The organism is Methylobacterium sp. J-090 (genome assembly GCF_022829345.1).
Classification (GTDB): Bacteria; Pseudomonadota; Alphaproteobacteria; order Rhizobiales; family Beijerinckiaceae; genus Methylobacterium.
Window position 1 is genome coordinate 1 of record NZ_JAKSXV010000065.1, and the last position, 54,965, is coordinate 54,965.

The window sequence follows — 54,965 nt, forward strand, 5'->3', positions numbered from 1 at the left end:
CGGCTACCAGCCGCCTGCGCCAGAGGTCCTCATCTGGCCAACCGAACCGAGCGGATCAGTGCCGTCCGCTCGCCCTGCCATCGTCACGCGACCGACGATGCACTAACTTCGAACATGGGCCACCGAACGGGGGCAGGCCAAAGCCATTCGCACTGGAACAGTCAAGTCCCTATCCGTCATGGACAAAACAAACTGCTTGGGCAAGCTGTGCCGGCGAGCAACCGACAGCTTGGCCCCCGAAAGAGACAGATCGCGGATCACGCAGGGCAGCCTTTCCCCATCTTCCAGTATGACCTTCGCCAGTCGCATTGTTTCGCGACGCGTGGCGTATCGCTTCTCCTGTTTGCCTTGCACTTGACGCTCGTCCATCGCCATATATTTGTTGTGGCTGACCCAGCCTCAAGGTAGCGGCGTTCCGGTGGAGCAGACGTTAGCGTGAATGCGCGAAATGCCGAGTTTCACGACGATTTTACAGGCCGCGGAAGTAGCGGTCGGCCGATCCCTACCTTCCGCTCCCCGGCGGACTAACTCTGAAGGGCCCGCCCGCCGCCGTTCCCTCAGATTACATGATCAAGCTCAGAAGCTTTTCGTAGCCTCATCGACGATTATCTTGGCCGCACGGTAGAGGCTGGGGCCGCCCACACCAAGTTCCGCGGACGCTTGAACGAAGATGTTGTCGGCTTCGGTGCGGGACAGCATCCCCTTGTCGACCAACGTCCGCATTAGGGTTGTCAGGATCGCTGTTGATGCGAGCCCCGTCGCGCCTGGGTTGCGCAGGGCTGTTTCACTGATTGCCATTAGATTACCTCTCAGGGATTAGGCCGTCGAGCTTAGCTGCCGAGGATTCTCCCGGGACGGAGCTCCGTCCCGCTGCATCCATCGATGAAGCGCATCACCGATGATTGGCGTCGGGCACCACCGTCGCGGGCTCAAGGTGCGCGATCAAGCGTCGGAAGAGCGCGCAAGTGTCTCAATTCTGGCCTAATCCCCGGTCCTTCGCATGAGACATGAAGAACCGCATCATCTCGCGGCTTGCGTCGGGTCCCGCAGGGTCGGTGTGCGAACCGGAGGGGTGACCGCCCGCCCATGCATGTCCGCCGCCATGCAGGACCCACTGCTCCGAGGACCACGCATTCCCCGGCATCGTGAGGACGGTTCGAGTGTACGCCCTTCCTCCCTCGGATCGTCCCTTCTCGGTGGCGCTGCTCACGTTTGCAGCGGGCCGGGCCTGCGCAATGGCTTGATCACCGTTCACTGGTGAGACGGTCTTGTCGCGGTCGCCGTGGAAGACGATGGTCGGCATCGGTTGCGTCGCCCGTCGCGGCTGGGACGAAGCCCCGCGACGCATCGCCAGGAGTGCCGCCGCCATCGACCCGGCGGACCCATGGGCCAACCCCGAATGGATGCCGACCGCGGCATAGAGGTCCGGGTAGGTCATCGCCATGACGGACGCCGCCGCCCCGCCGGATGAAAGGCCGGCGACGTAGACCCTTGAAGGGTCGACGTCGAACTCGTCCATGACTTGGCGCGTCAGGCCCGCCAGGATGGATGGCTCGCCCAGGTCGCGTTGCTGATCCCCGTCCCGGAACCAGTTCCAGCTCTTGGCCATGTTGGCCGACCTTGGCTGGTCCGGGTAGGCCACGAGGAAGCCCTGCTCCTCGGCAAGCCCGTCCATCCGGGTGCCAATGGCGAAGTCGCGTGACGACTGCGAACAGCCATGCAGCATCACGACGAGCGGAAGTGGCCCGTCGCTACGTACCGGCGGGACGAACAGGTCGTAGGCCCGACTACCGGTCTGGTTTCCGAAGCGACGTGCGAGGGCGCGCGGGCGGCCGATGGATCGCCCCCACACGCTCGTGGGGGCTATCCCGAGGCTGCCGGTCATCGTGTCCTATCCTGCGGGAAGCTGCCCGGCGCAATTTGTTAGACTACGGCAACGCGCCGATCATGCCCTTGGCCTCGCTCATGGTGTTCTCGCAGGCGCGCTTGTCGCCGCGGCGGTCCTCGTCCGCGGCCCGGATGATGAGCGTTCGCGCGACTGCGACGTGGTCCGCGGTGGAGACTGTTTCGGGATCACTCGGGGCGTCCAGGCGCACCGTGGTCAAGCCGCGGGGGGACCCGGTGCGGATCGTGCGGCCCTCCTGCAGTCCGGCGATCTCAATGGCGCCGGCACTGTCGAGGCGGCGTTCAATGGTGCCGATCTGCTCGGCGCACGATGAGGCCAGGGCGGGAAGCGGCGAGAGGGCGAGGAGGATGGCGGAAAGGGTTGGGATGAAGTGCATTGGGATGGCCTTCGGCGAGGTGGCAGCATCGCGGCTCCGTTCGACGAACGAATGGCCCAACGCCGTCCCTCACGCGGCGATGCGAGGGTAGCTTCCGATTAACAGCGTCGGGAACCGTATGTTGCACTGCAGCACGAAAACGCCGGGCAGCTACGCTCACCGGACGTGACTCGATTGCCCGAACGTCTAGGGTGTCGGCCCGGGTGCACTAATACGCGTGGTACGACGACGATGGGCGCCGGCTGAATAGATAAAACGGCATGGCAAATGTCCGGTTTCGAGCGAAGGTCAGACCCCCCTACAACGTGGTTGGGTCGCGATCCGCCAATCCACTCTAAGACCGACACGGGTGGACGGCTGCCCGTCTGCTTTCGGGAGGCGAATTGGAAAAGCGGACGCTTGCTCCAAAGACACTGAGAGCGGGCTTGCAACGAGCCGGACGCCTGCGCTCACCTCATGACGCGGCGAGCAGGCTCTTCGCCACCTCTCGGCGGAAGCCCGCGCCGGGATGGCTCGCCTTGAGAAGCGGTCCGCTGCCCGGGAACAGCTTCTCGCGCAGCGTGCCCTCCGCGTACCGGGTCTTGAAGGCGCCGCGCGCCTGGAGTTCCGGCACGACGAGGTCGACGAAGGCCTCCAGGGTTTCGGGGGCCACCGCGCGGGTCAGGTTGAAGCCGTCGGCGTCGGTGGCCTCGGCCCAGGCGACGAGTTCGTCGGCGACTTCCGAGGGCGCGCCGACGATGAAGGGCGCGCGGGCCCCGCGCGGGCCGAACGCGGCGAAATCCGCCCGGGTGAAGGGCCGCTCGCCGTCTTGCGTCAGGGTCTCCACCAGGGACTGCATGGCGTTGGTCTTGACGTAGACCAGGGCCTCGTCGGGACCCAGGACCGACAGGTCGATGCCGGTCCAGCCCGAGACCAGGGCGAGCTGGCCCTCGACGTCGATGTAGCGCGCATACTCGTCGCGTAAGGACAGGGCCTCGGCGCGGGTCGGCGCCACGATGACTGTTGCGCCGAGGAACATGCGGATATCGTAAGGGTCGCGCCCGGCGGCGCGGGCCGCCTCGCGCAGGTCGCGCACGGCCTTGGCGGCCAGCGGCTTCGTCTGGCCGTTGAGGAACACGGCCTCGGCGTGGCGCCCGGCGAAGATCTTGCCCCGACTCGACGTGCCGGCTTGGTAGAGCACCGGCGTGCGCTGGGGCGACGGCTCGGCGAGGTGGCGGCCATCGACGCGGTAATACGGACCGTCGTGCCGGATGCGGTGGACCCGTGCCGGATCTGTGAAGACGCCGCCCGCCCGGTCGCGCCGCACGGCGCCTGCCTCCCAGCTGCCCTCCCAGAGCTTGTAGGTGGCCTCCAGGAAGTCGTCCCCCGCCTCGTAGCGTGTGTCGTGCGCCCGCGCCGTGTCCTGGCCCATGCCGCGGGCGCCGCTCTCGAGGTAGCCGGTGACGATGTTCCAGCCGATTCGGCCGCCGGTGAGGTGGTCGAGGGTCGTGATCCGCCGGGCGAAGGGATAGGGGTGCTCGTAGGTCAGGTTGGCGGTGACGCCGAAGCCGAGATGGCGGGTCGCCTGCGCCATGGCGGGCACCACCAGGAACGGGTCGATGTTGGGCGCCTGCGCCGCCCGCGCCAGGGCCGCGTCGGCTGTGCCGCCGTAGACGTCGTACTGACCGAGTACGTCGGCGAGGAAGATTCCGTCGAAGAGGCCGCGCTCGGCGGTGCGCGCGAGCTCCACCCAGTAGTCGAGGCTGTTGTAGGCGCTGCCCGTGTCGCGCGGGTGCCGCCACAGGCCGGCCCAGGTGTGGCCCGGCGAGGCCATCTGGAAGGCGTTCAGCCGCAGTTCTCGGCGCGTCGTCATCGAAGGATCCGTCTGCAGCGGGCGTGGCCTCGCCGGGTCTCGCCCGGGCAGGCGAGAGGCACGGGCAGGCGAGGGACCAGGAAGCTCAAGGTATTGCTCCCGGACGTCCGGTCAACAAGAACCTTCTTTTTTGGATCGCATCGCCCAGAGGAGGTTTGTTCTTGCGAAGATGTTCCTGGAGATCCGTGTCCCAAATTCATGCGAAGGCACGTCATTTCCCTGACGAAGACTTGAGTTTCGAACGGTAATCCCGGATTTCAACAACGGCTGCCCGAGGGTTCAGCCGGCTCAGGACGGGATTGCAGGATCATGTCGCAAACGGATGCGGGCTGGGGTGCCGGCCCGAGCGCCCGCTACGAAGACCTCGCCGCGCGCTTTCGCCCGGCCTTCGCCGAGATCCGCGCCACCGCCGTGGCGCGGGACGGGGCGCGCCGGCTGCCGCATGCCGAGATCGGCTGGCTCAAGGAGGCGGGCTTCACCACCCTTCGGCTGCCGGAAGCGGCGGGCGGGCACGGGGCGAGCCTGCCCGAACTGTTCAATCTGCTGATCGAGCTGTCGCAGGCCGATTCCAACGTCACCAACGCGCTGCGCGCGCATTTCGGCTTCACCGAGGACGTGCTGTGCTCGACCTCGCCCGAATGGCAGGCGCGCTGGACCGAGCGGATCGCCGCCGGGGAGACCATCGGCAGCGGCGTCTCCGAGACCGGGGAGGCCAAGGTCGGCCAGTTCGACACCATCCTCCGCCGGCGCGGGGCCGAGCGGGTCGTCGACGGTCGGAAATTCTACACCACCGGCTCGCTGTTCGCCGACTGGATCCACCTCTCGGCACAGGACGAGGACGGCGCGCCTGTGGTCGCGGCGGTCTCGACCCGGGCCCCTGGCGTGGAGATCGTCGACGACTGGGACGGATTCGGGCAGGCGCTGACCGCGAGCGGCACCGCGCATTTCACCGGCGTCGTGGTCGCGCCCGACTGGATCAAGCCGGACCCGGTGCGCTTCCCCTACGCCATGGCGTTCTTCCAGCTCGTGCATCTGGCGACGCTGGCCGGCATCGGCCGGGCCGCGGCCGAGGACGTCGCCCGGCTCGTGGGCGAGCGCCGGCGCGTCTACAGCCACGGCAACGCGGCCCGCACCGGCGACGACCCGCAGATCCAGGCGGTGGTCGGCCGCGTGCGGGGCAACGCCTACGCGGCCGGCGCCATCGTGCTGAAGGCGGCCGAGGCGCTGCAGCGGGTGTTCGAGGTCCGCCGCGCCGGGGCCGACGCGACGGCGCCGGCGGCGCTCGCCGACGTCGAGGTCAACCAGGCGGTCACGGTGGTGACGAACCTCGTGCTGGAGGCCACCACCGGCCTGTTCGACGCGCTCGGCGCCTCGGCGGTGAAGGAGGGCCTGGGCCTCGACCGCTACTGGCGCAACGCCCGCACCATCGCCTCGCACAATCCGCGGATCTACCGCGACCGCATCGTCGGGGCCTTCGCGGTCAACGGCACCGCGCCGCCGCGCGAGTACCGCGTCGGTTCGGCCTGAGGTCAGCCCGCGATGCCGGCCCGCTCCGACCGCATGCGCCTCGGCGCCTTCCTGTATCCCGGCGGGCACCACGTCGCGGCCTGGCGCCACCCGTCCGCCCAGGCCGATGCCGGCGTCAACGCCGCGCATTACCGGCGGATCGCCAGGACGGCGGAGGCGGCGAAGTTCGACCTGATCTTCCTTGCCGACGGCGTCGCGGTCCGGGGCGAGGACATCGACGCCCTCAGCCGCACGGCGATCCGCTATGTCGGGCAGTTCGAGCCCCTGACCCTACTCTCCCACCTCGCGGCGGTGACCGAGCGGATCGGCCTCGTGGCCACGGCCTCCACCACCTATAACGAGCCCTTCCACGTCGCCCGCAAGTTCGCCTCCCTCGACCACCTCAGCGAGGGCAGGGCCGGCTGGAACCTCGTGACCTCCGCTGACCTGCGCGAGGCCTGGAACTTCAGCCGCGAGAGCCACCTCGCCCATGCCCACCGCTACGCCCGGGCGGAGGAGTTCGTCGACGTGGTCCGGGGCCTGTGGGATTCCTACGCGGACGACGCCTTCGTGCGCGACCGGGAGTCCGGCCGGTTCTTCGACCCGGACCGGTTGCACCTCCTGGCTCACGAGGGCGCGCACTTCTCGGTGCGCGGACCTCTCAACGTGCCGCGCCCGCCGCAGGGTCATCCGGTCGTGGTGCAGGCGGGCTCCTCAGAGGCCGGCAAGGCGCTGGCCGCCCGCACCGCCGAAATCGTCTTCACCGCGCAAGAGACCCTGGCGGACGCGACCGCCTTCTATGCCGACGTGAAGGGCCGCATGGCCGGCTTCGGGCGCGACCCCGATCATCTCAAGATCATGCCCGGCGCCTTCCCGGTCGTCGGCCGCACGGAGGGCGAGGCCCAGGACCGCTACGGGGAATTGCAGGACCTGATCCACCCCGTGGTCGGCCGCTCGCTCCTCGAACAGCTCGCCGGCGCCGACCTGTCGGCCTATCCGGACGAGGCCCCGGTGCCGGATCTGCCCGAGACCGAGGGCGGCAAGAGCCGGCAGGCCCTGATGCTGACGCTGGCGCGGCGCGAGGGGCTGACCATCCGCGAGCTTTATCTGCGCATCGCCGGCGCCCGCGGGCACTGGACCCTGGTCGGCAAGCCGAGCCGGATCGCCGACGCGCTGCAGGAGCGCTTCGAGGCCCACGGCGCGGACGGATTCAACATCATGCCGCCGACGCTGCCCGGCGGCCTCGACGATTTCGCCGCCCTGGTGATCCCCGAACTCCAGCGCCGCGGCCTGTTCCGCACGGATTACGAGGGCCGCACTCTTCGCGAAAACCTCGGCCTGCCGCGGCCGTCCCATCGCCACCCCGCCGCCGCGATCCGGGTGCCGACCGCCCCATGACCCGTCCCTCCTCTACGCATCAGGACCCCGAGCCCATGACGATCCGCCCGCGGCGCCGCCACGTCTCCCTCACCCGCCGCTTTCTCCTCGCCGCCGCCTGCGTGGCCCTCCTGCCGCTGGGCGCGGCCCGGCGGAGCGAGGCCGCCGAGGTGACGGAGGTTCGCCTCGACTGGGCGACCTACAACCCGGTCAGCCTCGTCCTGAAGGAGAGGGGCTTCCTCGAATCCGCCCTGAAGGAGCGGGGCATCGCCGTGCGCTGGACGCAGTCGCTCGGCTCGAACAAGGCGCTGGAATTCCTGAACGGCGGGGCCATCGACTTCGGCTCCTCGGCCGGGGCGGCCGCCCTGCTGGCGCGCCTCAACGGCAACCCGGTCAAGGCGATCTACGCCTACTCGCAGCCGGAATGGACCGCCCTGGTGACCACGAAGGACAGCGGTATTCGGACGCCCGCGGACCTCAAGGGCAAGCGGATCGCGGTGACGCGGGGCACCGATCCGCACATCTTCCTCATCCGCGCCCTCCAAGGCGCAGGGCTCACCGAGAAGGACGCCAAGCTCGTCCTGCTCCAGCATGCCGACGGGCGCACCGCCCTGGAGCGCGGCGACGTCGACGCCTGGGCCGGCCTCGACCCGATGATGGCGGCCTCCGAGATCGAGGGCGGCACCCGCCTGTTCTTCCGGGACCCGGCCGCCAACACCTGGGGCGTCCTCGACGTGCGCGAGGATTTCGCCAAGGCCCATCCGGACCTCGTGAAAGTCGTCATCGCCGCCTACGAGCAGGCGCGCACCTATGCGATCGCCAACCCGGAGGCCGTGACGCGCGCCCTCGTGGCCGCGACCAAGCTGCCCGAAGCCGTGATCGCCCGCCAGCTCGCCCGCACCGATCTGAGCCGGCCCGAGATCGGCCGGGTCCAGGCCGAGAGCATCCGGGCGGCGGGTGTCGCCCTTCAGCAGGCCGGCGTGATCCCGGCGGAGACCGACGTGGCCGCGGCCGTCGACGGGCTGATCGATCCCCGCTTCACAGCCGGGTCCGAGCGGTGAGCGCGGGAACCGCGTCCCCGCTCCTCGCGTCCGGCACGGGAGGCGACGGCACCGCTCCGGCAATGCCCGGGCTGAACCGATCCTGGCGACGGGGTGCCGGTCGCACGGGCGGGCGCCTCGTCCTCGGCATCCTGATCCCCCTGGCCCTCGCCCTGGGCTGGGAGCTCGCCATCCGGTCGGGCCTCGCCCAGGGGCGGCTGCTGCCGCCGCCGAGCCGGGTCCTCGGGACGCTGCTGGCGCTGGCCCAGTCCGGGGACCTCCGGCTGCACGTCCAGGCGACGCTGCTGCGCGTCGCCCTCGGCTTCGTGGCCGGCGCCGGGGCGGGCATCCTCGTGGGCGCCCTCACCGGCACGCTGCCGCTGGCCCGTCACCTCCTCGACCCCAGCCTGCAGGCCCTGCGGGCGGTGCCCTCGCTCGCCTGGGTGCCGCTCTTCATCCTCTGGCTCGGCATCCTCGAGACGCCGAAGGTCGTGCTCATCGCCGTCGGGGTGTTCTTCCCGGTCTATGTCGGAGTTTCCGGCGCGATCGCGTCGGTGGATCGCAAGCTCGTGGAGGTCGGACGCATCTTCCGCCTGTCGCGCCTCGCGCTCGCCCGCCGCATCCTCCTGCCGGCGGTACTACCCGGCACCCTGGTGGCGCTCCGCACCGGTCTCGGGCTCGGCTTCCTGTTCGTGGTGGCGGCCGAGCTGATGGGCGCCTCGGAAGGGCTCGGCTACCTCCTGGTGGACGGCCAGCAATTCGGGAAGCCGGACCAGATCCTGGCGGCCATCCTGGCCTTCGCCCTGTTGGGCAAGCTCGCCGACGGCCTCCTCGTCCTGGCGACCCGGCCGCTGCTGCGCTGGCAGGATGTCAGCCGCGGCGTGCTTTAGGACTGGCCCCACCACGGACATGGCTTCGGACACACGGCGATGCTGACGATCCAGGACCTGTCGAAGACCTACGCGGACGGGACGCGGGCGCTCTCCGGCCTGACCCTCTCCCTCGCGCCGGGCGAGATCGTCGCCGTGGTGGGCGGCTCGGGTTGCGGCAAGACCACCCTCCTGCGCCTCGTGGCGGGCCTCGACGTCGCGACGGCGGGCCTGATCCGGCTCGACGGCGCCACCATCGACGGCCCGCATCCCGGCCTCGGCCTGGTCTTCCAGGAGCCGCGGCTGCTGCCCTGGCTCAGCATCGCCGAGAATGTGGGGTTTGGCCTCGCCGACCGGCCGGCGGCCGAGCGCCGGGCCCGGGTGGCCCGCGCCCTCGACCGCGTCGGTCTCGCCGACCATGCGGGGCGCTGGCCGCGCGAGCTCTCCGGCGGCCAGCAGCAGCGCGTCGCCATCGCCCGGGCCTTCGTGGCCGACCCCCGGGTCCTCCTGCTCGACGAGCCCTTCTCGGCCCTCGACGCCGTCACGCGCGAGGACCTGCACCGCCACCTGCTGGCGCTCTGGGCCGAGACCCGCCCGACCATCCTCCTCGTCACCCACGACGTCGCCGAGGCCGCGTCCCTCGCGGACCGGGTCGTGGTCATGCGCCCCCATCCCGGCCGCATCCACGGGACGGTCGCGCTCGATGCGCCTCGCTCCGGGGACGCGGCGGCCCAGGATCGGACCGCGCGCACCCTGCGGGCCCTGCTGGACCAGTCCCTCGCCGCGCCCCCGCGTCCGGTGGCGCAGACCGCCTGACCGGCGCGGCCTACCAGCTCGTGAGCACCGCCCCGCCGAAGGTCGTCTCCACGAAGGCCTTGGTCTCGGGCGTGCGGTAGCTCTCCACCAGGGCCTTGACCCAGGGCTTGCCCTGTCAGGCCTCGCGGACCGCCAGCATGTTCACGTAGGGCCCCTTCGGCGCCTCCTTCAGGAGCGCGTCGGAGGGCTTGAGGCCGGCGGGCGTCGCGTAGTTGGTGTTGACCGCCGCGGCGTCCACGTCGTCGAGGGCGCGGGGCGTCTGGGCCGCGTCCACCTCGATGAAGCGGAGCCTGCGCGGATTCTCGACGATGTCGGCCACCGTCGGCTTGAACCCGGTGCCGGGGGCCAGCTTGATCACGCCCTTGTCCTGCAGGAGCAGAAGCGAGCGCCCGCCATTGGTCGGGTCGTTCTGGATCGCCACGGTGCCGCCGTTCGGCACCGCGTCGAAGCTTTTGTGGCGCTTCGAATAGATGCCCAGGGGGAAGTTCACCGTGAGGCCGACACCGGTGATCCGGTAGCCCCGGTCGGCCTTCTGGTTGTCGAGGAAGGGCTGGTTCTGGAACGAGTTCGCCTCGATCTCGCCGGCCGAGAGGGCCTCGTTCGGCACGACGTAGTCGGAGAACTCGATGATCTGGAGGTCGAGCCCCCGCTTCGCCGCGATCGGCTTCACCGCCTCGAGGATCTGCGCGTGCGGCCCCGGGGTCGCCCCGATGCGGACCCGCGTCAGGGGTTCGGCCCGCGCTGGAGCGGGAACAGCCGAGCCGGACACGGCGAGGAGGGCGGCGAGGGTCAGGGCGCGCAGCATGGCGGATCGTCCGGGTTGGGGGCGGGAGGGGTGCGAAGGTGCGCGTCAGGCCTGCCGGATGCGCCGGTTCAGGCGCCGCGCCAGGCCCTCGCCGACGGTCTGCACCGCCTGGACGAGGACCACGAGGACGACGACCACGGCCAGCATCATCTCGGGCCGGAAGCGCTGGTAGCCGTAGCGGATGCCGAGGTCGCCGAGGCCCCCGCCGCCGACGGCGCCGACCATGGCCGAGAAGCCGAGGAGGGAGACCACCGCCAGGGTCAGGCCCGACACGATGCCGGGCAGCGCCTCGGGGATCAGCACCTTGGCGATGATCTGCCCCGGGCTCGCCCCGAAGGCGCGGGCCGCCTCCACGAGGCCCGGATCGACCTCACGGATCGCCGCCTCGATCAGGCGCGCCAGGAAGGGCGTCGCCGCCACCGTGAGCGGGACCGTGGCGGCGAGTGTCCCGATCGAGGTGCCGGCGATGAGCCGGGTGAAGGGAATGATCGCCACCACCAGGATGATGAAGGGCGTCGAGCGGGTCGCGTTGACGACGAAGCCGAGCACGGCGTTCGCGATCGGCGCTGCGAGGAGTTCGCCCCGCCGGCTCGTCGCCAGGAAGATCCCCAGCGGCAGGCCGAACAGGGTGCCGAGGGAGGCGGCGAGCACCACCATCGTGAGGGTGTCGCCGGTGGCCTGGACGAGGAGGCGGATCAGTTCAGGCGACACGGGACGCCTCCTGGGCCGGCGGCAGGTATCCCAGGACCTGACTGTCGATGCCGTGCTGCGCCAGGTAGGCCCGCGCCCGTGCCGCCACGTCGGGCGCCGGCGGCAGCCTGATCGCCAGGGAGCCGAACGGACGGCCGCCGATCTCGTCCACGGTGCCGGCGAGGATCGCGGCCTCGATGCCGGTGTCGCGGGCGAGCCGGGCCAGGATCGCACTGCCGTCCGGGGCGTCGTCGAAGGCGATGCGCAGCACCACGGTCGCGCCCGGCCGTGCGCCGGCCCTGATCCGCGCCGCCAGTGCCGGGGGCAGCCCATGGCCCATTTCTCCCGCGAGGAGGGAGCGCGTGATCTCGGCCTGCGGCCGGGTGAAGACGTCGAAGGCCGAGCCCTGCTCGACGATCGCGCCGTTCTCGATCACCGCGACGCGGTCGGCCACGGCGCGGATCACCGACATCTCGTGGGTGATGAGCACGATGGTGAGGCCGAACTCCCGGTTGATGCGCGCGAGGAGCGCCAGGATCGACCGGGTGGTCTCCGGGTCCAGGGCCGAGGTCGCCTCGTCGGAGAGCAGCACCTCCGGCCGCGTCGCCAGGGCCCGGGCGATGCCGACGCGCTGCTTCTGCCCGCCCGACAGCTCGGCGGGATAGCGCCCCGCCTGATCGGCGAGCCCCACGAGATCGAGCAACTCGGCGACCCGCGCCCGGATCGCGGTCGGCGTCCAGCCGGCGATCTCCAGGGGCAGCGCGACGTTGCCGGCGGCGTCCCGGGACGAGAGTAGGTTGAAGTGCTGGAAGATCATCCCGACCTGGGCCCGCAGGGCGCGCAGCTCCCGCGCGCGCAGGGCCGACACCTCGGCATCCCCGACCCAGACACGGCCCGCACTCGGCCGCTCCAGTCCGTTGATCAGGCGGATCAGGGTCGACTTGCCGGCACCCGAGCGCCCGATGATGCCCAGGATCGACCCGGCCGGAACGGAGAGATCGATGCCGTCCAGGGCAGCGACCGCCGCCCCGTTGCGCCGGGGCGCGTAGGTCTTCGAGATGGATTCGAAGCGGATCACGGCCTCGGCGAACTGGGTGATCGACGGCATGGACGGGATGATCCGCGGCCCGGCCCCGCGCTTGCCGATCTCGGGAGCCGGAAGACGAGGGCAGGTCTCTTAAAGCACAGGAAAGAACTTCATTTATTCACAACCAGTCCGCACCCAGTCAATGAAAGCAGAGGCCAAATTGCGACGCCACCGAGGATGAAAGCCGTGGTGTCGGACGGTCGCGCGAGAAGGGTCTTCCCCGGGCCCGCGATCCGCGCACCGGAGGCGTAATCCCGCCCCCGACCGTGATGAATGCCTCCCGGTGGAAAGAGGGGTTGAGCCGAGCAACACCGCGATGACGTCCTGGACCGCCACCATTCTCGAGCTTTGTCGATTCGCAGGCGCATTCCCCCACGAAAGTGCGCAAATTCGAAAAACCATTTTCTTGCGAAATCTTGGCGCGCGCCGGTAGATCTTCGGCACGGGATCGTGATCTCACGGCAACGGCACAAGTGATCCGCGAACGGTCCCGCGAAGACCGTCGGCGGCGCGGTGCGCGACGTTGTCCCACGAGACTTTCCACTGCGGGACTTACACCCTGCGAGACTTGCCATCCGGAGACGATTCATGACCGACGACATGCCGCGCGGGACCGTCCTGTCGCGCCGGACGATCCTGCGCGCCGGCCTCGGGGCCGCAGCGCTGGCACCCCTCGGGACGCCGGCGCTCCACGCTGCCGAGCGGACCGTCCGCCTGAGCTACCAGCGCTCCTCGACCCTGCTCACCATCCTGAAAGCGAAGGGTACCCTGGACGAGCGCCTGAAGCCCCTGGGGTTCGCGCCTTCCTGGCACCTCTTTACCAGCGTGATCGAGCCGATGAACGCCGGCGCGGTCGACCTGCACGCGGATGTCGCCGACGCGGTGCCGATCTTCACCCAGGCCGCCGATGCGCCACTCACGTTCTATGCCCGCGAGGTCGGCTCGCCCTCGGCGGAAGCCATCATCGTCCCCGAGGACTCGCCGATCCGCTCCATCGCCGACCTGAAGGGGCGCACGGTCGGCGTCTCGCGAGGGTCGGGCTGCCACTTCATCCTGGCAGCCGCCCTCAAGCGAGCGGGCCTCGCCTTCACCGACATCAAGCCGGCCTATCTCCAGGCGCCGGAGGGGCTGGCGGCCTTCGGCCAGGGCAGCCTCGACGCCTGGGTGATCTGGGACCCGTTCCTCGCCATCGCCCAGGCCAAGCGGCCGGTGCGGGTGTTGGCCGACGCCACCGGCCTGTCGAGCTACCACCGCTACTATCTCGCCAACGACCGCTTCGTGGCCGAGAACCCGCGGGTCGTCGGGATCGTCTACGACGCGCTCCGGCAAGCGGGACGCTGGGTCAAGGCCGAGCCCGATGCGGCGGTGGCGCTCCTCGCGCCGATCTGGGGCGATCTCTCCCCGGAGGTGGTCGCCACCGTGAACCGGCGCCGGACCTACGAGGTCACGCCGGTGGTGCGGTCCGAGCTCGGCGAGCAGCAGGCCATCGCCGATACCTTCCGCGAGGCCAAGCTGATTCCCCGCGACCTCGACGCGACCGCGGTGAAGACCTGGCAGCCAGCGGCGGAGCGGGGCTGAGCGCATGACCCATCCCCTCCGCTTCGGGATCTGGGCGGCCGTCCACGGCTCCCGCGCTGCCCACCACGATCCGGACGAGCCCGACGACGCCAGCTGGGACCGCAACCGCGCCCTGGTGCTGGAGGCCGAGGCGCTGGGCTTCGACGCCGTGCTCGTCGCCCAGCACACCGCCAACCCCTACGACGACGGTCGCGACCAGCTCGAGGCCTGGACGGCCTCGGCCGCGCTCGCCGCCCTGACCCGGCGCATCGAGATCATCGCGGCGATCAAGCCCGGGCTCTACCACCCCGTGGTCCTGGCCAAGATGGCCCTGCAGATTGAGCACATCGCCCGCGGGCGCTTCGCCCTGAACCTCGTGAATGCCTGGAACCGGGCCGAGTTCGAGCGGGCCGGCCTGCCCTTTCCAGTCCACGACGCGCGCTACGCCTTCGGCGCCGAATGGATCGGCCTCGTGGACCGGCTGATGCGGGGCGAGCGCGTCACCCATGCGGGTCCGCACTTTCGGGTGTCGGATTACCAGTTGCGCCCGGCCGGCAGCTTCCGGCCGCGCCCGACGATCTATCTCGGCGGCGAATCCGAACCGGCCCGGGCGCTGGCGGCAAGCCAAGCCGACGTCTGGTTCATCAACGGCCAGCCCCTCGCGGATGTCGCGGCGCTGATCGCCGACGTCGCCCGCCGGCCTGCTGCCAACGGTCCCCTGCGCTACGGGCTCTCGGCCTTCGTCATCGCCCGTGAGACCGATGCGGAGGCGGAGCGCGAGCATGCGCGCCTGCTGGCCCTGGCCGACCGCGACGCGGGCCTGCGGGCGGACACCCGGACGCGTACGGACACGGCGAGCGTGATGTTCGCCAAGACCGACGCCGCGGCCTCCCGCCATGTCGGGACCAACGGCGGCACCGCCGCAGGCCTCGTCGGCAGCTACGACACCGTCGCGTCCCGCATCCGCGCCTTCCATGCCGCCGGCATCGAGCTCTTCATGCTGCAATTCCAGCCGTTCGAGGCCGAGATGCGGCGCTTCGCCGTAGAGGTCATGCCCCGGGTGCGCTGAGGCTCAGGCGCGGGCGACGAAGCGCTGGTGGGCCGCCATGCCCACCAGCATGGCGGTAACGAAGACCGTCACGGGCAGCGCCCCCGTCGACAGGGCCGCCACGGCGGGGCCGGGACAAAAGCCCGACAGGCCCCAGCCGAGCCCGAACAGGGCCGCGCCCCCGATCAGCGGCCGGTCGATCCGGCGGTTCGTCGGCAACTCGAAGGCGGCTGCCAGGGCCGGGCGCGGCAGGCGCCGGGCCAGGGCGTAGCCGAGGCCGGCGACGCTGACCGCCCCGCCGAGGACGAAGGCGAGGGTCGGGTCCCAGGTCTGACGCCCGTCGAAGGCGCCGGTCACGTCGAGGAAGCCCTGGACCCGGGCCGGGTCGAGCATCCCTGAGAGCGACAGGCCGAGGCCGAAGATCAGTCCGGTGGCGAGGGCCGCGAGCAGGCGCAGCGCGGCGTTCATGCCAGCGCCCGTAAGGTGGCGACGGTGAGTATACCGGACCCCAGAAAGGTCAGGACCGCCGCCAGCGAGCGGGCCGAGAGTCGGGCGAGGCCGGCCACACCGTGGCCGCTGGTGCAGCCCGACCCGAGCCGGGTGCCGAACCCGACGAGGAGGCCGGCGACGAGGAGCACCGGCAGCGGGGCGACGAACCGCATCGCCGGCCAGGCCCCGGTGGCGAGGGCGAAGACCGGCGGCCCGGCGATCAGGCCGGCGACGAAGGCGCCATCGACCCATCGGCGCAGGCCCCGATCCCGGCCGAGGCCGGCCACGAGGCCGCTGATCCCGGCGATGCGCCCGTTGAGGAGCATCAGGAGCGCCACCGACAGGCCGATCAGGGCGCCGCCCAGGAATCCGGACGCATAGGTGCTCATGGGGACCGGCCCTGCTCCGTCACCGCGTGTCGCCCCTGGCCTGTCATCGCCGACCCGGCCATATCCTACCGGGCCATGCCCCAGCGCCGCACGGTGAGCCGCTCGAAGGCCGCGAACACCAGGTTCTCGACCACGAGGCCGATGACGATGACGAGGACGAGGCCGGCGAAGACCCGGTCGGTGTAGAGTTCGTTGCGGTTCTGGAAGATGTACCAGCCGAGGCCGCCCCGCCCCGAGGCGGCGCCGAACACCAGTTCGGCCGCGATCAGGGTGCGCCAGGCGAAGGCCCAGCCGATCTTCAGGCCCGACAGGATGGCCGGCAGGGCAGCCGGAATCAGGATCCGCAGGACGTAGGACGGCCCCCGCAGGCCGTAGTTGCGCCCCGCCATCCGCAGGGTCTCGGGCACGCCCTGGAAGCCCGCATAGGTGTTGAGCGCCATCGGCCACAACACCGAATGGATCAGCACGAAGATCAGGCTGCCGGAGCCGAGGCCGAACCAGAGCAGGGCGAGCGGCAGCAGGGCGATGGCCGGCAGCGGATTGAACATCGCCGTCAGGGTCGAAAGCAGGTCGCGGCCGACCTGCGTCGAGACCGCGAGGGTCGTGAGCCCGAAGGCCAGCACGATGCCGGCGACATAGCCCTGCAACAGCACGGTCAGGGAGATCCGCACCCGGTCCAGCAACTCGCCGTTGACGAGGCCGTCGACGAGAGCGGACATCGTGGCGAGAAATCCGGGCAGCAGCAGGTCGTTGTCCTGCCAGCGCGCCAGCGCCTCCCAGAGCAGCGCCAGGGCGGCGATGATCAGGCCCTTGCGCAGCCAGTCCTGCTGCCACAGCCGCGCACCGAGCGGCAGCGCGTGCTCCACCGGCGCCTCCACGAAGGGCGTGAGCACCCGGTCGTATTCCGGGCGGATCGGGGGCACGAGACCGGGGCGCGTCGCCGAAAAGCTCATCGGGCCGCCTCCGCCGGGGCGTCGGTGTCGAACAGGCGCGCGTGCAGGCGCTGCACCGCCGCCTGGAAGGCCTCGCTGCCGATGCTGGAGAGGTCGAAGGCGTGGCTGTTGAATTCGGCCCGCACCCGGCCGGGATGGGGCGAGAGCAGGGCCACCCGGTTGCCGACCACCAGGGCCTCCTCGATGGAATGCGTGACGAAGAGCAGGGTGAAGCGGGCCTCGTCCCAGAGGGCGAGCAGTTCTTCCTGCATCCGCCGCCGGGTCAGGGCGTCGAGGGCCGCGAAGGGCTCGTCCATCATCAGCACCCGGGGCTGCATGGCCAGGGCGCGGGCGATGGCGACCCGCTGCTTCATGCCGCCTGAGAGCTGGTGCGGGTAGCTGTCGGCGAAGGGCGTGAGCCCGACCTTGTCGATGTAGTGGCGCGCGCGCTCCTGCGCCTCCCGCCGGCCCAGCGCCTTGGCGGCCCGCAGCGGAAAGGCGACGTTCTGCGCCACCGTCTTCCAGGGCGGCAACTGGTCGAATTCCTGGAACACCACGATGCGGTCCGGTCCGGGCGCGCGTACCGGCGCGCCCGCCAGGGTGATCGAGCCCTCCACCGGCGTGATGAAGCCGGCCGCTGCTTTCAGCAGGGTGGACTTGCCGCAGCCCGAGGGCCCGAGCAGGACGAAGCGGTCGGCCGCGTGGATGTCGAGGTCGATCCTGTGCGTGGCCCGCACCACCCGCTGCGGCGTGCGGTATTCGAGGGTGACGCCCCGGATCTGCAGCAAGGGCGACGGGCCGGGCGCGGGTTCCGGCGCCGGCCGGGCGGGGGCCACGTCGCGCCGGACGAAGCCGCGCGGGCGCGGCTCGGCCAACTCCAGGACGGACAGGTCGGACAGGGTGGCGGCGGAGATCACGGCGGGCCGCTCAGCTGCCGGTGGTGATGCGCGGATCGGCGAAGAAGTAATCGCCGATGGCCTGGGGCGCGGACTTGATCGCCCCGACCCGATGCATGAACTGGCCCAGCCCGAGGGTGTTCTCCGGCGCCACCTTGAAGGTCACGGCCGGGTTGGTGATGATCGTCTTCAGCAGGCCCGTGTCGAGCTTGCTGTTGGTCGTCCGGATGTAGATCTCGGCCGCCGTCTGCGGATTTTCGGTGATGAACTTCGCCGCCTCGTCGAGGGCGTCCAGGAAGGCCCTGTAGGTCTTCGGACTGGTCTTGTAGAAGTTCTCCGTCCCGTAGAGCACCGTCGAGGATGACGGGCCGCCCTGGACGTCGTACGAATTCAGGACGATGCGCGCCTTGGGGTTCTCGGCCAGCTCCTGGTCCTGGAACGGCGGGTTGCCGAAATGGCCGGTGATCTCGGTGCCGCCCTTGATGATCGCGGCCGCCGCCTCCGGGTGCGGGACCGCGACGCTGATCCGGTCGAGCTTGGCGAACTCCTTGTCCCCCCAGAGCTTGGCCGAGGCCCATTGCAGGATCCGCGACTGCACCGACACGCCCACCGCCGGGACCGCGATGCGGTCCTTCTCGCCGAAATCGGCGATGGTCTTCACCGCGGGATTGTTGGTGACGAGGTAGTAGGGAAAGTTGCCGAGCGAGGCGATGCCCTTGACGTTCTGCCGGCCCCGGGTGCGGTCCCAGAGGGTGAAGAGCGGCCCGACGCCGGCCCCGGCCACCTCGATGTTGCCCGACAGCAGCGCGTCGTTGACCGCCGCACCGCCCGAGAGCTGGACGTAGTCGACCTTGATGTCGAGGCCGGCCGCCTTGCCGTGCTTCTCGATGAGCTTCTGGTCCTCGACCACGTTGAGGAGCAGGTAGACGACGCCGAACTGCTTGGCGATCCGCAACTGGCCCTCGGCCGCCGCTGCGGCGCCAGCGAGCCACGCCCACAGGGCCAACCCGCAGAGCAAGGCACCCGTCAGCCGCCGCGAGAAGAAGGTCTGTTGCCTGGTCGTCATCGTATCCGCCGCCGACATGTCTGGAGAAGCTGCCTTGTCTGAAGACAATCCAGGTGATTCGGGTCGATAAAGAGCCCTGGATCGATGACGGGGATGGTATCCTGTGTCCGGATTGGGTCAATAAAAGCGTCGTCTTTATTCCGATCGCGCCGGAGACTGTTCGTGTTTCACGCTCGGGCTTCCGGAGGGTATTTCTCCCGACACACAATATTAGCGCCGGAAACCTCGCTGCGATGCGGGGAAGTACCGCTTCCGTTCGCCGGTCCGATCTGCAGGCGTTGCGCCCGCCGCGGGGACCGGAGCCCGATCGAACGTCCTGGCAAGAATTTCACCCCGGAGCCGGCTCGTCCAGAGGCTATTTCTCTCGCTGTCCGCCGACGATGGAAAGACCGTTTCGTTGATCGCCCCGCATGGATACGCTGGAATGCCGGTCTTCGGGGCACCGTTGATCCGGCCCTCCCGCGCACCGTCGCGTGCGGCCTCCGTGCCCCGATCGTCCTCACCGCCGTCCGAATTTCGTCCCATGCCCCCTGAAGCCCTGCGCCGGCCCGCGCATCGACGCGGTTTGCTTCGCCTCGCCGATGGCCTCGACGGCACGCCGCTGCAGCATCTGCACGGGATCATCACCCCGAAGGGCCTCCATTTCGAGCGTCACCATGCTGGCGTCCCGGCGATCGACCCGGACCGCCACCGGCTGGCGATCCACGGTCTGGTGGAGCGCCCCCTCGTCCTGACCATGGACGACCGGCTACGCCCAGCCTGACCGCGCCGCCCTGTTCGGGGCGCGCTGCGCGGCCTGCCACGGGGGCAAGGGCAAGGGCGAGGGCAAGGGCGAGGGCGGCAGCGCCGATGCGCTGGCCGGCGGCCAGGGTTCGCTCCCCACACCGAAGCCGGTCCGGACGGTGGGCAGCGACTGGCCCTATGCCACCACCCTGTTCGACGACATCCGGCGCGCCATGCCCTTCGACGCGCCGCAATCCTTCGGCTCGGACGAGACCTACGCCCTGAGCGCCGACGTCCTCCGCCTCAACGGCCTCCTGCCGGAGAACGCCGTGCTGGATGCCGGCACGCTCCCGGCGGTGGCGATGCCGAACCGGCACGGCTTCACCGGGGACGCGCGCCCCGACATCCCGGTGCCGGCCCGCTGAGCCGGCCGGAATCGGCCGCGCAGGACAAGCCTGCTCCCGGGACCCGTTCGGGAGGAAGGCTGTGCCCGGAGGCGGCCGATCTTTGGAAACCGCTCTCATTGACCCTAGAGGCCCCGGATCGGCACACTTCCCCGAGGCGCGGCGCTCCCGTCCGTGCCCCGCATAGGTCCGTCCGCGGACCCCGGACCGCGCCACCGGCACCCCCTCGCCACCCTCCTCGAGCGACGACGTACAGACCGGAGAAAACGATGGTTCTCGGAGATCAGGTTGTGTTCGCCCGGCTCGACGTGGCCGATGCCCTCGGGATCTGGCGCCACGCCACCGGACGCATCGTCGACGTGCTGCCGGCTCGGGACGGGGCGCAGGTCGTGGACGTGCAGTTCGAGGGTCACGGGCTCCTCGTGGGCTACATCGCCGCTCTCTTCCAGCGCGTCGGTTGAGGCCGATGCCGCCGCGCGCCGCCCGGACTTCGCGATCCGCATGAGCCGATCCGCATGACCGCCGGCAGCCAGGCCTCGCGCGTTCCGAGCAACCTCCTGCGCCCGCCCCTGCGCAGCGTGAGCCAGACCACGGCCGGCTCCGACGTCTGGCGGGCGATGCGCGCCGAGGCTGAGGCGGCCCTCATCGAGGAGCCGCTCTATGCCGGCATCATCCAGGCGACGGTCCTCGACCAGCCGAGCCTGATCCATGCCTTCGCCTACCGCCTCGCTCATCGCCTCGGCGACGGCGATCTGGCGCGGCTCTCCACCCGCGACCTCTGCCTCTCGGCCTTCGAAGCCGACCCGCATGCGGGCGAACACGCGGTGCGCGACCTCGTGGCCATCCGCGAGCGCGACCCGACCTGCCGGCGCTACCTCGACCCCTTCCTGTTCTACAAGGGGCTCGCCGCCCTGGAGGGGTACCGGGTGGCGCACTGGCTCTGGCACCAGGGCCGGGCCACCCTGGCGCTGCACATCCAGAGCCGGATCTCGGAGGTGTTCGGCGCCGACATCCACCCGGCGGCGCGGATCGGCTCGGGCGTCTTCATCGACCACGCCACAGGCGTCGTCATCGGCGAGACCACGGTGATCGCCGACGACGTCTCGATCCTGCAATCGGTGACGCTGGGGGGCAACGGCAAGGAGAGTGGCGACCGCCACCCGAAGATCGCGCGCGGCGTGCTCCTCAGCGTCGGCGCCAAGGTGCTCGGCAACATCCGGGTCGGCGAGGGCGCGAAGGTGGCCGCCGCGGCGGTCGTGCTGCACGACGTGCCGGCCCACACCACCGTGGCGGGCGTGCCGGCCCGCGTCGTATCGCGCATCAGTGCGGCCGAGGACCCGGCCCAGACCATGGATCAGTTCTTCGGCGACGGGATCTGACAGGTGTGGGGGCCGGACGGCACGGATTTCCGGCGAGGTTGCGCCAACCGTTTCCCCGGACCCCTCATTTCCGATAGCAATTTTCTCCAATCGTACAGTAAAGCAGCATGCTTATTCGCGATTTATCATTCATAGGCTAATTAAGTCTCATAAGCATTCAAATATAGAATATCTTTTCGTTGACGCTCGATCACAGCCACGGTTAGAACCGCATCACATCCGGCGCTGTGCAAGTCATCATGCCGGGAACGACAGGATTTTGCGGTGTTCACCGCAGCGCTGTCTTCGAACGCGCAGTCGCTCGACTGTGCTCGCGCTGATCCATGGCCGGATGCGCACGGCATCACCCGACAATCCAGACGGAGACGACCAACCATGAGCGGACAGGGGCAGAGCGTGGGCGCATCCGCAGCACGCAATCTATCGACGGCGACCGTCACGTCAGTCCAGAACCTCGCCAACACCCCGCGCTGGCTCCTGCGGCTCCTGCCTTTCGTCAACGTCGATGGCGGCGTCTACCGCGTGAACCGGCGCGCCGTCGTGCTGGCCAAGCCCGGCCGCATCGCGTTCGCCGCCGCCGACAAGGCGCGCGCGATCAGCCCCGCTTCCTTGCGCGCCGTTCCGCCGTTCAGCCGGCTGGGCGATGCCGAACTCGCGGCCCTCGCCGACCGGTTCACCGAGAGCAAGCACAAAGCCGGCGAGACGATCTCGGACGGCGGCGCGGGCGACCGCAGCCTGACCATCGTCGCCGACGGCACCATCGAGCTGTCCCTGTCCGGCCCGTACCAGAACCGGCTGCGCTCGGGGCTCGCCACCCGCGGCGACTTCTTCGGCGACGACACCCTCACGGGCGACGGCCAGCCCGCTCCCGCCGTCAAGGCGCTCTCGGCCGTCACGCTGCTCACCCTCGACCGGGCGGCCCTGGACGACGACGCCGTCAAGAACCGCATCGCGCAGTATGTCGAGGAGCGCGACCGCCTGAGGGGTCACACCAACAGCCACGGCGAGCAGGGCATCGAACTGCTCGCGGTGCAGACCGGCGCGCCGCGCCTGCCCACCACCTTCGTGGATTACGAGATCGACCCGCGCGAGTACCACCTCTCCACGATCCAGACGATCCTCAACACCCACACCCGCGTCACCGACCTCTACTCCAACGAGATCGACCAGCTGCGCGAGCAGATCCGCCTCACGGTCGATGCCGTGAAGGAGCGGGAGGAGTGGGAGTTGCTCAACAATTCGGAGTTCGGCCTGCTGAACGAGGTCGGCGGACGCCAGCGCATCCCCACCCGTGGCGGCCCGCCCACCCCGGACGACCTCGACGAACTGCTGACGCTGGTGTGGAAGAAGCCCGCCTTCTTCGTGGCGCATCCCCGCGCCATCGCGGCCTTCGGCCGGGAAGCCACCCGCCGCGGCGTGCCCCCGGTGGTGATCCACCTGTTCGGCGCGCCCTTCATCACCTGGCGCGGCGTGCCGCTCGTGCCGAGCGACAAGCTGCCGATCGACACCGATCCGGTCTCTGGGGCGCAAACCACCTCGATCCTGCTCCTGCGCGTCGGCGAGGGCGAGCAGGGTGTGGTCGGCCTGCAGAAATCCGGCGTCACCGGCGAGATCGAGCCCGGCCTGTCGGTGCGCTACATGGGCACCAACGACCATTCCATCGCCTCGCACCTCGTGACCCGCTACTTCTCCGCCGCCGTGCTGGTGGAGGATGCCATCGCACGCCTCGATAACGTGCTCCTGGGCAACTACCATGACTACGCCTGAGGCCGGCGTCTTGGGATCGTCCGCCTTCGGCCTCCCCACGGGCGCGGCCGGCGACTCCGCCGGTTCCTTGGCGCATGCCGACCTCGTCGGGCGCCTCGCCCGCGAGATCTACGGACAGGGCCAGGCGGCGTCCGCGCCGTTGGCCCCTGCGCTGCCGGCCGCGCCGCAGGTTCCGCAGGAGCTGGAGAGCCTTCCCCAGGCCCCCGGGCGGCCATCGCTTCCGGGTGCCGCCATCGGCACGCCCTCGGGCACCCTGCCGTCGGGCCTCCAGCCCGACGGCAGGGCCCTCGGGGCGCGCAACGTCGGTGGCCCGAGCGTCGGGCTACCGGGCCTGACCGGGCCGTCGGCCGCCAACCCGTTCGGCGCCACGCCCGCGCCGGCGGGCGCCGGCTTCCTCGACACGGCGACGATCCCCTCGGTCCATCCCCTCGCCGATCCGTTATCGGCCCGGCACGGCCTGCCGGAATTCTTCGTGCCCACCGTGCCGGAAGTGGCCGCCTTCCTGCCCGGCGGCCGTGACCTGCACCGGACGATCGCGCAGGACCATCCGCGCGCGAACGCCTTCGCGCACGCGATCGCACCGAGCCTCGTGCCGGCCGATCCCTCGAAGCGCGGCGGCGACGTCTCCCAGGAAGACTTCGCCCAGGAAAACTTCCAGCGCACGGGGCGCCTCTCGGGCGAGCCCGCCCATCTGGCGCAGACGGGTGGCAATCCGGCATCCGCGTCGAGCGACTACTATTTCCTCTCGGATTCCACCCAGACGCAGTCCCGGCACGCCTCGAAGCCGCATGCTTCCCCGCGCGCCGAGCCTTCGCGACACGGCGGGCCGGCCCCGCGCGTGACCTCCTACGGGTCGAGCCCGGTGGCGGCGCCCTTCGATGTCGAGCGCGTCCGCAAGGACTTCCCGGCCCTCCACCAGAGCGTCAACGGGCACCCCCTGGTCTGGCTCGACAACGCGGCCACCACCCACAAGCCGCAGAGCGTCATCGACGCCACGTCCGAGTTCTACGCACGCCACAACTCGAACATTCACCGGGCCGCCCACACCCTGGCGGCGCGCTCCACCGACCTGTTCGAGGGCGGGCGCGAGAAGGTCCGGCGCTTCCTCAACGCGCCCTCCAAGGACGACATCGTCTTCCTGCGCGGTACCACGGAGGCGATCAACCTCGTGGCCAACACGTATGGCCGCGCCAACATCGGTCCGGGCGACGAGATCATCGTCAGCCAGATCGAGCACCACGCCAACATCGTGCCCTGGCAGCTCCTGACCCAGGCCACGGGCGCGACCCTGCGGGTGATCCCGGTGGACGACCGCGGCGAGATCATCTTCGAGCAGTTCGCCGCCCTGCTCTCGGGCCGCACCAAGATCGTCTCGGTGACTCACGTCGCGAACGCCCTCGGCACCATCAACCCGGTCCGGGAGATCATCGCGCTGTCCCACGCCTACGGCGTGCCGGTGCTGGTGGATGCGGCGCAGTCCTCGCCGCACATTCCGCTGGACGTGCAGACGCTCGATGCCGACTTCCTCGTCTTCTCCGGCCACAAGGTGTTCGGGCCGACGGGAATCGGCGCCCTCTACGGCAAGAAGCACCTCCTGGAGGCGATGCCGCCCTGGCAGGGCGGCGGCCACATGATCGAGGACGTCACCTTCGCGAAGACCGTCTACAAGGGTGCGCCGGAGAAGTTCGAGGCCGGCACGCCCGACATCGCCGGCGCGGTCGGCCTCGGCGCGGCCCTCGACTACCTGGAAGGGGTCGGCCTGCCCGGCATCGCCGCCTACGAGCACGACCTGCTGGACTACGCGCAGGCCGGCCTCGCCGACGTAAAGGGTTTGCGCCTGATCGGCACCGCCCGCCAGAAGGCGAGCGTGATGTCCTTCGTCATCGACGGGCACGAGAACGAGGCGGTGGCCCACCATCTCGACGCACGCGGCATCGCGGTGCGCTCGGGGCATCACTGCGCCCTTCCCGCCCTGCGCCGCTTCGGCGTCGACCAGTCGGTGCGGGCCTCGTTGGCCTTCTACAACACCCGCGCGGACGTGGACGCCTTCCTGAAGGCGCTGCACAGTCTTCCACGGCGATAGGACGAGGAGATCTCGCCTCGTCCGGGTTCCGAGAAGACCGGTCGTTGTGGTCCGCAATCCGACGGCCATTGCGGCCGCATCTACGACCGGGTTGGGTCGGCATCAGCCGGTCCGCTCCGTGACCGGGACAGGCGGGGAGTGAACGGTCCGCTTCCGCGCTGCCGTCGCCATAAGCAGATGGTGCTGCATCACACCGTTCGAGAGGAGTAGTCCATCGCTTCCAGGTCGGCGATGAGGCCCCGACCTTCCGGGTGCCAGCCGAGCGGGGCCCGCGTCAGCGCGTTCGACGCAGGTATGTCCGCGTCGGCAAACGCCGCAAGCTATCAAAAATGCTCGGCCGCCGCCTCGGGCGCCATGGTATGGTCGTCGCTCCTGCGGGACCTGGACTGCGAAAACCCGTACGTACTGGGCGACCTCGTCCGCGTCCAGGGTTCGTCAACCGTGGCGCGGGGATTCGTGGGCTTCTTCAGCCGTTCGTACACCTCGGATGCGGCTGACATCGCCTCGGCTGCCCTGCTGCCCCTCGTGTACGATGGCCAGCCCGCCCAGACCCAGAGGGGTACGTACAGCGCGCTGGTGGCCGACAACGCCGGCGACGTCGTCCAGGTCGCCTAGGAGGAACGATTCCAATTGTTCGATCCCGCCCCGGCCGGGTCGACGCCGGGCGCGCCGATCTCGGACGCCAACGGCAGCCCGATCCTCAAAGGTGGCCAGCTTCAATTCCCGTGGGGGCAATTGACGGTCTCCACCATCGAGCCGTTCCCCTTCGCCGTCGTGGGCAAGCCCGCCGTCAACGCGCTGCTCGTGCGCCGGATGGTGTCGCGCGTGGGCTTCATCGGGCCCAACCAGACCGGGTCGACCTCGTTCAACGGCAGCCAGGCCAAGTGTGGGACCGCCCCGGCGGCCGCGGTGACCCTGACGCTTGCCCTCAACGGCAACGCCATCGGCACCGTGGCATTCGCGGCCGGGAGCAAGGTCGCCACCTGCACCACGACCTCAGGAAACCCCGTCTACGTCGTCCCCGGGGACATCCTCACCCTGACGACAAGCGCCACGGCCGACGCCGCCTTCAGCGACCCAATCGGCTTCATCGCCATGCATTGAGGGAGTACGCACATCCGGGACTTCGCGTTACCAAACGCGGATTTCCCGTTACAGACTGAAGGAGTAACGGGGCGCTACAGCACATACGAACACGAGACCTGCAGGCCATCTCAAAAGTTGGGGGTCTGCGCACTCAGGGCCAGGGACTGCTTAATCACGGTGGGAATCGCAGCTGGACGACCGAATCGTGAGCTGGGATCGTCACTCCACGCCAGCCCGAGGAGATCCCCGATGAGCATCACGCCCCACAGCATCGTCACCCCGTTCGACCTCGGCGGCCAGGGTCTAGCCGGCGTCCTCCACAGGGCCACGCAGGACCGGATCGCCCTCCAGGCTCAGGCCGACGAGATCCAGGCCGAGCGCAACCAGACCGCCGTCCAGCGCGCCCTCCGCGTGATGGGCGTCCTGGGGCGTCTCGTGTTGGCCTACCGGGCCGAGATCACCGCGCACGAAGGCGAGGCCGCCCGCCTTCGTCGCGAGCTCGCGGCCATGCGCAGCCGGGCGCTGGAGGCCGAGGGCCGTCTCGTCCGGGCCCAAAAAGAGGGCCGTCTCCGGGCGGCATGAGGGCGTGCGCACGTAGCATTCGGTGCGCACATGTGATGCTTCCGTGTGTGCACAGGGGGTAGCACAAGCGAAAAATAGGGGGTGCGACAATAAATCTTGGGACGGCTTCGAGGCATGAAAAAAGGCCCGCTCCGGGAGGGGCGGGCCTTCGTGTTCCGGGGTGGTGGCGGTCTCAGGCGGCCCGGGATGCCCAGGGTGCTTGGTAGCCCGGCACGAGCTCGGGGGCGTCGGCGAGGTCGTCGAGGATCTCGCGGTCGCGGTCGTCCGGCGCGTCCGTGTCCGCCATCAGCAGCGCGGGCAGCGCAGGGTTCCGGACGTGGCAGGGGGCCAGCCCGCGGAACAAATGATCGCCCCTGATGTGTGCCGAGAGCCTGCGGGGAGGCGTCGTGGCGAGGCGCTGGCACTCGCCCAGCGTCAGCGCCCGCAGCCAGGACTCCGTCGTCTCGTCCAGCATCGACAGATCCGGCTCGGGGCGGGAAGTCACCCGGGCCCTGATGTACGACCGGGCGATCTCGCCGAAATCGGTGGCCGGGTCGTAGGGGGCCTCCGGCAGGAGCGGCATCGGGAATCCAGCGTCGTTGGCGGCCGCCGGGGCGGGGGCCTGCGCCGCGGTGGCGATCTGCGCACCGACGTCGGAGCCGTCCTCCAGGGCGGCCTCGATGCCGGCGCCGGCTCCGACGGGCGGGGCAAACGCGGACCGGACCGTCCGGAGAACCCATTTTCCGGATTCGAGGACGACCTGGAGGACGGTGGCCATGGCGGCCATCATGAGAGCGATGAGGCGTGCGATCTGGCGCATGATGTGTGGTGATCCTTCTCTTCGGGTGACGTCTTCCATTGTCCAGGCGCCTATGAATGGCACCAGGCGTACGTACGGATCAGGGCCGGATGCCGAGGGCGTAGACTTCCTCGTATGAGGCAGCCCTGTACCAAACTTGCCGGCCGGCCCGCTGCGTGCAGACGACGTACGCCCCATCCCAGTGCTCGTCCGGATACGTGTCGCCCACGATCCACTCATCGTCTGCGCGGTCGACGGCCAGCGTGAACCGGCGCGGCTTGCGGGGCAGGAACTTGATGCGCGCCTCGTAGCGGCGCCGGGCCGCCCCTTCCGGATCAAGGGCGTCCAGGGCGTCGCGGTACGTCGTTTTCACGAGCTCGCCGCCCACGAGGCGATGATGTGAGCCCCCGTGCAGCCGGTCGCGCTTGAACACGAATGATCCGTCCGCCGCGGAGACGTCGATCACTCGCCGCAGAAAGATCCTGTCCTCCGTCTCCGTCCGCGTCATCTCCAGCGTGGGAAACGGCGCGCCGACGTCCAGGCGTCCGCTCCTGACCGCGACCGGGAATAGCAGGACGTCGTTGGGCACTGTGAAGATGGGCATGCGCGATCCTTTGGCGACGCGCCCGAGGCCGAAGCCCAGGCAAGAATGAAACAAGCAATCCTTTAAAAGTCGAAGGATAGGCGAGCCGCCATCGGTCGAATCACCCGATGAAGAAAGTGACAAACTTCTTGTCACTTTTATAGTTGCCCACTTTGCAACTTTGCCACCTTGCAACGAATCGTGCCAGGCCCTAATTTTGCCGACAGGACGGGATCGCGACTTTGACGCGGCGTCGTTCGACTTCCAGGACATAGGTCGAGAGAGCCCTCCACATGCCGCAGCCGGCTGTCGCCGCGCCGATCACTGTCGTCAGCCGCGAGGACGTCGTCTCGCTGCTTCGGGACGCCGTCGCTCAATCGGGCGGCCAGCGCGCCTGGGCGGAAAGCGTCGGCGTCTCCCCCTCGGACGTCTCCTCCGTCCTATCGGGCAGGCGCGCCGCGGGCCGTGCGATCCTGGCGGCCCTCGGCATCACCACCGTTCTCGTAGCGAGGGCGTCCTGATGGTCGCTCCCCGCTCCTTCGTGGACGGCCTCGTCAGCCTCGATGCCGCACAGACCCGCCAGCGATTGAAGGAAGCCTTGATCGAGGCCCGCTCGAAGACCGGCGGTCGGGGCGGCGGCGCACTGGCCGAGGCGATCCGCGAGGTCGAATCCGGGCTGCTGCAGGCGGCGCATTGGGCCGTCGGCCGGATCGACGGCGCCCTCGTCGAGGCCCGGGCCGCCGCGTCCCGGCCGGAGACGCAGGAAGAGGCGTTTGCCGCCGTGGTGGCGGGCTTGGATGACGATGGCCCGACCCGCCCAGACGTCTCCGAATTCAACGCCGCCGTCCGTCGTGCCGAGGCACTCCCGCCGCCGGGCTGCTGAGATCCCCGTCGACGCGCCAGGCGAGTGTGGCCATCCAGATTTCCACCCACATCCCCCGAGGAAGTCATGAGCAAGCCCACACTGCGCGAGCAGGCCCTCTCTCACATCGCCGGCGAAGTCGCCGCCTCGGGCAAGCGCCCGGCCAGCGAGGTCGCAACTCGCATCCTGGAACGCCTTGAGCGGAAGGGCATCAATGTCATCCACTTTGCCCAAACGGATGCACTTCAGGCCCTGATCGGGCTCGATGCCGTTTTCGACCTCTCCGGTGACAAAGAAGAGATCGAGGATCTCGCGAAGCAGGTCGGGATCGAGGATGCCACCGGCCTGATCGCGGCCATCGCGAAGGTTCGCGAGATCCTCGACGGGCCGGGGATCGCCGAGATGGTCGCCTCCTACTACGCCGATCCCGAATCCGTCGCCGCCTGAGACATCCCCGTCGACGCGCCCGGCGGCAGGGTCGCCTCACCATCGCGAGCATCCCCCCAGACATAAGGAGTGCGCCCCGTGGGCGAGATCAGCCTCAACCTCGACGACAGCCTCGCCCTCGGGCCCCTCGATCCGGACGTGACGACCGGCATCGCCAAGCTCGGTGACGACTACGTCCGCGTCATCCACGTCGTGGCGGCGAACGCCTTCACCGTTCCCCTGACCCACGAGACGACCGCCGAGGATGCCCTGCGCCTCGCCGCGGCGATCATTGAGTGGGACACGGGCATGATGGAGGCGGCGGACGCGCCGTTCTCCTCCGATAGCCCGAAGCTCGCCACCCGGCAGACGATCCGCTCGTTCCTGCCCCGCATGCACCGGTGCGAGTTCCGCGACCTGTTCGTGGACACGTACGGCTACGCCGGGGAGCTCCGCTGATGCGCACCTTCCTCACCCTCGTCGCCGGCGGCCCCGGGAGGGTCGCCACCAGCGCGGCCGCCCTCGTGATTATCGCGTTCGTCGCCTCCGGGCACGGCATGGATCTCCTCGTGGCGACGTGGTTCGCGGGCCTCGCCTCGGCCGGGTTCGTCTTCCTGTTCGCAGTCCTGGCCATGGCCGGGGCATCCCTCGGCATCGACGGAGATTCCCGCGGACCCGCACCGAAGGAGGCCGATCATGGCTAAGCCCAGCAACATCTCCGACACGCGCTTCGACGGCGCCGCGATCTGGGCAGGATTGACCCCAGAGTATCAGGCCAAGATCGGGGCCTACGCCCTCGAAGCCGCAATCGCCCGCGGCATCTCCGAGCATGCCGGGGGCCCCGCAGAGCGCGCCGCCATTCAGGCGGTGACCGAGGCGCACGACATGCTGCAGGAGGCCGTGCTCGGCGACGGAGGCCTGAACGACCGCCAATGGATCGACGGCGGCGAGCGGTTCCGCATCCCCTCCGTCATCGGCCTGGTCTGCCAGTCCTGCGGCTGCTCGCATGACGACCCCTGCGAGGAGGGCTGCGGGTGGGCCACGGAGACGACCTGCACCGCCTGCGCCACCTGATCGTCCCGTCGTGCGCCAGGCGGCAGTGGCGCACCCCAAGGCCATCCCTTCAACAGACAGGAGCGCCCCGTGCGCAGAGATACCTCAGACTTCAGGACCGAGTTCACCGTCCCCGAGACTGGCAACTCCACGGACCGGGAATATGTCGTGCGCGTTGGCTGGCCCGAGTTCTACTCTAAAGCCATCCTCATGCCTGAGGGCTCCGACGTCGCAACGGTGACCAAGGCAGCGAAGGAAGCCGTTGGTGATTGCCGGTGGGCGAGGGACAGAGGGTGTTGGCCTGCCTTCAGTTGGGAGGAAGACCGGTTTCTGGCCCCTAACGAGCCGGCACCCCAAACCTTCATCGTCGGCCCGAGCCAGGCCCTGATCGAGAGGCAGGGCGGCACGGTCGGATACCACGCCGCGCAGGAGGCGATGCGCAAGTCCAATGCCAGCGCGGCGGAGGTCGCCGCCGCGCTTGGCAGGGGGTCCCCTGATGGTTCCCAGGGCAACATCTGGACCCTGTTCGACGCTCGGCAGCGCGCCCTGCGCCAGGGTGCGATCCACGTCCTCGACGAGGCCAGCGAGCGCAAGCTTCAGGACCTCCTCGCCGGCAAGTCGGTGCCAACCGGGCGCATCGTCGAGGTGACCCAACGCATGCCGGATGGCAGCATCCGGACGCAGCGCCACGCCGAGTTCGGGCAGATCGACAAGGTGTCCTACAGCCCGACGCCCGTCATAGGCAGCGAGATCCTGGGTGCCACGGTCCTCTCGGCGAACGAAAGGGTTGACCTCAGGGCGGGTGGTACCGTCGAGGGCGCGACGTACGAGCTTACCCCCGAGGGCGCCGCCGTTATCGAGGCCTTCGTCCAGTCAGTCCCCCTGACGCAGGAGGCCGTCTCGGCGGGCGGAGACGCGCTTGAGCGTCAGTTCGATGCCGACCCGGATCGATACCTCCGCGCAGTCCCCGGCCTCTCGAAGAGGGATGTCGTCGCCAGCTTCGAGGAGCCCCTCGATGCCGCCCCCGATCCGGTCGAGGACCTGCAGGCCCAGGCAGTGCGCCGCGTCATCGAAGCGAATCGCCTGCTCGGGCAGGCGGTCGCCGTCCTCGGGCCCGCGGCGGTCGACTTGATGATGCATCACCTTGCGGCCCCCGACTTGGAGGAGGCCGCCTGATGCGCGAGCTACTCATCTCGGATGCCCGGGCGCTGGAGACGCAGGGCCTGGAGATCGCCACCCCGCTCGTGGACCTGCTCCACGAGCGGCAGGCCACCGGCCTCGTGGCGTTCGTCGGCACCCGGGCCGGCGTCGGCCGCCCTCGGCTCGCCGCCCGCAGCGGGAGCAACGCGATGGCCCTGCGCATGTGGGCCGAGGGCTACGTCGGATTCCTGAACGGCATGCGGGATCTCAGGGAGCCGTTCGGCGACGGGACGGTGGTCCTCTTCGGCGTCGAGCACGACGGCACCGCCCGGTGCGTCACGTACTCCCGGCGGCGGGAGGATTGCGCCCGGATGTCGGGATGGGCCGACCGTGCCCTGTTCCCACACCTGTCCCGCATCCCTTGGGCGACGTCCCTGGGATACGGCAACGGGGGCATCCCGGCGCGTCTTACCGATGCCGAGATCGACGAGGCCTGCTCGCTGCTGTCGCCCGCGCAACAGGCCGCGTGGCTCCCCGGGAGGGCCTGATGCCGAGGAACCCTGGGGGCGGTTACGCCATCGTATGCCGGTCTACGAACGAGATCGTGAGCCGGCACCGGAGCCTCGACTTCGCCCGGGCCGCCTGGCGGAAGCGGGCGTACCCCGGTGGGAACACTACGCGCGCCCTCACGCCGTGGGCGCGCCGGCACTTCATCATCGGCCTCGCCCAGGCCCTGGCGAGGGCACCGCAGGAAGACGCAGCATGATCGTACCCTTCATCCCCCGCCGCCTTCCACCCGTCGTCAGGGGAGCGTGTCGGGTCGTCCATGACGTGGCGCCCCTCCCGGATGCCGGACGGCCGGCGGGGGACCGCACGCTCCGGGAGGTCCTCATCGAGCAGGCCCGGGCACTGGCGGCGTCCGTGGAGGCGGAGGCCCCCGGCCTGATGGAAAGCGTGCGAAATCGAGCGGCCGGTTAGGCATCTGTAAAGCATAAGTGAAGATCGCGTTTCGGCTCTACAGAGCGGGGACGCAAAAAAGAGGGTTAATTCTCGTTAATAATGGAGCCCTTTTCGACTTCACATTCTTCGGATGTCCGGGCTTCCTCCTGCGCATGCGGCCGACACGCCGCCCCCACACGCATCGAGAGCAACATGGCCAAGACCAAGTCTAAGTCCAAGACCAAGCAACAGATCGCGCATCCCAGCACCCCCGAATTGACGGAGGACATCCGGCTTGAGAACTTCCTGAAAGAGGTGGATCTCAACGAGCTCAGCGAGCCGCCCGAGCCCTGCAGTCCCTTTCAGTGCTCGCCCAACGAAGTGGCGGAGGTCAAGTTGTGGAACGCGGGCCTGGCGAGAATCGACGCCCAACGGAGCCTCCCGACAATCGCTCTGCAGGCGGAGTACATGGCCTCGATCATCGAGAAGGCGCCGTACGTCCTGGCTCTCGTGGCAAGGCAGGATGAGTGGACCTTTTTCTGGGTGAAGGGGTTCGATAAGGCCGTCGGCTTCGGGGGGGATGAGCAAGCGATCATCGACGGGGAGGCGATCGCTTTCAGCATGCCGAGCCGGGATTGGGCCGAGTTCCTGATGGTCGGCTACGGTGACTGCGAAGCGTCGCATCAACACCGCGACAAGGCGATCTGGGACGATGGCGAGGGGGCCGTGCAGGGGGCGCGCGAATTCGTGACGCTGAAGGCAACTGAGGGCTTCCACGGCCATCAGCCTTCATAGGGCAGCTAGTCTAGCCAAATCCGGCCGGCGGGCATTGTGCCATGCCGGCCGAGGGGTATCATCGGAGATGAGCAGGTTCCGCCGCTCAGCCACAGGGAAACCTCCGCCATGACCAAGATCAGCCATCCCGTCCGTCGCCTCACCCGAATCGAGCGCGAGGACATCGCCGACCGGATGTGGGCCACCAGGGGCATCGAGCCCTCGCTCTACTATCTCAGCGACGCCTACGGGAACGACGACTTCGACCTCGTCGTGTCGGCCCACACCGCCAAGGAAGCGCGCCACGCCTGGGAGCGGTGGATGCTCCAGGGCAAGATGGAGGGCAAGATCACGCTGTCCGTCGTCCAGATGCCGAGCCCGAAGGCCATCGCCACAAAGGCCACGCGCAAGCACAACCGGAATACGTTCGAGCCCGGCGCCCTGGGTGCCTTCCGCGTCGTCGTGGATCTGGATGCCCTGCGATTCGAAGACCAGTACGACGCCGCTCCCGCCCCCACCTTCTGATCACCAACCACGGGCCGGTTCCGCCGCCCGCACGATAGGGAAACCTCGATGACCACCACCATTTCTGCCCTCACCATCCGCCGCGCCCAGGCCGAGGCCGCCGTCGCCGAGGCGAAGGTCGCCGCCCGGGCCGTCCTCGACTTCGCTCCGGGGCCCGACACCAAGGCCGTCGCCGCGGCCCGGCTCGCCGCCACCCACGCCGCCCGCCTCGCGCTGGCGATGATCGAGACGTGGGCCGAGGAGGAGCGCGACCGCGCCGAGGCCGCCCTGTACGAGGAGCGCGACGCCACCGACGCGGACTGCCGCGCCATTCTCGCCTTCGAGTTCTGAGGGACCGCCATGCCCAGCCCACTCGACATGCTGTTCCACAACATGAGGGCAAGCCTCGGCCTGCCCTCGTACGTCCCCCCGACCGATGAAGAGAAGGGAGAAACCGCCCGGGCCGAGGCCGCCCGGATCGAAGGCCTCCGCCTGGAGCGTGAGGCCTTCCTCGCCGCGGCCCCGCGCTACGCCCTAGGGGATGGCGGATTCGCGCGGTCCGAGCGCCTGATGGGCCGGTGCGCGAACGGCAACGAAGCGGACCGTGGGCGGGTGTTCCACGTCGTCGCCGAGGGCCCGGACGGTAAGGCGCTCTGCGGCGTGAAGGAAGGCACCCGCTCGGTCGGGTGGACCGGCCCGAGCGAGGAGCCGGCCTCGTGCCCGAAGTGTCTCGCTCGCCTCACCAAGCTCGGCGGCACCCAATGCTGACCGCGGATCTCCTACGCCAAGCCGGTGAGGCCCTGTACGGCTCGGAGGAGTGGCGGCACTCGATGGCGAGGCTCCTCGGCGAGCATCATCCCGAGGGCCCTCGCGAATCCGTCGACCCCCGGCGTGTCGCGCGGTGGGCCACCGGGCAACGCGAGATCCCGCCCTGGGTGGGGCCGCTCCTCGCCCGGCTCCTCCGGGAGCGGGCCGCGGACGCCTCCCAGATCGCCCGGGACATCGAGGGCACATAAAAAGAGGGCTCCGGAGCGATCCGGGGCCCTCTCTTCATTCGGCGACGTCGTCCTCGGCCTCTCGGTCCGCCGCCCGGAGGCGCTCCTCCGGCAAGTCCGTGGTCGCCTCCATCCGCGCGATGACGTCCTCGACCCGCGCCGGGGCGTAGCCCCAGACATCGACCCCGACGTCACAGGACTGGGACGTCCCCGGCAGAGAGCCGTGCGTGTGCCCGTGGACGTGGAGGACGCCACGGAAACTGCCCGGCCAGGCGCGCATCGGGTAGTGGTCGCAGACGATGCGGCGACCGCCGGCGTGGACGGTCAGCCTCTCCTGCACGCTTTCCCAGGGCAGCGACGTCACCCGCGGCCGGTCATGATTTCCGATCACGAGATGCTTCTTGCCTCGGAGCGATCCGAAGATCGCCGCGGTGCGCTCGGGGGTGTGGCCCCACTCGAAGTCGCCGGCATGGATGACCGTGTCGCCGGGGCGGACGACGGAGTTCCACGCCTCGATGAGCATGCGATCCATCTCCGCGACGTCGCGGAAGGGACGCTGGGACTGTCCGATGGAACCGCCGTGGCCAAAATGGTGGTCAGCGGTCAGCCACAGGGTCCCCTTGGGGGGGGTCAGATTGATGTGGTGGGTCTGATTGGTCTTCATCTGGGCAGCCTCCATGATGGGGCTGCGCACGCGGCGTCACGCCCCCGGGGATAGGATCTCGTTGTTGGGGGGCGCTATTCGGCGTTTCATCGGTGCCTCTCGGGCCTCGGGAATCAGCAGGATCGCAGCTCACGATTCACACGGTCAAGGTGACCCTGGGCCTGTCGTGGGGTCGTGGTGAAGGAATCCCTAATCATCGGTCCGGCGGCCGCCCGTGCCGGAGGTCCTCGAACGCAGCCCGACACCAGGGGATGTACTGGCTCGGCCCACGCTTCCCCCACGCCTTCGGCCTCGGGCAGCCCGCGGTGATCAGCCTGATCACGGTGTCGAGGCTGGCCCCGGGCCCGAGGCGGGCGATCATCCGCTCGATGCAGTAATCCCCCCGCCGGTGGGGGCACCAGGCGCAGGTCACGCGCACCCGGCGGTAGGGGAAATCCCGGAGGGTCCGGGGTTCGCGCATCCCGTCCTTGCCCCCGTGAACCGTTCCGTATGTTCCCTATCTGTTCTCAAGGATGGAGGGGTCAATGCTCGGATACGATGACGTCGCGGCCGCGGCCGCCGGAGAGGAACGGGACGCCCTGTGGCGGTCCCTCGCCGAGGACATGGAGGCGTCGCGCCGGCGTCCGAGGGAGGTGGCGGCCCGGCTGGGTCGCGACCGGGTCAGGCCTGCTTCGATGCCCGGGCGCGCTGCTTCGTCGTCTGGCCCTCGGCCCACATCCGCGCGTTGATCCCCTTAATCCGGACCTTCTCCTTCTCCAAGTCCGTGCCCTTCCTCAGGGCCCGCAGCCGGACGAGCTCCGCCTTTAGCTCCCGCGGGGGGAGAAGGACGGCGGCCGCCGCGGCCGGCTTGAGGAGCTCCTCCCACCGGGCCATCACGGGCTGCTTGAACACGAGCAGGTCCGCCTCGGTGTAGCGCCTCGTCATGCGGTTCTCGTCTTGGGTCGAATCCGAGCCCTTGCTGGCGTGGTCGAGGATGTAGCCCACGAACGCCAGGTGGATGCCGGAATTGGCGAGCGCCGAGGAGAAGCACCGGCGCATGGCATGCGGCGTCATATCGGCGCCGGGGATGACGGGGACACCATGGGTGATGGTGTCCTTGCCTACGTGGCCGGTCTTCGTCGGCTGGCCGCGGCGGCGCTGCCGGCGGCTCGGGAACATCCACTCCGTGTCGGGCGCGTACTCGTCGAGCCAGGTCAGATGGGCCTGCATCCGGGTCCACGCCGTCGGGGGCAGCGGGATCGTGTGCGGCATGCCGGAGGCCTTGGCGCCCGGCGTCTTCCGGTGCCCGCAGCGCCACAGGCCCCAGCCGGGATGCAGCGGCCACGGCTCGAACTCCTCGCGGCGGGCCCGGACGATGGCAAGCCGGCGCTGCGACGTCCACGCGAGGAGCTCGATGGCGGTCCCGAGGACCGGCTTCAGCACGCCGCTCCGGCACGTGGCCACGACGATGCCGAGGCGGTCGAGATCCGGGAAGGTTTGTCTCGCCTTCACGTTGCCGAGGCGCGGCGCCTTGAGCCGGTCTAGGACGCCCGGTGCGACGCCGGATTCCACTTCCTGATCGGGTTGGGCCAGCCATCCGAACAGCCGCTTCCCGACCCGGACGACGTCGTTGCCCTGGCTCCGCTTCCCGGCCGCCACTAGGGCCTTCACGACCTTGGCGACGTCGGCGGCTGTGATCCGGGCAACCGGTAGGTCGTCGAGCGTGCGCATCGAGGGCGAGCCTACGATGCCGAGGTAGTTCGTCACCGTCTCCTCGACGAGGTGCCCGGCGGCGCACTCGGCCCTGAGGTGCTGGCCCCATTCCTCGCGGGCCCTGCGATAGGTCCAGGTCCTGGCCCGCTCCTGGCGTGCCATCGCCGGGGGGCCCTTCGGCTCCGGATCGAGGGCCCGGTCCTCGGGGCGCGCCTCCTTCATCCGCTCGGACCAGACGTGGTGATCCCGCTGGGCCTTGATCCAGTAGGGGTCGGGGACGCCATGGTTCGACGTGACGTGCCAGCGGATCTGCGCCCCGGTCAGCCGGGCCCATGCCAGGGGCCACAGGTCGACGGGCCCGATGGTGATGCGCCGATCCTTGCCCTCGTGCTGCAGCCGGAACTGCCAGACGCATCCCGTCGGCTGGACCCGCAGGACGAGGCCCCTGCAGCCGGTGTCGTTGATCTCCCGCCTCACCCCGGCCGCGGCATCCCGCTTGGCCTTCTCGATGGTGGTCTGGCGGATGTCGATGCGCTCGCTGGCCACGGGCCCCTCCGGTCGTCCGAGCTAGGACGACGCTAGGACGACGCTAGGACGACTTCAGAGAACCGAACAAGAATCTGATGCGCAACGGTTTTTGCCCGAAACGGTTAAGAGGCTCCTGGAAGTAAACCGGCTCTAACTACGTTTTAGGGTGCCAGGACAGGCAGTTGGCGGTCCGGCATCGGCGGCGTTTCCCCTGTGGAGAGGGCGCGGAACAGGCCGGGAACGGGGAATAGAGCGCTCGCCTTCTAAGCGGCAGGTCGTTGGTTCGAGCCCAACCGGGGTCGCCAGCCATTCGTCCACCGGTCGCTGCCTCGGCGGGCCTCGTCCGCGCCGGCCTACAGCAGTGTCAGGCTCGCGAGCGGGAACCAGCCTTCGTGGCGCTCGCCATCGACATCGCCGTCCGCGAACCAGCTGCACAGGGCCAGTTCCCCCTCGATCCGTTCGACGGTCAGCGTCGCCTCGTTGTCGTCGGACGCGACGTAGTCACCGGCCTTGATGCTCACGGATGCCGCCTCGTAGGGGGTCTGTCTGGGAGGATGCGTGTCCGCCGCGGAACGCGCGCCCGGCAAAGACCGCCCCCCGGTCCGTCCACCACGATAGCATCGTGGAACACCGGTGCAACGACCCGAGCGGCGGCCCGCTCCGAAGGACGGGCAGGCGCGGAACACGGGGGACGGTCGGACGGTTCGGACCACCAAAGAAGGATTCCCCTCATGAAGACCGTCACCGTCGCGGACCTCATCGTCGAGACCCTGGAGCAGGCCGGGGTCCAGCGCATCTATGGCCTCGTCGGCGACAGCCTGAACGCCCTGACCGAGTCGCTCAGGGCACGCGAGACCATCGACTGGGTGCATGTGCGCCACGAGGAAGTCGCCGCCTTCGCCGCCGGGGCGGAGAGCCAGATCACCGGAGATCTGGCGGTCTGCGCGGGGTCCTGCGGACCAGGCAACCTCCACCTCATCAACGGCCTGTTCGATTGCCACCGCTCGCGCACGCCGGTGCTGGCCATCGCGGCCCATATCCCGTCCGCCGAGATCGGCTCCGGATACTTCCAGGAGACGCACCCCGAGAACCTGTTCCGCGAATGCAGCCATTACTGCGAGATGGTCTCGGATCCCTCGCAACTGCCGCAGGTGCTGGAGAACGCCATGCGGGCGGCCATCGGCCTCTCCGGCGTCGCCGTCGTGGTCATCCCGGGCGATGTCGCCCTGAAGGACGCGCCGGAGCGGGGCATCGCGCCGAATCCCGGCCTGATCCCGCGAAAGCCGATGGTGCGCCCCGCCACCCGCGAGCTCGACGCGCTCGCCGACCTCCTCAACGGATCGAGCCGCGTGACCCTGTTGTGCGGGCGCGGCTGCGCCGGAGCGCATGCCGAGCTGCTGCAGCTCGCCGAGGCCCTGAAAAGCCCCATCGTCCACGCGCTCGGCGGCAAGGAGTTCGTCGAGTACGACAACCCCTACGATGTCGGCATGACGGGGCTCATCGGCTTCGCGTCGGGCTACGCGGCGATCATGGGCTGCGACACCCTGCTGATGCTCGGCACCGACTTTCCCTACCGGCAGTTCTACCCGACGGACGCGAAGATCGCCCAGGTGGATCTCCGCCCCGAGCAGCTCGGCCGGCGATGCAAGCTCGATCTCGGCCTCGTCGGCGACGTGAAGGACACGATCGCGGCGCTGATGCCGAAACTCACGCCGAAGGACGACCGCAAGCATCTCGACGCCGCGCTCAAGCACTACGCCAAGGCCCGCGAGGACCTCGACGACCTCGCCACAGGCGCTCCGAAGAAGGGCTGGTTCGGCCTGAAATCCGAAAAGAGTCCGATCCATCCGCAATATCTCACCAAGCTCCTGAGCGAGGCGGCATCCGAGGACGCGATCTTCACGGCCGATGTCGGTACGCCGACGATCTGGGCCGCGCGCTACCTCAGGATGAACGGCAAGCGCCGGCTGCTCGGCTCGTGGGTCCACGGCTCCATGGCCAACGCCATGGCGCAGGGCATCGGCGCGCAGGCGGCCCAGCCGGGGCGCCAGGTGGTCTCGCTCTCGGGCGACGGCGGCTTCACCATGCTGATGGGTGACCTGCTGACGCTGCGCCAGGAGAAGCTGCCCCTGAAGGTGGTGGTGTTCAACAACGGCACGCTCGGCTTCGTCGAAATGGAGATGAAGGCCGCCGGCTACATCGAGACGGGGGTCGCCCTCGACAACCCGGACTTCGCCGCCATGGCCCGGGGCGCCGGCCTCCACGCCGTGCGGGTCGAGCACCCCGCCGAACTGGAGGGCGCCATCCGCGAGGTGCTGGCCCATGACGGGCCGGCCCTCCTCGACGTGGTGGTCGCCCGCCAGGAACTGTCGATGCCGCCGAAGATCGACGGCCAGCAGGTCAAGGGGTTCAGCCTTTACGTGATGCGCGCCGTCATGAGCGGGCGCGGGGATTCGGTCCTCGACCTCGCCAAGACGAACCTGCTTCGCTAAACCGGGGACGTCGTTTCGAATGTTTCCAGGGTGGGCGGCGTCCCGGTGCCGCCCGCGAAAAGAAGAAAAACGCCATGCGCATCGGACTGTTCGTGCCGTGCTACGTCGATGCCTTCGAGCCGGAGGTGGGCATCGCCACCCTCGAGCTGCTCGAACGCTTCGGCCTCGACGTCCATTACCCGTTCGACCAGACCTGCTGCGGCCAGCCGATGACCAACACCGGCTGCCACGCCGAGGCCGCCGCCACCGAGGCCCTGTTCGTCAGGAACTTTTCCGGGTTCGACTACGTCGTCACGCCGTCGGGCTCGTGCGCGCATCAGGTCCGCGAGCACCTCACGGCGATCCCGCAGACGGACGACGTGAAGGCCGTGCGGTCGAAGACCTTCGAACTCGTTGAATTCCTCCACGACATCCTGAAGGTCGAGGAATTCCCCTGGGCTTCGTTCCCGCACAAGGTCGGCTACCACTCGAACTGCAACGCCCTGCGCGGCATCCACCACGCCCGACCGTCGGAACTGAACAAACCCTACTATTCCAAGCCCCTCGACCTCCTCAGCAAGGTCAAGGGCATCGAGATCGTCACGCCGAGCCGCCCCGACGAGTGCTGCGGCTTCGGCGGCACCTTCTCGGTGTTCGAGCCGGCCGTGTCGGCCAAGATGGGCTACGACAAGGTGACCGATCACGCCCAGGCCGGTGCCGAATACGTCGTCTCGGCCGATTCCTCCTGCATGATGCACCAGAAGGGCTGCGCCGCCCGCCTCGGCACGCCGCTCAAGTTCATCCACATCGCCCGCATCCTCAACGGAGCCGCCGCATGAGCATCGAGGATCAGGGACTGCGCGAGACGGCCCCCGAGAGCGACCACGGCCAGGACGGCCGCCGCCTCCAGCACGCCGAGGCCGCGACGAAGCCGGTTGCGGTGAAAACTTCGGCGGTGAAGATCGCCCGCGAGCCGCAGCCGCGCGGCGCCAAGATCCGCGGCGACCGGCCCATCGACCAAGCCGAGGCCGCCGAGCGCTTCCTCGCGGCGCCCCTGCACCAGAAGGCGCACGACGCCCGCCTGTGGGACCTGCGGGGCAAGCGCGACGTCGCCGCCTTCGGCATTCCCGAATGGGAGGAACTGCGCGAGCTCGCCTCCCAGATCAAGACCCACACCCTGGCGAACCTCGACCGCTACCTCGAGGAGTTCGAGGCGAACGCGAAGGCCAACGGCGTCCACGTCCACTGGGCGGCGGACGGGGCCGACCACAATCGCATCGTCCACGGGATCCTGAAGGATCACGGCGCCAAAACGCTGATCAAGTCGAAGTCGATGCTCACGGAGGAGTGCGGCTTTCGCCACTACATGGCCGGCACCGGCATCGAGGTCATCGAGACGGATCTCGGCGAGCGCATCCAGCAGCTCGACAACGAGGAGCCGAGCCACGTGGTGGTACCGGCGGTGCACAAGACCCGGTTCGACGTGGCGGAGGTGTTCGCCCGCACCATGGGCACCGACCCCGAGAACGACGACGCTCACTATCTGGCCGAGAGCCAGCGCATGCACACCCGCCCCCTCATCCTGGACGCGGATGCGGGGATGACCGGCTGCAACTTCGCCATCGCGGAGACCGGCACCGTCGTCACCTGCACCAACGAGGGCAATGCCGATCTGTCGGGCAACGTGCCCAAGCTCCAGATCCATTCCATCGGCATCGAGAAGCTCATCCCCCGGATCGAGCATCTCGGGGTGTTCATCCGCCTGCTGTCGCGCTCGGCGCTGGGCTCGCCGATCACCCAGTACACCTCGCACTTCCGGGGACCGCGCGCCGGCACCGAGATGCACATGGTGCTCGTCGACAACGGCCGCTCCGAACGCCTCGGCATGGCGGAATTCTGGACCTCGCTCAAATGCATCCGCTGCGGCGCCTGCATGAACACCTGCCCGGTCTACCGGCGTTCCGGCGGTCTCTCCTACGGCGCGACCTATTCGGGACCGATCGGGCTCATCATCGATCCGACCTTCAACAAGCGGAAGTATTCGACCCTGCCGTTCTCCTCGACCATGAACGGCTCGTGCACCAACGTCTGCCCGGTGAAGATCAACATCCACGAGCAGATCTTTGCCTGGCGCAAGGTGCTGGCCGAGGAGCACCAGATCCCGCTCCTGAAGCAGGGGATGATGAAGGCGGCGGGCCAGGTGCTGAGCCGTCCGGCCGCCTACCGCGCCGCCATCGGGGCGGCCGATTCCGCCCTCAGGGCCCTGCCGCGCTTTGCCGTCTACAATCCCCTCAACACCTGGGGGAAGGGCCGCGAGATGCCCGAGACCCCGCGCCAGAGCTTCCACAGCTGGTACAAGCAGAACCGCATGACCAAGCAGGACGGCGCCAAATGAGCGCCCGTGACGACACCCTCGCGCGCATCCGGACGAACCGCCCGGCCGGCGACCATCCCCTGCCGGAGGTGCCGCTCTTCACCCCCCTCGTCGGCGACGACCACGTGGCGGAGTTCGGCGAGCGCCTGAAGCGCATGGGCGGCCAGATCGCCGCCCCGGTTCCCGGCGGGGACCCGTTCGCCGCCGTGCGCGAGCGCCTCGACACGGCGACCGTCATCGCCTCCGCCGTGCCGGAGATCGCTGGCAACCGCGATCTCGGAGCGGTCGCCCGCCCGCAGGACCTCGCCGACGTGGATGTGGCCATCGTGCGCGCGGTGTTCGGCGTGGCGGAGACCGGCTCGGTGCTGTTCACGCAGGCCGAGTTGACGGTGAACGCCGTGGCCTACCTCGCCCAGCATCTCGTGGTGCTGCTCGATCCGGACGACATCCTGGTCAACATCCAGGCGGCCTATCGCCGGCCGGATTTCGGCCGTGCCGCCTACGCCGTGCTCCACACCGGCCCCTCGGCCACGGCCGACATTGAGGGCGTGCTGATCCACGGAGCGCAGGGCGTACGCTCCCTGACGGTGATCCTGCTGCCGCGATCCTGAGCCGTCCGCGCCGTCCCGCATGGGGAGGGCAGGGGGGTGGATAGCGCAAAGCCTTCGGGGCGAGAAGGCGTAATCCTTGCTAGCTTTCGCGGCACAAAGGAAGGAGCTTCCATGCGCTACACCCTCGGCTGCAGCCTGTCGTACAACATCCTCTCGGACACGACCTTCATCTTCAATCTCGAGGTTGCCAAGCTGCGCAGCCTGGAGATCTTCAGTGAATCGCTGGTCCTGACACCCAATCTCAAGCGCGACATCTACACGACGCCGGATCTCCTGAACCGCTATCTCGGCGTCAACGTGCCGATGGGGCAGTTCTCACTGGAGTACAACGCCGAGGTCGAACTCACCGTCCACCGCGCCGACCCGGCGACCATCAACGAAACGCCGATCAGCCAGCTGCCCCTGGACATCCTGCCGTTCCTGCTGCCGAGCCGCTTCGTCTCGTCCGACCGGCTGACGCCCTTCGCCCAGGCCGAGTTCGGGGCGCTCCCCAAGGGTCACCAACGCGTCAACGCCATCTGCAACTGGATCCACGACCACCTGACCTATCAGCCGGGAACGAGCGACGGTGAGACCACCGCCGACGAGAGCCTGCTCAAGCGCGCCGGCGTCTGCCGCGACTTCGCACATATCGGCACGGCGTTCTGCCGGGCGCTGGGCATCCCGGCCCGGTTCGTGAGCTGCTACGCCCACGGCCTCGTGCCGAGCGATTTCCACGCGGTGTTCGAGGCCTATCTCGACGGGCGCTGGTGGCTGTTCGACGCCACGCGCCAGGCCGACCTCGACGGACTGGTGCGCATCGGCGTCGGACGGGATGCCGCCGAGATCGCGTTCTCGACGCCCTACGGCAACATGCAGCCCGTCAACCAGCAGATCCGCATCGGGCGCTCCGACGGAATGGGCAGCCCGCCCCAGCGCACGGTGGACGCCATCTCCACGGAGGTCCCGGCGCCGCATGCGGGTGCCGCCTGAGCTTCGGGGCCCGGCGAGGCCGATGCCTCGCCGGTTGCGCAGATCGGTCCCCGCTGGCGCCGCGGGCGTGGCGTCGGACGATTTCACGGACTTTTAAAGCGAACGCGTCAAGGCTCGGCTCACGATGATGGGAGCGGGTCACCCGGACCCGGCCGGGAGAACACCATGCGGACGGCCCTGGAGCGGGATGCGATGATCCCGAGACCGCAGCCTGCCCGTGCGGGCGGCCTGGCGGCCCGTGCGGACGGCTTGGCGGCCACCGCCCGGCCCGACACGGACATGGCCCGGCCGTCCCTGCTTCTGCCCGCGATCCTCGCGCTCCTTGCAGTCCTGCTCATCGCGAAGACCGTCGAACTGACGGGGCAGGACCCCGGGCGGATCACGACGCTCATCGACTTCGATGCGTTCCGCATCGCCGGCCGCCTGGTCTGGCGCGGTGAGATCGCCCAAGCCTACCACTTCGTCACGATGCTGGAGGCCCAGCGCACCCTCGGAGCGCCCGACGCCTTCCTGCCCTGGACCTACCCGCCGGTCTTCAACCTCGTGGTCGCGCCCTTCGCCCACCTCCCGCGCGGTCTCGGGTACCTGCTGTTCACCGGCGGGACCCTCGCGGCCTACATCGTGGTCCTGCGGCGGCTGGCGCCGCAGCATCTCGGCGCGCTCCTCGCACTGCTGTTTCCCGCCCTCGCCGTCACCATCGCGTGCGGCCAGAACGGTTTCCTCACCGGCGCCCTCGTGGGTACGGCCTGCCTCTACCTCCTACGGCGCGACCCGCGGGCCGGGCTGCCCCTCGGACTCATGGCGATCAAGCCCCATCTCGCCGTCGGCTTCGCGCTCCACGCCGCGATGACCCGCGACTGGCGCACGGCGCTCACCGCCGCTTGCGTCGCCGCCGCCTCGGCCGGCCTCGCCACCCTGATCCTCGGCCCATCCATCTGGAGCGCGTTCCTCGGCGGCGTCGCCGAGGCGCGCGTCTTCCTCGAACAGGGTCTCTACCCGCTGTTCCGGATGATCTCGGCCTATGCCGCCGTGCGAACCCTCGGGGCGCCGGCGTCGGTGGCGATGGCCGCGCAGGTCGGCGTGGCGCTCGTCGCCCTCGGCCTCGTGGCCTTCGCCATCCACCGCCGGATGCCCATCCCCCAGGTGGTCGGCCTCACCGCCCTGGCGAGCCTTCTGGTGAGCCCCTACGCCTACGATTACGATCTGCCGATCCTCGGTGTCGGACTGGCGTTGCTCGCCCCGGATCTCCTGGCCCGTGCCACGCCACGCGAGCGGATCGCCGTGTTCGTCCTCGTCTGGGTCGCGTCCGGATGGGGCCTGGCCATGACGGGGCTGCTGCGCCTCTGGTACGGAGCCGAGGGACTGCCGCTCGGGGCGATGCCGCTGTCCCTGGCCGGTCCGGCGCTGATGGCCCTCGTCGGCCTGATCTGGCGGGTTCTCCGGCGCCGGCCCGCCATCCCCGCGGCGCCGCGATCGTAGGGCGTGGCGAGACCTCGCCCCGCCCGCGCGGTTCCTCCGATTGATTCGCGGAAATGGAGAAAACCGGTCACCCGCAGACGCCACAGCGGCCGGCCGATCCACGCCCGCTTCGATCGAGCGGAAGGGGGATCATCCGAACGCCGCGCGACCCCTTCGAAACAGGTTGAGTTCGACGCCGCTCAAGCGCCGCATGGCCGAACCCCGTCCCCGCTCTGATCGAGGGGAGAGGGTCTCAGCCGGGGAGATACGCTCCAATCCCGCTGCCGGTCGATCCAATCGGAGCCGGTCCAAGGCTTCGTCACAAGGCTTCGTCAGAAGCAAACCTCCGTCAGAAGGCGGAGATTCCGCGGGTGCGCCGGAGACCGCCCGCCGCGGCCGTGTCCTGGGGCGCGGCAGCGGCCGAAGCGGGAGTCGAGGCGGCGGCCTCCACGGGCGCGGCCGGAGCCGGGACCTTGCCGACCCGCTCGATGCGGACGCCGGCGTAAGCACCCCGGCGCCAGGCCAGGCGGACGAGACAGAGAAAATCCCGGCCGATGATCCGCAGCATGAACACGTCCGGCAGCGCGCAATCCGCCGGAATACCGATCCGCGCCCCAGACTTCGAGACATCCTTCACGGTGCACGGCAATTCCGTTCCGTCGCGAAACCGGATCGTCGCGATCCAGTTGGTTTCGCTTCTCGCTTCGCGCCGCGCCACCTGCGTCGCGCTCTCCGCACTCGCCGTCACGCGCACTTCTCCGCGTCGAACCATTGAGAAGCAGGTTACCGTCGAGAGCTTTACGGATCGATACCACACCAAAACGCCCCGATCACGCCTCCGTGATCGGGAAGGATTTACTTGTGGAACTCCGCGTCGATCGCGAATCGAAGGGCTAATTCGGTTTGATTGTTCCACCCGGAAGCGTCCCTGGGCTGGACGCCTGCTTCTCGGGGTTCTTGATCTGGCTATAGGCAATGCTAGAAAAGCTTCCGATGACAGCGTGCCAGCCGATTTGCCCATAGGCGGGATCGTCACGGCCGGCGGTGCAGAAGGCCGTGGTGACACCGTTGACGATGTCGTCGTCCTTGGCCCCCGGGGCCGCCGCCTTGATCCGGGGCAGCAGCGCGTCGAGGCGCGGGATGAAGTCCGCAGGGGTCAGCCCCTTGAGGGCCTCGGCCGCACCCGCGTCGTCGAGGGCCTTGGCGATCTCGGGCTGGGCGATCTCGGCGCACGGCGCGCTGCCGGCCAGCATGGTCTTCGTCTTCTCGCGCGCCGTCGCCACCACACCCCGTTCCGTGATGACGGGGGCGCTGTTGCCCCAGGCATTGCGGATGTAGTCCGTGACGTCGGCCACCTCCGCGTCGGTCATGCCGACACCGATGGCCGGCATCGGGGCGTAGCCGTTCTGAGCCGAGAGACCGCCGAGGATCACCCGGATCACCGTCTCCGGGCCTTGCGCCTGCACCGAGGTGTTGCCGGCGAGGGCCGGGATCGCACCCTCGACGCCCTTGCCGTCGGGCTTGTGGCAGGAAGAGCAGTAGCTGAGATAAGTACCGGCCCCCGGTGCACCGGCGGTGTTGAAGGCCTGGAGGTCCTTGGTCTTGTAGCTCTCCTTGGCCTTCTGGGTGCGCAGATACGCGACCATCGCCTTGAGGTCGGCATCGGTCAGCTTCGAGAGGGATTCCTGGATCGTCTGGCGCATGGGGCCGGCGGCGACGCCGGGGCGATCGCCGGGCGCGGTCCCGGTCTTGAGGTAGGTCACCACCTGTTCGTCGGTCCAGGCTCCGATCCCGGTGTGATCGTCGGGGGTGATGTTGGGGGCGTACCACCCGTCGATGACGCCGCCGCCGAGCTTGCCGGCGAGGGCGCTGTTGCCGACGATCTTGTTGGCGTTGTGGCACATGCCGCAATGGCCCAGGCCCTCGACGAGGTAGCCGCCGCGGTTCACCTCGGCGCTCGCCTCGGGGTCAGGCTTGAATTCCCCGGCCGTGAAGAACGCCGTGCGCCACGTGACGAGGGCGGTGCGGATGTTGAACGGGAACGGGATCTCGGAGGGCTTGCGCACCTCGCGAACGGCTTCGAGGGATTGCAGGTAGGCGAAGATCGCGTCGGAATCCTCGCGCGTCACCTTCGTGTACCAGGCGAACGGGAAGGCCGGGTAGAGATACGATCCGTCCTTGGTGATGCCGTCGTGGAAGGCACGGTAGAACTCGTCGGCGCTCCAGGCGCCCAGACCCGTTTCCTTGTCGGGCGTTAGGTTGGGCGTGCGGATCTTGCCGATGGGCGTGTCGAGCACGTAATTGCCGGCGAACGGCTTGCCGCCGGGGGCGGTGTGGCAGGCAACGCAGTCGCCGGCGGTGACGAGATACTCGCCGCGCTTGACGAGCTCGGCCCTGGCGTCCTGCGCGCCGGCGGGGAAGACTGCGGAACACAGGAGGAAACCGGGACCGAGGCCGAGGGCGACGAGGCGATGCATCACACCTGTTCTCCGCGCGATCTGAAAACTGGAACTATATTAACTCATGGCTCGGGAACGCGACGGTTTCCGGCATTGTTCCGCCGGTCCGGGTCGGTGGTTTGCCGCATGCGTCGCACGCCCCGGCGGCACTCCGCAGGCGCAGGCCGAGTTCCGTGCCGTGGGCCAGGAACGAGGCGAGGAGGCAGGCCGCGACCATCCACCACGCCGCCCCCGTCAGCGCCGCGCGCACGGCCAGCATCAGGGCCGCCCCCGAGGCGAGGTTGAACAGCAGCGGACGAAGCTGCACCCGCCTGCCGCGCCAGAGCACGAGGGCGAGGGCCTCGCCGACGACGAGGACCAGGATGGCATCGATGACGTGCCCGGAGGCGAAGAGCCAGGTCATCGCCCTAGGCCGCCCCGAACGGGCCGTTGAGGCGCACGATGGCCCGGTTGAGCACGGCGGCGATCCCGACCCAGGCGAGATAGGGCAGCAGGAGCACTGCCCCGAGAGTGGAGACCCGCAGGGTCACGACGATGAGGGCGAGGATCGACAGCCAGAGGAGCACGACTTCGGCCAGGGCCCAGTCCGGCCGGCGCATCCGGAAGAAGATCGCGCTCCAGGCGATGTTGAGGACGGCATTGACCGCGTAGGCCAGGAGCAGCGCGCTGCGCCGCTCCTGGCTCGCATCGGCATTCCACGCCACGACGGCCGAGATCGCCGCCAGGGTGAAGATCGTGGTCCAGATCGGCCCGAACGCCCAGTCCGGCGGCTTCCAGGCCGGGCGGCGCAGGCCGTGGTACCAGGGGCCGATGGTGGTGAGCACGCCGCCGGCCACCGCCACGACGATGGCCACGCCCGCCGCGACGGCGATCGGCATCCAGTCCCAGGTTTCGGGCTGCATCAGGGCGAGACCCACCGGAACAGGTGCGCGAGGTCCTTGAAGAAGATCCGCACGTGGGCGACGGGCTTGGCGCGGACCAGCTCCTTGTTCATGTAGGAATCCCAGGTGAGCTGCTGGACGTCCTTGTCGCGGCAGATGGAGACGAAGCGCTCGCGCAAAGCGTCGTTGCGGTACCAGACCCCCTGCATGATGCGCAGGATGAGGAAGACGCGCCCGTGCAGGCGCATGAACCGCTTGCGTGCCAGCGCCAGCGCCGAGGCCTTGCCGGTGACGAGGAAGCGCTCGGCGGCTTCCGCCGCGAGCCGCCCGCCCAGCATCGCGTAGTAGATACCCTCGCCGGAGGCCGGGGCGACGAGGCCGGCGGCATCCCCCGTCAGCAGGACATCGCGGCCGTTGTCCCACTTGCGCAGGGGCTTGAGGGGCAGGGGCGCGCCTTCGCGGCGCACGGTCTGCCCGGCATCGAGGCCGGTCTCGGCGCGCAGATCCCGGATGGCGCCGCGCAGGGAGAATCCCTTGCGGGCGCTGCCCGTGCCGATGCTGACCGTGTCGCCGTGGGGGAAGACCCAGGCATAGAAATCCGGCGAGCGCCTGCCTTGGTAGTAGACGTCGCAGCGCGTCGCCGCGACGTCACCGCCCTCGGGCGGCAGGCGCACGATCTCGTGATAGGCGAACACCTGCTTCATCGCGGCGTGGCCGGGGATTTCGGCCCGGCCCACGGTGGAACTCGCTCCGTCGGCGCCGATGACGAGGCGGGCCCGAACCCGGCGGGGCGTGCCCGCCTGCCGGTAATGCACCGTGGCGAGCCCCTCGGCGTCGCGCTCGATCCGGTCGAAGGTCGCCGCGCGGAGATCCGCCCCGGCCAGGACGGCGCGGTTGCGCAGCCACGGGTCGAAATGCTCGCGATCGACCATGCCGACGAAGCCGTCGCCGATGGGCATGTCGACCCGCTGGTCCTTCGGCGAGATCATCCGGGCCGAGCGGACCTTGGCGACGAGGAGGTCGTCGGGGATGGCGAAGTCGCGGATGAGGCGCGGCGGGATCGCGCCGCCGCAGGGCTTGATCCGGCCCGGCTTGTCGAGGAGCAGCACCCGCCGCCCCGCCCGGGCGAGGTCCGTGGCGGCCGTGGCGCCAGCAGGGCCCCCGCCCACCACCACGCAGTCGAAGGTTTCCGGCTCGGGCGGATGGGGGTTGGGTGGAGACGTGAGGGTCGGTGCGGACATGGGCGTCACCTCGTGGACAGGCGCGTCGCGAAGGGGGCGAGGTCGGAGCGGGGCGCGCGGCGCGGCGCCGGGTCTTGCTGGACTTGAGGTTGGGGTTGGGCGATGCGCAGGGCGAGGACGGTGGCGAAGAGGAACAGCACGGCCTCGGCCGCGAACACGCCGGCATAGGCCTGGACCGGCGGCAGGACGAGGCGGGCGGCATCCACCGCCAGGGTCCCTAGGAAGCCGCCGGCGCCGAAGGCGACGCCCTGGGCCGCCCCCCACACGCCCATGCGGGTGCCTCGCTCGGCCTCGCCACCGGCCCCGGCGAGCCCCATCATCGAGCCGATGGCGGCCACCGCGAAGACGCCGTTGGCCAGTCCCAGGGCGAACACCGCCGCGCGCAACGGGAAGTCCGGCCCGACGAGGCCGCCGCCCGCGATGGCGAGGAGGGCCACGGCCGAGCCGACGCAGCCGAGGGCGGTCCACACCTTGAGGGAGCCGAGGACGGGCCCGCCGATCCCCATGGTGAGCCCTGCCACCAGCAGCATCCCGGCCAGCACGCCACCGTGCTGGAGGCCGGCGAGCTTCGTCGTCCCCCCCGGCGTCATCGCGAAGACCAGGCCGGCGAAGGGCTCGAGGATGAGTTCCTGCGCGCTGTAGGCGAGCATGGCGACGAAGATGAACACCGTGAAGCGCCGCGAGGTCGGCTCGGCCCAGACCCGGGCGAGCACGGCCCGGAACGGCGTCTTCGCCACGGCGTCGCGGGTGTCGTCTACAGGGCGGACGGACTCGACGCCGCGCACGGCCAGGGCCGCGACGAGGAAGGCGACGGCCGAGACCGTGCCGGAGACGGCGACGAGTCGCGCGCCGGAAAACGGATCGAGGAAGTGGCCGGCGAGCGGCGCCGTGATGGCGAACCCCGCGATCATCATCACCCAGACGACGGTGGCGGCGGCCCCCCGGCGGCGATCCTCGACCCCCGTGGCGAGGAGCACGAGGAGCGAGGTGCCGGCCGCCCCCGCCCCCATGCCAACGGTGAGGAAGGACAGGATTGCGAGGGCGAGGCCGGCGGCCTGATGGGTCTCGGCCAAAGCCGTGGCGACGGCGGCGCCGAAGCCGCCGAGCGCCAAGGCGGCCATGCCGCCGACGATCCAAGGGGTGCGCCGTCCGTGGACGTCCGAGCCGTAGCCCCAGCGCGGCCGCAGGATCTGGACGGCGTAGTGCAGGGCGACGAGACCGCCGGGGACGATGGCCGGGAGGGCCAGTTCCACCACCATCACGCGGTTGATGGTCGAGGTCATCAGGACGATGACGGCGCCGAGTGCCGTCTGGACGAGGCCGAGGCGGACGATCTGCCACCAACCGAACGCGAACGGTGCCATTCACCGGCCTCCCTGGCGCCATCGGCGGGCCGGCCGAAGCCGCCACCGCCCGGGAACGCTAGTGATTGACGGCAATCCGTGTCAAGTTTGATTTACATATTGAGCATCACAATGTCCGGCGGACGGGACGTTCACCCCTCTTCGGCCGGCTCCGGCGCGTCGAGATCGCCGATCCCGTAGCGGCGCAACTTGGCATAGAGGCCCTGGCGGCTGAGGCCGAGCATCTCGGCGGCCGACGCGCGGTTGTCGCGGGTGATGCGCAGGGCCGCCTCGATGCACAGGCGCTCGATGAGATCGGTGGATTCCCGCACGAGGTTCTTCATGGACACCCGCCCGACGAGCTCCGTCATCTGTTCGACGGAGCGGGGCAGGTCGCGGCCGCCGGGCGCCGCCGGAGCGGTCCGGCGGGGGGCGCTGCGGATGGTGAAGCCGAGGCAGGGCTGCGCCCCGCCCGGGACCGCGACGGCGGCGACCTCGACCTCCTCCACGGCACCGTACTCGCCGCGAAAGCTCGTGGCGTAGTGGCGGACCGAGCCGTGCTGAGCCAAGGTGGCGAACAGGGTGGCGGCTTCGGTCTCCTCGCGGCCGAGCCAGCGGTCGAGGGGCTCGCCCCGCACCTGCTCCTCCGTGGCGAGTTGCGCCAGATCGAGGAAGGCCGGGTTGGCGGCCAGGATGCGCCGGGCCGGATCGGTGATCACGAACCCCTCGGGAAGGTTGTGGATGACGTCGAGGGTGCCGGCGCTGGTGCGGCTCGGGCCGGGCTCGGCCACGCGCTCCGGGTCGGATGCCAGCCGCAGGAGCACGCTCGTGGCGCTCTCCTGGCGAAACAGGGAGGCCGAGACCCGCACGGGACCGCGTCCGTTGCCGAGGCGGGCATTGAGGTCGCTCGCCTGGCCCGTGACCCGCAGGCCCGCGAACAGGGATTCGAGATCGCGGACGCTGCCCGCCTCGAACAGATCGACGGCGTCGTGGCCGACGATGCGCTTGTCGGCCTTGCCCAGCAGGCGCGCCGCAGCGGGATTGACCTCGGTGACCCGGCGGGTCGAGGCATCGACCACCAGAACCGGCTCGGCGCCGAGCTGGAACAGCAGGCGATAGCGCGTCTCGGCCCCGCGCATGCGCAGGTAGTCGCGTTCGAGGGCCTGCTGGGTCTCGGCCAAAGTCCGCTGGAGCGAGGCCATCGCCCGCAGGTTCCGGCCGATGACGATGACCGGACCGCCGCTCTTCAGGCGCATGGCGGCGTAGCGCACGGGCAGGTCGATCCCCGTGGCCGACATGTGGTTGACCTGGCGCCAGCGGGTCACCGAACCGGGTTCGGCGTCCTTCAGGAGGGCGGCGATCTTCGGACGGCTCTCAACCGTGACGGTGTCGGCCCAGCGTTGCCCGAGCCAGGTCTCGCACCCCTCGCCGGCGAGATCCGTGCCGCTGAAGGCCGCGTCGCGGATCATCCCCTCTCCGTCGATGACGAGGGACAGGTCCGTCGCGGCGGCGACGAGAAGCCCGGCTGCCTGCGCATCGAGCGGACCGAAGGTCTTATGAAGCGCCGCGAACGCGTGGCTCGCGGCAGGAAGCGCCAGGCTGTTCAAGGTTCACCACGTCGTGATGTGGTCGGGCAGGTCTTTCAGCAGGGTCTGGCCGGAAGATCAAGCAAGCTTTCGGCAATGCTGATCGCGTGGCGGGCGTCACCTGCGGTTGCATCCGCACCGACGCATTTGCAAGAATCCGGATCGGCCGTGAAGACCGGCCCCCCGACCATGACACGAACTCCGCGATTCTGCGAATGGCGTCGCAGGCCGGCCACGGCATCCACGAGATTCGGCAGAAGCGCCTCGCAGGCGAGGGACAGGCCGATGACGTCGAACCACGTGGTCCGGACCCGCGCGAGGGGGTCGCCCCCGGGGTCGCGCACGGTGCTGGTGACGTCCCATCCGGCATCGCGAAAGAACTGCTCGACCACGGCGAGGCCGAAGCTGTGCATTTCGCCGGGACACGGCAGCAGCAGGATGCTGCGCCCGTGCCGGTGCTGCGGGGTCTCGCCACCGAAGCGCCGGGTGACTTCGTGCATGATCCGCTGCAGCCGGCCCATGGCCACGGTCACCTCGGTGAAATCGCACAGATCCTCTTCCCAGAGGACGCCGAGGTGGCGCGCGGTGGGCGCGAGAAGGTCGAGGAGCAGGCTTTCGGGTGTGAGACCCTCGTCGATCAGCGCGGCGATGCGGGCCTCCACCGCATCCCCGGCGGGCGCGAGCATGAGACCGGTGAAGGTCTCGATCTGCTCGGAAGTGGGCAGTATAGTTCCTGAAACGGAACGCGATTCCGGCCGGTGGACGATCATCAACCGGGGAATGATCTCGGCCTCGACGAGGCGGGCGAGATCGTGCCCCCAGTGCGCACCGCGCGCGACGAGGCCGAGCCTGGCCTCGAAACCGGATCGGCAACGGTCCGACACGTCGCCGCCCGAACCTTCGTAAGCGAAGCCTTCTACGGACTGCCTCATCTCATCCATTGGTGCCTCCCAATGTTGCTGATGGCACTTTTGCTTCGCTACGATCTTGGGCGTCGAGCTTCCACGTCTTCGAACACATCGTTCCAGAGCGCCTTCACACCCGGCGCGGCAGCCATGGCCACGTCTGGACGAGCCGCGACGATACGCTTTGGAACCATTTTGACAATCCCGAACCTGTAACTATTCTGCATTCAGATCGTAAGTGACGATTGACGTAAAGCTAACTTGACACTCGTCCGAGGCCTTCCTAACCTCCCTTCAACGGACCTCCGGCGAGGGGTCGGACGGGGTGGAAAAGGGGCGTGGGCGATGAGCCAAGGAGAGGGCCGGCACAGACAGCCTCTCTACGACGCGCACCAGCGGGCGCGCCGCGACGCCACCGTCTGGACCCTGGTTCAGGGCATTCTGGCCCCGCTTCAATTCCTCGTGTTCCTGGCGAGCCTCATCCTCGTCCTGCGCACCCTCGCGACGGGGGAGGGTGCCTGGATGGCCAACGCCTCCATCGTCGCCAAGACCGGGCTGCTCTACGCGATCATGGTCACCGGCTCGATCTGGGAGAAGGTGGTCTTCGGGCGTTACCTGTTCGCCCCGGCCTTCTACTGGGAAGACATGGTCAGCATGCTCGTGCTGGCCCTGCACAGCGCCTATCTCGTGGCGCTCGCCACGGGCGGGCTCGACACGACCGGCCTGATGCTCCTGGCGCTCGCCGCCTACGCCTCCTACGCGATCAACGCGACGCAGTTCCTGCTCAAGCTCAGGGCCGCGCGCCTCGAGGCCGCTCCCGCCCTGCACCTCGGCACGGAGGGCGCGCGATGAACGCCCACGTTTCGCTTCCCGCCACGGATGCCGCCTGCGGCGTCACCATCCGCCAGGAGCGCGGACAGCGGGCGGTGTTCTGCGGGCTCACCGGCATCGTCTGGCTGCACCGCAAGATCCAGGACGCGTTCTTCCTCGTGGTCGGCTCG

At 69.5% G+C, this 54,965-nt stretch carries 61 protein-coding genes and 3 pseudogenes (1 of these 64 running past the window's edge); 38 read left to right on the forward strand and 26 right to left on the reverse strand.

The window, feature by feature from the left end; all coding sequences use genetic code 11:
• Window positions 1-102 precede the first annotated feature (102 nt).
• The 5 genes from MKK49_RS24780 to MKK49_RS09585 all read right to left on the reverse strand — a co-directional run bounded on the left by MKK49_RS24780 (window position 103) and on the right by MKK49_RS09585 (window position 4,134).
• Window positions 103-375, reverse strand: a complete 273-nt coding sequence (locus tag MKK49_RS24780) for a PilZ domain-containing protein (RefSeq protein WP_409565049.1) — start codon at window positions 373-375, stop codon at window positions 103-105.
• A 201-nt stretch (window positions 376-576) separates the two neighbouring features.
• On the reverse strand, window positions 577-798 hold the full coding sequence (locus MKK49_RS09570) for a hypothetical protein (RefSeq protein WP_244027969.1): 222 nt from the start codon (window positions 796-798) through the stop codon (window positions 577-579).
• Between the two features lie 172 nt (window positions 799-970).
• Window positions 971-1,885 (reverse strand): alpha/beta hydrolase family esterase, encoded by a 915-nt coding sequence (locus tag MKK49_RS09575; RefSeq protein ID WP_244027970.1) that lies wholly within the window; start codon window positions 1,883-1,885, stop codon window positions 971-973.
• 43 nt (window positions 1,886-1,928) lie between these two features.
• The gene (locus tag MKK49_RS09580; RefSeq protein ID WP_244027971.1) at window positions 1,929-2,342 is read right to left on the reverse strand and encodes a hypothetical protein; all 414 of its coding nucleotides are present in this window, start codon (window positions 2,340-2,342) and stop codon (window positions 1,929-1,931) included.
• Between the two features lie 394 nt (window positions 2,343-2,736).
• Window positions 2,737-4,134, reverse strand: a complete 1,398-nt coding sequence (locus tag MKK49_RS09585; RefSeq protein WP_244027972.1) for an LLM class flavin-dependent oxidoreductase — start codon at window positions 4,132-4,134, stop codon at window positions 2,737-2,739.
• Between the two features lie 309 nt (window positions 4,135-4,443).
• On the opposite strand from MKK49_RS09585, the gene MKK49_RS09590 reads away from it, so the two are divergent.
• From MKK49_RS09590 to MKK49_RS09610, 5 genes are all read left to right on the forward strand, one after another.
• Window positions 4,444-5,661 (forward strand): acyl-CoA dehydrogenase family protein, encoded by a 1,218-nt coding sequence (locus MKK49_RS09590; protein ID WP_244027974.1) that lies wholly within the window; start codon window positions 4,444-4,446, stop codon window positions 5,659-5,661.
• 12 nt (window positions 5,662-5,673) lie between these two features.
• Window positions 5,674-7,038, forward strand: a complete 1,365-nt coding sequence (locus tag MKK49_RS09595; protein ID WP_244027975.1) for an LLM class flavin-dependent oxidoreductase — start codon at window positions 5,674-5,676, stop codon at window positions 7,036-7,038.
• Between the two features lie 35 nt (window positions 7,039-7,073).
• Complete coding sequence (locus MKK49_RS09600) at window positions 7,074-8,078, forward strand: aliphatic sulfonate ABC transporter substrate-binding protein (RefSeq protein ID WP_244027976.1); 1,005 nt, start codon at window positions 7,074-7,076, stop codon at window positions 8,076-8,078.
• A 62-nt stretch (window positions 8,079-8,140) separates the two neighbouring features.
• The gene (locus MKK49_RS09605) at window positions 8,141-8,947 is read left to right on the forward strand and encodes an ABC transporter permease (protein ID WP_056488800.1); all 807 of its coding nucleotides are present in this window, start codon (window positions 8,141-8,143) and stop codon (window positions 8,945-8,947) included.
• Window positions 8,948-8,986: 39 nt separating this feature from the next.
• Window positions 8,987-9,742 (forward strand): ABC transporter ATP-binding protein, encoded by a 756-nt coding sequence (locus MKK49_RS09610; protein WP_244027977.1) that lies wholly within the window; start codon window positions 8,987-8,989, stop codon window positions 9,740-9,742.
• 10 nt (window positions 9,743-9,752) lie between these two features.
• On the opposite strand, the pseudogene MKK49_RS09615 reads toward MKK49_RS09610, so the two are convergent.
• The 3 genes and pseudogenes from MKK49_RS09615 to MKK49_RS09625 form a co-directional block, all read right to left on the reverse strand.
• A pseudogene (locus tag MKK49_RS09615) lies at window positions 9,753-10,547 on the reverse strand (MetQ/NlpA family ABC transporter substrate-binding protein).
• A gap of 45 nt (window positions 10,548-10,592) precedes the next feature.
• On the reverse strand, window positions 10,593-11,258 hold the full coding sequence (locus MKK49_RS09620) for a methionine ABC transporter permease (RefSeq protein WP_244027978.1): 666 nt from the start codon (window positions 11,256-11,258) through the stop codon (window positions 10,593-10,595).
• Window positions 11,248-12,345 (reverse strand): methionine ABC transporter ATP-binding protein, encoded by a 1,098-nt coding sequence (locus MKK49_RS09625; RefSeq protein WP_244027979.1) that lies wholly within the window; start codon window positions 12,343-12,345, stop codon window positions 11,248-11,250. The genes MKK49_RS09620 and MKK49_RS09625 overlap by 11 nt, the downstream gene beginning before the upstream one ends.
• Before the next feature lie 567 nt (window positions 12,346-12,912).
• On the opposite strand from MKK49_RS09625, the gene MKK49_RS09630 reads away from it, so the two are divergent.
• The gene (locus MKK49_RS09630) at window positions 12,913-13,902 is read left to right on the forward strand and encodes an ABC transporter substrate-binding protein (RefSeq protein ID WP_244027980.1); all 990 of its coding nucleotides are present in this window, start codon (window positions 12,913-12,915) and stop codon (window positions 13,900-13,902) included.
• A gap of 4 nt (window positions 13,903-13,906) precedes the next feature.
• Window positions 13,907-14,950 (forward strand): LLM class flavin-dependent oxidoreductase, encoded by a 1,044-nt coding sequence (locus tag MKK49_RS09635; RefSeq protein WP_244027982.1) that lies wholly within the window; start codon window positions 13,907-13,909, stop codon window positions 14,948-14,950.
• Window positions 14,951-14,953: 3 nt separating this feature from the next.
• Here MKK49_RS09635 and MKK49_RS09640 read toward each other — a convergent pair whose 3' ends face one another.
• The 5 genes from MKK49_RS09640 to MKK49_RS09660 form a co-directional block, all read right to left on the reverse strand.
• Window positions 14,954-15,397, reverse strand: coding sequence for a YeeE/YedE family protein (locus MKK49_RS09640; protein ID WP_244027984.1), 444 nt, complete (start codon window positions 15,395-15,397; stop codon window positions 14,954-14,956).
• Window positions 15,394-15,807, reverse strand: a complete 414-nt coding sequence (locus tag MKK49_RS09645; RefSeq protein WP_244027986.1) for a YeeE/YedE family protein — start codon at window positions 15,805-15,807, stop codon at window positions 15,394-15,396. Before MKK49_RS09645 ends, MKK49_RS09640 begins: the two co-directional genes overlap by 4 nt.
• Window positions 15,808-15,872: 65 nt before the next feature.
• Window positions 15,873-16,760 (reverse strand): ABC transporter permease, encoded by an 888-nt coding sequence (locus MKK49_RS09650; protein ID WP_244027988.1) that lies wholly within the window; start codon window positions 16,758-16,760, stop codon window positions 15,873-15,875.
• A complete protein-coding gene (locus MKK49_RS09655) occupies window positions 16,757-17,575 on the reverse strand; it encodes an ABC transporter ATP-binding protein (protein ID WP_244028114.1) in 819 nt (272 codons plus the stop codon). Before MKK49_RS09655 ends, MKK49_RS09650 begins: the two co-directional genes overlap by 4 nt.
• 91 nt (window positions 17,576-17,666) lie before the next feature.
• A complete protein-coding gene (locus tag MKK49_RS09660) occupies window positions 17,667-18,701 on the reverse strand; it encodes an ABC transporter substrate-binding protein (protein WP_244027990.1) in 1,035 nt (344 codons plus the stop codon).
• Between the two features lie 523 nt (window positions 18,702-19,224).
• Between MKK49_RS09660 and MKK49_RS24785 the strand changes: the two are divergent.
• The 9 genes and pseudogenes from MKK49_RS24785 to MKK49_RS09710 all read left to right on the forward strand — a co-directional run.
• A pseudogene (locus MKK49_RS24785) lies at window positions 19,225-19,455 on the forward strand (sulfite dehydrogenase); the annotation flags it as partial.
• A 16-nt stretch (window positions 19,456-19,471) separates the two neighbouring features.
• Window positions 19,472-19,849 (forward strand): annotated as a pseudogene (locus MKK49_RS09670) (c-type cytochrome); the annotation flags it as partial.
• A 248-nt stretch (window positions 19,850-20,097) separates the two neighbouring features.
• A complete protein-coding gene (locus MKK49_RS09675) occupies window positions 20,098-20,289 on the forward strand; it encodes a hypothetical protein (protein WP_056180629.1) in 192 nt (63 codons plus the stop codon).
• A gap of 54 nt (window positions 20,290-20,343) precedes the next feature.
• Complete coding sequence (gene cysE, locus MKK49_RS09680; protein ID WP_244027992.1) at window positions 20,344-21,207, forward strand: serine O-acetyltransferase; 864 nt, start codon at window positions 20,344-20,346, stop codon at window positions 21,205-21,207.
• A gap of 375 nt (window positions 21,208-21,582) precedes the next feature.
• Window positions 21,583-22,974: a family 2B encapsulin nanocompartment shell protein gene (locus MKK49_RS09685; RefSeq protein ID WP_244027995.1), complete on the forward strand. Its 1,392-nt coding sequence runs from the start codon at window positions 21,583-21,585 to the stop codon at window positions 22,972-22,974.
• Window positions 22,961-25,057, forward strand: coding sequence for a family 2A encapsulin nanocompartment cargo protein cysteine desulfurase (locus tag MKK49_RS09690; RefSeq protein ID WP_244027996.1), 2,097 nt, complete (start codon window positions 22,961-22,963; stop codon window positions 25,055-25,057). The genes MKK49_RS09685 and MKK49_RS09690 overlap by 14 nt, the downstream gene beginning before the upstream one ends.
• A 441-nt stretch (window positions 25,058-25,498) precedes the next feature.
• Complete coding sequence (locus MKK49_RS09700; protein WP_244028125.1) at window positions 25,499-25,672, forward strand: hypothetical protein; 174 nt, start codon at window positions 25,499-25,501, stop codon at window positions 25,670-25,672.
• A 15-nt stretch (window positions 25,673-25,687) separates the two neighbouring features.
• Window positions 25,688-26,161: a hypothetical protein gene (locus MKK49_RS09705; protein ID WP_244027997.1), complete on the forward strand. Its 474-nt coding sequence runs from the start codon at window positions 25,688-25,690 to the stop codon at window positions 26,159-26,161.
• A 231-nt stretch (window positions 26,162-26,392) separates the two neighbouring features.
• On the forward strand, window positions 26,393-26,725 hold the full coding sequence (locus MKK49_RS09710) for a response regulator receiver protein (RefSeq protein ID WP_244027998.1): 333 nt from the start codon (window positions 26,393-26,395) through the stop codon (window positions 26,723-26,725).
• 172 nt (window positions 26,726-26,897) lie between these two features.
• Here the strand turns inward: MKK49_RS09710 and MKK49_RS09715 are convergent, their stop codons facing one another.
• Entirely contained in the window at window positions 26,898-27,524 is a 627-nt protein-coding gene (locus tag MKK49_RS09715; RefSeq protein ID WP_244027999.1) for a hypothetical protein, read from the reverse strand.
• Between the two features lie 79 nt (window positions 27,525-27,603).
• Window positions 27,604-28,107 (reverse strand): hypothetical protein, encoded by a 504-nt coding sequence (locus tag MKK49_RS09720; RefSeq protein WP_244028001.1) that lies wholly within the window; start codon window positions 28,105-28,107, stop codon window positions 27,604-27,606.
• 272 nt (window positions 28,108-28,379) lie between these two features.
• Here MKK49_RS09720 and MKK49_RS09725 point away from each other — a divergent pair, with 272 nt between their 5' ends.
• From MKK49_RS09725 to MKK49_RS09790, 14 genes are all read left to right on the forward strand, one after another.
• Window positions 28,380-28,607 carry a transcriptional regulator gene (locus MKK49_RS09725; protein WP_244028002.1) on the forward strand — a complete coding sequence of 76 codons (228 nt, stop codon included), beginning with the start codon at window positions 28,380-28,382 and terminating at the stop codon, window positions 28,605-28,607.
• Window positions 28,607-28,969 (forward strand): hypothetical protein, encoded by a 363-nt coding sequence (locus MKK49_RS09730; RefSeq protein ID WP_244028003.1) that lies wholly within the window; start codon window positions 28,607-28,609, stop codon window positions 28,967-28,969. Before MKK49_RS09725 ends, MKK49_RS09730 begins: the two co-directional genes overlap by 1 nt.
• Window positions 28,970-29,035: 66 nt before the next feature.
• A complete protein-coding gene (locus MKK49_RS09735) occupies window positions 29,036-29,395 on the forward strand; it encodes a hypothetical protein (protein WP_244028004.1) in 360 nt (119 codons plus the stop codon).
• A gap of 78 nt (window positions 29,396-29,473) precedes the next feature.
• Entirely contained in the window at window positions 29,474-29,833 is a 360-nt protein-coding gene (locus MKK49_RS09740; protein WP_244028005.1) for a hypothetical protein, read from the forward strand.
• Window positions 29,833-30,078: a hypothetical protein gene (locus tag MKK49_RS09745; protein ID WP_244028006.1), complete on the forward strand. Its 246-nt coding sequence runs from the start codon at window positions 29,833-29,835 to the stop codon at window positions 30,076-30,078. The genes MKK49_RS09740 and MKK49_RS09745 overlap by 1 nt, the downstream gene beginning before the upstream one ends.
• Window positions 30,071-30,448 (forward strand): hypothetical protein, encoded by a 378-nt coding sequence (locus MKK49_RS09750; RefSeq protein WP_244028007.1) that lies wholly within the window; start codon window positions 30,071-30,073, stop codon window positions 30,446-30,448. The genes MKK49_RS09745 and MKK49_RS09750 overlap by 8 nt, the downstream gene beginning before the upstream one ends.
• Before the next feature lie 69 nt (window positions 30,449-30,517).
• Window positions 30,518-31,603 (forward strand): hypothetical protein, encoded by a 1,086-nt coding sequence (locus tag MKK49_RS09755; RefSeq protein ID WP_244028009.1) that lies wholly within the window; start codon window positions 30,518-30,520, stop codon window positions 31,601-31,603.
• Window positions 31,603-32,115, forward strand: coding sequence for a hypothetical protein (locus MKK49_RS09760; protein WP_244028010.1), 513 nt, complete (start codon window positions 31,603-31,605; stop codon window positions 32,113-32,115). The genes MKK49_RS09755 and MKK49_RS09760 overlap by 1 nt, the downstream gene beginning before the upstream one ends.
• 56 nt (window positions 32,116-32,171) lie before the next feature.
• On the forward strand, window positions 32,172-32,333 hold the full coding sequence (locus MKK49_RS09765) for a hypothetical protein (protein ID WP_244028011.1): 162 nt from the start codon (window positions 32,172-32,174) through the stop codon (window positions 32,331-32,333).
• Entirely contained in the window at window positions 32,330-32,545 is a 216-nt protein-coding gene (locus MKK49_RS09770) for a hypothetical protein (protein ID WP_244028012.1), read from the forward strand. Before MKK49_RS09765 ends, MKK49_RS09770 begins: the two co-directional genes overlap by 4 nt.
• Window positions 32,546-32,719: 174 nt before the next feature.
• Window positions 32,720-33,301, forward strand: coding sequence for a hypothetical protein (locus MKK49_RS09775; RefSeq protein WP_244028013.1), 582 nt, complete (start codon window positions 32,720-32,722; stop codon window positions 33,299-33,301).
• A 108-nt stretch (window positions 33,302-33,409) separates the two neighbouring features.
• Window positions 33,410-33,805, forward strand: coding sequence for a hypothetical protein (locus MKK49_RS09780; protein WP_244028014.1), 396 nt, complete (start codon window positions 33,410-33,412; stop codon window positions 33,803-33,805).
• Window positions 33,806-33,853: 48 nt separating this feature from the next.
• Window positions 33,854-34,135 (forward strand): hypothetical protein, encoded by a 282-nt coding sequence (locus MKK49_RS09785; RefSeq protein WP_244028016.1) that lies wholly within the window; start codon window positions 33,854-33,856, stop codon window positions 34,133-34,135.
• Between the two features lie 9 nt (window positions 34,136-34,144).
• Entirely contained in the window at window positions 34,145-34,552 is a 408-nt protein-coding gene (locus tag MKK49_RS09790) for a hypothetical protein (RefSeq protein ID WP_244028018.1), read from the forward strand.
• A 282-nt stretch (window positions 34,553-34,834) separates the two neighbouring features.
• Here the strand turns inward: MKK49_RS09790 and MKK49_RS09795 are convergent, their stop codons facing one another.
• From MKK49_RS09795 to MKK49_RS09805, 3 genes are all read right to left on the reverse strand, one after another.
• A complete protein-coding gene (locus tag MKK49_RS09795) occupies window positions 34,835-35,443 on the reverse strand; it encodes a metallophosphoesterase family protein (protein ID WP_244028020.1) in 609 nt (202 codons plus the stop codon).
• 660 nt (window positions 35,444-36,103) lie between these two features.
• A complete protein-coding gene (locus MKK49_RS24640) occupies window positions 36,104-37,681 on the reverse strand; it encodes an integrase family protein (protein WP_313899155.1) in 1,578 nt (525 codons plus the stop codon).
• 335 nt (window positions 37,682-38,016) lie between these two features.
• Window positions 38,017-38,184, reverse strand: a complete 168-nt coding sequence (locus tag MKK49_RS09805; RefSeq protein WP_244028021.1) for a hypothetical protein — start codon at window positions 38,182-38,184, stop codon at window positions 38,017-38,019.
• 210 nt (window positions 38,185-38,394) lie between these two features.
• On the opposite strand from MKK49_RS09805, the gene poxB reads away from it, so the two are divergent.
• From poxB to MKK49_RS09835, 6 genes are all read left to right on the forward strand, one after another.
• Window positions 38,395-40,155, forward strand: a complete 1,761-nt coding sequence (gene poxB, locus MKK49_RS09810; RefSeq protein WP_244028023.1) for a ubiquinone-dependent pyruvate dehydrogenase — start codon at window positions 38,395-38,397, stop codon at window positions 40,153-40,155.
• A gap of 74 nt (window positions 40,156-40,229) precedes the next feature.
• Entirely contained in the window at window positions 40,230-40,973 is a 744-nt protein-coding gene (locus MKK49_RS09815) for a (Fe-S)-binding protein (RefSeq protein WP_244028025.1), read from the forward strand.
• A complete protein-coding gene (locus MKK49_RS09820; RefSeq protein ID WP_244028027.1) occupies window positions 40,970-42,529 on the forward strand; it encodes a lactate utilization protein B in 1,560 nt (519 codons plus the stop codon). Before MKK49_RS09815 ends, MKK49_RS09820 begins: the two co-directional genes overlap by 4 nt.
• The gene (locus tag MKK49_RS09825; protein WP_244028028.1) at window positions 42,526-43,119 is read left to right on the forward strand and encodes a lactate utilization protein C; all 594 of its coding nucleotides are present in this window, start codon (window positions 42,526-42,528) and stop codon (window positions 43,117-43,119) included. The genes MKK49_RS09820 and MKK49_RS09825 overlap by 4 nt, the downstream gene beginning before the upstream one ends.
• A gap of 111 nt (window positions 43,120-43,230) precedes the next feature.
• Entirely contained in the window at window positions 43,231-44,091 is an 861-nt protein-coding gene (locus MKK49_RS09830; RefSeq protein WP_244028029.1) for a transglutaminase-like domain-containing protein, read from the forward strand.
• Between the two features lie 165 nt (window positions 44,092-44,256).
• Window positions 44,257-45,570 (forward strand): glycosyltransferase family 87 protein, encoded by a 1,314-nt coding sequence (locus MKK49_RS09835; protein WP_244028030.1) that lies wholly within the window; start codon window positions 44,257-44,259, stop codon window positions 45,568-45,570.
• 328 nt (window positions 45,571-45,898) lie between these two features.
• On the opposite strand, the gene MKK49_RS09840 is transcribed toward MKK49_RS09835, so the two are convergent.
• The 8 genes from MKK49_RS09840 to MKK49_RS09875 form a co-directional block, all read right to left on the reverse strand.
• Entirely contained in the window at window positions 45,899-46,297 is a 399-nt protein-coding gene (locus MKK49_RS09840; RefSeq protein ID WP_244028031.1) for a PilZ domain-containing protein, read from the reverse strand.
• Window positions 46,298-46,442: 145 nt separating this feature from the next.
• Window positions 46,443-48,026, reverse strand: coding sequence for a c-type cytochrome (locus MKK49_RS09845; RefSeq protein WP_244028032.1), 1,584 nt, complete (start codon window positions 48,024-48,026; stop codon window positions 46,443-46,445).
• A 34-nt stretch (window positions 48,027-48,060) separates the two neighbouring features.
• A complete protein-coding gene (locus tag MKK49_RS09850; protein ID WP_244028033.1) occupies window positions 48,061-48,411 on the reverse strand; it encodes a hypothetical protein in 351 nt (116 codons plus the stop codon).
• A 4-nt stretch (window positions 48,412-48,415) separates the two neighbouring features.
• A complete protein-coding gene (locus MKK49_RS09855; protein ID WP_244028035.1) occupies window positions 48,416-48,910 on the reverse strand; it encodes a TspO/MBR family protein in 495 nt (164 codons plus the stop codon).
• A complete protein-coding gene (locus MKK49_RS09860) occupies window positions 48,910-50,130 on the reverse strand; it encodes a geranylgeranyl diphosphate reductase (RefSeq protein ID WP_244028037.1) in 1,221 nt (406 codons plus the stop codon). Before MKK49_RS09860 ends, MKK49_RS09855 begins: the two co-directional genes overlap by 1 nt.
• Before the next feature lie 5 nt (window positions 50,131-50,135).
• Window positions 50,136-51,494, reverse strand: coding sequence for a BCD family MFS transporter (locus MKK49_RS09865; protein ID WP_244028039.1), 1,359 nt, complete (start codon window positions 51,492-51,494; stop codon window positions 50,136-50,138).
• 131 nt (window positions 51,495-51,625) lie between these two features.
• Entirely contained in the window at window positions 51,626-53,080 is a 1,455-nt protein-coding gene (gene ppsR / locus MKK49_RS09870; protein ID WP_244028041.1) for a transcriptional regulator PpsR, read from the reverse strand.
• Window positions 53,081-53,115: 35 nt separating this feature from the next.
• The gene (locus MKK49_RS09875) at window positions 53,116-53,991 is read right to left on the reverse strand and encodes a B12-binding domain-containing protein (protein ID WP_244028042.1); all 876 of its coding nucleotides are present in this window, start codon (window positions 53,989-53,991) and stop codon (window positions 53,116-53,118) included.
• Window positions 53,992-54,309: 318 nt separating this feature from the next.
• Between MKK49_RS09875 and bchF the strand changes: the two genes are divergently transcribed.
• Window positions 54,310-54,816 (forward strand): 2-vinyl bacteriochlorophyllide hydratase, encoded by a 507-nt coding sequence (bchF, locus tag MKK49_RS09880; protein ID WP_244028043.1) that lies wholly within the window; start codon window positions 54,310-54,312, stop codon window positions 54,814-54,816.
• A protein-coding gene (locus tag MKK49_RS09885) for a ferredoxin:protochlorophyllide reductase (ATP-dependent) subunit N (protein WP_244028044.1) crosses the window boundary here: on the forward strand, window positions 54,813-54,965 show its start. The gene runs 1,131 nt beyond the window's last position; the window shows 153 of its 1,284 coding nt (coding positions 1-153); its start codon is at window positions 54,813-54,815; the stop codon falls past the right edge of the window. The genes bchF and MKK49_RS09885 overlap by 4 nt, the downstream gene beginning before the upstream one ends.

Bases quoted from the DNA above. Each gene is read 5' to 3' on its own strand.
- MKK49_RS09600 (WP_244027976.1), top strand. From the start codon at position 7,074: ATGACGATCCGCCCGCGGCGCCGCCACGTCTCCCTCACCCGCCGCTTT.
- MKK49_RS09790 (WP_244028018.1), top strand. From the start codon at position 34,145: ATGCCCAGCCCACTCGACATGCTGTTCCACAACATGAGGGCAAGCCTC.
- MKK49_RS09875 (WP_244028042.1), bottom strand. From the start codon at position 53,991: ATGAGGCAGTCCGTAGAAGGCTTCGCTTACGAAGGTTCGGGCGGCGAC.
- cysE (WP_244027992.1), top strand. From the start codon at position 20,344: ATGACCGCCGGCAGCCAGGCCTCGCGCGTTCCGAGCAACCTCCTGCGC.
- MKK49_RS09575 (WP_244027970.1), bottom strand. From the start codon at position 1,885: ATGACCGGCAGCCTCGGGATAGCCCCCACGAGCGTGTGGGGGCGATCC.
- MKK49_RS09635 (WP_244027982.1), top strand. From the start codon at position 13,907: ATGACCCATCCCCTCCGCTTCGGGATCTGGGCGGCCGTCCACGGCTCC.
- MKK49_RS09605 (WP_056488800.1), top strand. From the start codon at position 8,141: ATGCCCGGGCTGAACCGATCCTGGCGACGGGGTGCCGGTCGCACGGGC.
- MKK49_RS09735 (WP_244028004.1), top strand. From the start codon at position 29,036: ATGAGCAAGCCCACACTGCGCGAGCAGGCCCTCTCTCACATCGCCGGC.
- MKK49_RS09820 (WP_244028027.1), top strand. From the start codon at position 40,970: ATGAGCATCGAGGATCAGGGACTGCGCGAGACGGCCCCCGAGAGCGAC.
- MKK49_RS09795 (WP_244028020.1), bottom strand. From the start codon at position 35,443: ATGAAGACCAATCAGACCCACCACATCAATCTGACCCCCCCCAAGGGG.
- MKK49_RS09865 (WP_244028039.1), bottom strand. From the start codon at position 51,494: ATGGCACCGTTCGCGTTCGGTTGGTGGCAGATCGTCCGCCTCGGCCTC.
- MKK49_RS09570 (WP_244027969.1), bottom strand. From the start codon at position 798: ATGGCAATCAGTGAAACAGCCCTGCGCAACCCAGGCGCGACGGGGCTC.
- poxB (WP_244028023.1), top strand. From the start codon at position 38,395: ATGAAGACCGTCACCGTCGCGGACCTCATCGTCGAGACCCTGGAGCAG.
- MKK49_RS09675 (WP_056180629.1), top strand. From the start codon at position 20,098: ATGGTTCTCGGAGATCAGGTTGTGTTCGCCCGGCTCGACGTGGCCGAT.
- MKK49_RS09730 (WP_244028003.1), top strand. From the start codon at position 28,607: ATGGTCGCTCCCCGCTCCTTCGTGGACGGCCTCGTCAGCCTCGATGCC.
- MKK49_RS09715 (WP_244027999.1), bottom strand. From the start codon at position 27,524: ATGCGCCAGATCGCACGCCTCATCGCTCTCATGATGGCCGCCATGGCC.
- MKK49_RS09835 (WP_244028030.1), top strand. From the start codon at position 44,257: ATGCGGACGGCCCTGGAGCGGGATGCGATGATCCCGAGACCGCAGCCT.
- MKK49_RS09610 (WP_244027977.1), top strand. From the start codon at position 8,987: ATGCTGACGATCCAGGACCTGTCGAAGACCTACGCGGACGGGACGCGG.
- MKK49_RS09825 (WP_244028028.1), top strand. From the start codon at position 42,526: ATGAGCGCCCGTGACGACACCCTCGCGCGCATCCGGACGAACCGCCCG.
- MKK49_RS09650 (WP_244027988.1), bottom strand. From the start codon at position 16,760: ATGAGCTTTTCGGCGACGCGCCCCGGTCTCGTGCCCCCGATCCGCCCG.
- MKK49_RS09760 (WP_244028010.1), top strand. From the start codon at position 31,603: ATGCGCGAGCTACTCATCTCGGATGCCCGGGCGCTGGAGACGCAGGGC.
- MKK49_RS09630 (WP_244027980.1), top strand. From the start codon at position 12,913: ATGACCGACGACATGCCGCGCGGGACCGTCCTGTCGCGCCGGACGATC.
- MKK49_RS09690 (WP_244027996.1), top strand. From the start codon at position 22,961: ATGACTACGCCTGAGGCCGGCGTCTTGGGATCGTCCGCCTTCGGCCTC.
- MKK49_RS09750 (WP_244028007.1), top strand. From the start codon at position 30,071: ATGGCTAAGCCCAGCAACATCTCCGACACGCGCTTCGACGGCGCCGCG.
- MKK49_RS24780 (WP_409565049.1), bottom strand. From the start codon at position 375: ATGGCGATGGACGAGCGTCAAGTGCAAGGCAAACAGGAGAAGCGATAC.
- MKK49_RS09640 (WP_244027984.1), bottom strand. From the start codon at position 15,397: ATGAACGCCGCGCTGCGCCTGCTCGCGGCCCTCGCCACCGGACTGATC.
- MKK49_RS09595 (WP_244027975.1), top strand. From the start codon at position 5,674: ATGCCGGCCCGCTCCGACCGCATGCGCCTCGGCGCCTTCCTGTATCCC.
- MKK49_RS09590 (WP_244027974.1), top strand. From the start codon at position 4,444: ATGTCGCAAACGGATGCGGGCTGGGGTGCCGGCCCGAGCGCCCGCTAC.
- MKK49_RS09710 (WP_244027998.1), top strand. From the start codon at position 26,393: ATGAGCATCACGCCCCACAGCATCGTCACCCCGTTCGACCTCGGCGGC.
- MKK49_RS09780 (WP_244028014.1), top strand. From the start codon at position 33,410: ATGACCAAGATCAGCCATCCCGTCCGTCGCCTCACCCGAATCGAGCGC.
- MKK49_RS09645 (WP_244027986.1), bottom strand. From the start codon at position 15,807: ATGAGCACCTATGCGTCCGGATTCCTGGGCGGCGCCCTGATCGGCCTG.
- MKK49_RS09850 (WP_244028033.1), bottom strand. From the start codon at position 48,411: ATGACCTGGCTCTTCGCCTCCGGGCACGTCATCGATGCCATCCTGGTC.
- MKK49_RS09725 (WP_244028002.1), top strand. From the start codon at position 28,380: ATGCCGCAGCCGGCTGTCGCCGCGCCGATCACTGTCGTCAGCCGCGAG.
- MKK49_RS09860 (WP_244028037.1), bottom strand. From the start codon at position 50,130: ATGTCCGCACCGACCCTCACGTCTCCACCCAACCCCCATCCGCCCGAG.
- MKK49_RS09770 (WP_244028012.1), top strand. From the start codon at position 32,330: ATGATCGTACCCTTCATCCCCCGCCGCCTTCCACCCGTCGTCAGGGGA.
- MKK49_RS09845 (WP_244028032.1), bottom strand. From the start codon at position 48,026: ATGCATCGCCTCGTCGCCCTCGGCCTCGGTCCCGGTTTCCTCCTGTGT.
- MKK49_RS09625 (WP_244027979.1), bottom strand. From the start codon at position 12,345: ATGCCGTCGATCACCCAGTTCGCCGAGGCCGTGATCCGCTTCGAATCC.
- MKK49_RS09685 (WP_244027995.1), top strand. From the start codon at position 21,583: ATGAGCGGACAGGGGCAGAGCGTGGGCGCATCCGCAGCACGCAATCTA.
- MKK49_RS09855 (WP_244028035.1), bottom strand. From the start codon at position 48,910: ATGCAGCCCGAAACCTGGGACTGGATGCCGATCGCCGTCGCGGCGGGC.
- bchF (WP_244028043.1), top strand. From the start codon at position 54,310: ATGAGCCAAGGAGAGGGCCGGCACAGACAGCCTCTCTACGACGCGCAC.
- MKK49_RS09775 (WP_244028013.1), top strand. From the start codon at position 32,720: ATGGCCAAGACCAAGTCTAAGTCCAAGACCAAGCAACAGATCGCGCAT.
- MKK49_RS09815 (WP_244028025.1), top strand. From the start codon at position 40,230: ATGCGCATCGGACTGTTCGTGCCGTGCTACGTCGATGCCTTCGAGCCG.
- MKK49_RS09660 (WP_244027990.1), bottom strand. From the start codon at position 18,701: ATGACGACCAGGCAACAGACCTTCTTCTCGCGGCGGCTGACGGGTGCC.
- MKK49_RS09745 (WP_244028006.1), top strand. From the start codon at position 29,833: ATGCGCACCTTCCTCACCCTCGTCGCCGGCGGCCCCGGGAGGGTCGCC.
- MKK49_RS09830 (WP_244028029.1), top strand. From the start codon at position 43,231: ATGCGCTACACCCTCGGCTGCAGCCTGTCGTACAACATCCTCTCGGAC.
- MKK49_RS09720 (WP_244028001.1), bottom strand. From the start codon at position 28,107: ATGCCCATCTTCACAGTGCCCAACGACGTCCTGCTATTCCCGGTCGCG.
- MKK49_RS09585 (WP_244027972.1), bottom strand. From the start codon at position 4,134: ATGACGACGCGCCGAGAACTGCGGCTGAACGCCTTCCAGATGGCCTCG.
- MKK49_RS09785 (WP_244028016.1), top strand. From the start codon at position 33,854: ATGACCACCACCATTTCTGCCCTCACCATCCGCCGCGCCCAGGCCGAG.